Below are 57,671 nucleotides of genomic sequence, written 5' to 3' on the forward strand. Positions count from 1 at the left end.
CTATATGAAAGGCATCGTTGGTCGGCGCTTCGCTACCTGTTATTCCCTCGGCCTTCAGTTCAGTACAGACCACTTCGAACCCAGCAAGACCGCCACCGCCCGTGCCTACCAGGTGGCCTATGTCATAGTTGTCTGCACCAATTCGGGTATTAATTTGTTCACTGATCTTATCAATATCCTCATCCGTGTTAGCAAATGGATCTGTATCGGGGTCGAGAAAAAGCAACTTGTCATTGTCTGCAACCAGCTCAAACTTAATGGCCAGGTCGCGTTCATAAACATCATTGATACGGTTGAGCATAGTGACCACGGCAGCCAGCGTTTTTTCTTTGCTGCCGCCATGAAAGCGAGCGTATTCGCCAGTTGTAGCAACGGCTATGCGGTAAGTGATCTGTGTGTTTGGTATGGCTTGTGGTGTGTTGTTCAGGGCGGCTTGTTCGAGCAGATTGCGCTGATGCAAGTCACTCTTGTGTTTTCTGGGTGCGTGCTGTTTGAACGTTTTTTTGTTCAGAGCCTGACTGTTGTCATGATAGCTGCGGTAATGGTGTTCGCCCGATTGGGGTTGAGGGTCCAGATACACCTGCTGCCCCTTATGGTTAAAGACACCATAGAAGCCGTGTGGTCCGAAATCGAAACGACCAGAATGGGCCGGATTACCTTTCTCATGTCCACGGAAAGTTTTAATCCCCGGATACTTACCAGCCAGTTCCGGTGCCATAACCTGACTTGGTCTTATAATAAACTCAACCAGTTCACCGTTGGGTAAAGGGAGCATCAGCTCAATCGTCTGTGCTTGAGTGAGCTTTTCAAGCTGCGATGAAAGTGCATGATGATCCAACTGATAGTGACGCTGGGCGCTTTGTGTCTTTGTCCGCTGCTGATCCAGAGTGTGCCACATAGCGGGTGAGGCCAATACCGAAGTACACATAAATTGTGACAAGGCCAGTGCAATAAGGTGTTTTTTCATAATTGTATCCCATTGATATGCTTCAATAGAACTGTAACTTGTTGCATGGAGTTGCTGGGTATCAGATTGTCTGGCTTTTGTAACAGTGCCGATACATAGTGAACTGCGCTACCCGTTTTCTTGCTGGTTAATCTGAAAGGGTGCATCAGAGTAGAAACTGCTTGGCGCAGGTACTGGGGTTTTTTAACGTTTGGCGCGGCAGGGATATTAACTAAACGAATTTGATGGAAAAATACAGGACTGAGAGCGAAGGCTGCTTTTCGTGTTGAAAAGCAGCCCGTTAAGTCATTGGAGCGAATAGTGATACTGAGTTATCAGCTAAGTTAACTTACTCCAAATTAATATCGGTTGAGTTTAGTAAACAGTTACATAGTTCACGTTGACTGCGCCTTCGTGGAACAGCTGGTTGAACTGGTGGTAGTCTACGTCAATCTTGACCATGGCATAGTCTGTTTCCAGTGAGTAATCTCCGCCTACTGAACGAGAGTAAGTGCATTCAGTTTGTGCGTAGAAGTAAACGGGCGAAGCGGGTTGTACAAAGTAGTTGATCACATGCTGATTACACCCTTGCAGACGGTATCCTGATTCCAGTAGTTGAGCTTTAATCTCCTGATACTGACGGCCATATTCAATCACTTCGTCAACACTGGCATATCCCGCTCTGACAGGTGTGTGCTCCGCTGGTGCGACTGCGGCAATTGCTGTTGTGCTTGCAAGTGATAGTAATGTAACAAGTAACGCGTTTTTCATGGTTAAATTTCCTTTTTGATAGATATAAATCAACCCGTTTCCTGTGCGTCATTCGCTCATACGCACAATGAAACAGCCTGATACAAGTCACTATAGTCAGGCAGGCATCTGTTTTTATCTTGCCCTACCACAGCTGTAGAAAATCAATGGGGGGTGCCCCTGTGTCTTTCTTAGGACCAATGTTGGTACATTATCATGAAACTTATGTTTCGATAAATAGACGAATTAAAGAAAGTTTTATTTATATAATTTTATTTTAGTGCAAAAATCATTCAATTTAACCTTGATTATTGACTTTAATAGTTTGTATGTGTGTACTTACTTATGGTGTAGGTTCGCTTAATGAATATTTTCATATTTAAACTTGGTTTGCCTTATGCAAATAACTTCAATACCCAATGTTTGTATTACATTTTATTTATAAAATTTTGCCTAAGCGCGTTGCTTAACTAAGCTTAAGATCTGTATAACCGCAAAATTAAACGTCTACTTATATGCTTATTTCTAAACCTTTGGGTTTGCTCGTTTGAGCACGTTATAATGCGTGAAAAACCCCTAAAGCTTGTGCGCTGCGTGTTAGTGGTGCTGGTCTTATTGTCGGCAAGTGTCCAGGCTGAGCGTTTCTCCGTTCTGGTCTATCATGGTGCAAACCCACCTTATAATTATCTCGAAAAGGGAGAGCAGGCAGGGATCTTTAAAGATATTTTTGATCGAATCGGCGAATTAACCGGCCATGAGTTTGAGTTCGTTCTGCTATCCGTTGCCCGGGGACATAAATCATTTGAATCTGGTGAAATTGATATTGAACCAGGAGTGAACCCTAGCTGGCGGCAAAGCTCCAGAGTGCCTGGTATTTACAGTATTGATTATGCCTTCTCCCGCGAGGTTGTATTAGGCCGTAAAGAGGCGAGCCTTACACAACAACCCAAGTCATTTTATGGCAAGGTTATGGGGCGCGTGCGAGGCTATCGCTATGGATCATTTGAGCGGCATTTTGGCCCCGGAAAAATTGCGGTATATGACAATATCTCGGAAAGAGAATTGTTAGTTCAGTTGGCACATACCCGCCTTGATTATATCATGATCGGCGATGTTACTGCCGCTTACTACATCGCAAACTACCCTGCTTATGGTGGGTTTAAGGAAGTCTATGAAATAAGCAAACTACCTGTGTCTATGCGTATTCAACCAAAAAGGGCAGAACTAAAAAGAGAAATTGATCAGGCATTAAGGCACATGCTTGAACAAGGTGATATAACTCAGATTTACCACAAATACGGTATTACTATGCCTCCTCTTTGACTCACGTCTGCCCGCCAAAGATTGCAGCTCCTGGTTTGCTTAGCTATTTCTGAGAGGTTTTTCTTTCAGTTAAGGGCGGTTTAAGTGCTTGTAAATTAAAACGTTCCAAAACTTTTAACTGTCATTTCGAAGAAATTATTGTGCAATCTATTCTACGTAACACTGTAAAATTCTTGTTACATTTAAGTGTTTAAAATACAAACTAATGATCCTTCAGTAACTAAATTTTCCACTGGTCGTGCCAGTTGTTTTTTTCATCATGATTATTGATTTTTATGTGTATCTCAGATTATTTCTAGATTGCTTTTTGAGCAATAACCTTACAAGGATACAACATGAAAATTACAATTTTGGCCGCAGCAGTCATGTCACTGTCAGCGGGCTATGTCTCTGCAAATACGCAACAATCGGGCTTAACTGATATTACTCCATCTGTCGTTGGAGGAATTGAAACCCCAGCTTATTCAAGACCATACCAGGTTGCTTTGTTGATGAATGGGCGTCAGGGATGTGGTGGTACGTTGTTGAGCGAAAACTGGGTGCTTACTGCTGCACATTGTTTAGATAATGCTTCTACGGCTAGCCTGACGGTACGTGTTGGTGCCCATTCAATCAGTCGTGGAGATGGTGACACCCTGAGAGTATCTCAGATTATCATGCATGAGAATTGGCGCGGTGCGAACGGGATCCGCTCGGGCTATGATATTGCTGTATTACGCTTGGCTACTCCGGCGGCAAGCAAGTATACCCCAGCTAAACTCCCTACTCAGTCCATTGCCGATCAGTATGCCGGCATTGGTGATTATCCAACGGTTTCTGGTTGGGGGCTGACCTCAAACCGTGGCCGTCCGAGTGATGTGCTTCGCGAAGCGCAGCTGCCAGTGATTTCTAATGCCAGCTGCAGTAGCCAGCTGAACTTTAATATCCCGGGCTCAGTTATTTGTGGCGGAGGTGAAGGCGGTCGTTCAGCGTGTAACGGCGACAGCGGTGGTCCTTATGCTGTGCGTGTCGGGAATGATTTCTACAGTATCGGTACTGTCAGCTGGGGTATTGCTTGCTCAGGTGCGACTGCGTTCACCAGAACGACCAGTTATCTCAACTGGATCGAGCAAAAAACTGGCCTTACACCGGATAACCCGACAGATGCCAAACCGGTTGCTGATTTCAGCTCATCGGTATCAGGTATGACGGTGAGCTTTGCCAACCGCGCAACCGATGACAACGGGATCACAGCGTATGACTGGAACTTCGGTGATGGTAACCGTTCCAACGCTGCTAACCCAAGCCATACTTACGCGGCAGATGGCGATTACAATGTTACTTTAACTGTGACAGATACTGCACAGCAGACAGCCAGCGTATCGAAAGTCGTCTCTGTTGGTGAGCCACCGGTATGCGATGTTGAAGCATGGGACCGTTCAGTGTCATACGCGTTAGGCGATAAGGTATCTTATCAGGGCAGCATCTACGAGGCTATCTGGTGGTCTGCGGGTGCACAGCCCGATTTGTATCCTAATGTCTGGAAGAAGTTAGATAACTGCAACGGGACGGGCGATCCTGCTCCTGTGGCTGGCTTTACTGTAGCTCAGTCAGGCCTGACAGTCATCCTGACGAATACCAGTACTGACAACGGCCAGATAGTGTCTAGCCAGTGGCAATTTGGGGATGGTCAGAGTGCGACTCAACCTTCTGTGACTCATACTTATGGCGCAGCAGGACGCTACACCATTCGTCTGACTGTAACCGATGATCAGGGCCAAAGCAGTACTTTGGCTAAAGAAGTGGTTGTTGGTGGGGACGATAATTGTCAGGGCCTGCCTGCCTGGGATGCGAGCAAGGTATACAACACTGGCGACCGAGTCGCTAAAAACGGCGTAGTGTACGAGGCGCAATGGTGGGTGCAGGGTGAAGATCCGGCTCAGTCAGGTCCTTGGGGTCCATGGAAATCTGTAGGCAGCTGTAACTAGTCGCTTTTTTACTCAGTCCTAGGTAATCTATCAAAAATGAGACGTAAATTAGAAGACCATGGGACTGAGTAACCAGGCACACAGTGAACTACGCAGATTAGGTGAGCGCGTCAAAAAAGTGCTCACCGCTATCATGCGGGCATTACCCCCACAAGCACAGACCATTGGCGGTTTTGCTCGCCACATAGGGTGTCACCGTTCAACCAGTCAGCGTTTATTTAATGCCAACAAAGCCAAGTCTGGTGAGCAAGTACTTTACCATTTACCCGGGCTCCAGGCTTTGAATGCGCTGGGCAGTCAGCTACAAGGGCACATTCCTGATAATTTGGTAGTTCAGTGGTGTCAGGTCAGTCAGCGTTTTGCTGCTACCATGCCTCAGTACGCCAGAAGTCATGCCGAACTAAAACGCTTACTGGCAGGTGATCAAGAGAACAAAGCGAACACACCGGGTGGCAATGTGTCAGGTCAGGATAAGCGTGCCCAACTCTACTATGCAGCCAAATCGTTGCTGGGTATGAGCATGGATGAAATCTTTTGCGCTTATGTATTAACCCGTGGACGAGGTCGGGAAGGGTTTTTACAAGAAGTGGCTATGATCAGCAAATCGCAAGTGATGCGAGAAACCGGCGCAGCGCCTTTTGTGCAGTTTTACACCCATCCTCACAGCGATGATTTCATCGCGCCGCTGGACATTAATGTGCATAGCCGGGTCGACGCCAAGCGATTTAGTATTGGTATAGCGCAAGAGTTATCGACACCTGGTTTACTGAACGCTTTTGCCAGCTACTCTCCTGGAAACAGCGGGTTGGTGTTTGATCCTATCCCAGGCCATGAACACTTTGATGCAACATTCATTTTCAATAATCCGGATGAACTGGTTGACCCTTTGAGTCATGCCAGCAAATGCAGCTCCACCAGTATTTCAATTAAAAACCCGGCCAAAAAATTGCGGTTACTGGTATTGATCGAAAAACAGTTAGATCGCCACAGCTGTGTCAATGTCGGCTGTTATCACGGTAATCAGAAAGTAGAGGAAGGTAAGCTCAGTGTCGAAGATATGTGGACTGAGCGATTACCAGAATTTCCGGAGCTGCGTTTAATTGATTTAGCTGCGGGTGCTCAGGCCTTGCATGGCGATGCTACGCAACAGCAAAAGCTTGATTACTTGTTCCGTTACGCAGCGCTGGACCCCACTAACTATAGCTGTTATTTGATGGAAGTTGATTACCCTATTTGGTCGACCACGTATCGCATTTACTTCGAGCACCAGTGAGTGACTTTGAACAATGTTGCCGCGCAATCTATAGTTTCAGGAGGTAGGTAATCGCGGATCTGACGATGTTGAAAGCAATTATAGGGCTGTGGATGATGCTGGTACCGCTGACTATATGGGCTGCGACACCGTCACAGATCATAGACAAACTGCAAGAAGCAGAAGACTACCTGACTGTTGACCCAGCCACGACTCTTTCATTACTCGAGCAGATTGACCAGGCAGAAGACCTGCCCACTTCTTTGTTTTTACGCTGGCATCTGATCCGTTTACGAGCAGCCGTACCGACCCATCAAATGGAGTTGATGGAGTATTCGCTGGAGGCCATTTTTACGCATCATAGCCACCCCTACTTTATCGAAAAATTGCCCACGGCCATGAGTGCACTGGGGATCTGGTTACGCCGTCATGACTATCTGAATGATGCCAGGCTTAGTCTGGAGTGTGCCTACCAACATGCGCAGTCAGATCAGCAGAGGCTGATCCTGACAAACAGCCTGGCGCTGGTGTCGCGTCAATTGGGTGATTATGAACACGCCCGTCGTCTGTATGGAAGGGCAAACAGTATTGCCGATAAAGCGGGTATTACCTCTAAAAATGGCATCATCGCCAATAATTTGGGGATTATTGCGCTGGAACTCGGCAATGTGGCTGAGGCAGAGCGCCAGTTTCGCAAAGCACTGGCCAGTTATCAAGAGATAGATAAGCGCTCCGGGCAGATCTCAGCGGGGGTCAATTTACTGTTCGCCTTTATTATTCAGGAACAACTGTTGAACTATCAGCGCTTGTACGGACCTACATCCAGGCTAACCGAATCTTTCCCTAATGAGACCAAGCAAGCAATGCTACTGTGGGTCAATGCTCGCTTTATGCAGCTGGAAGGTTACCCCGTTAGTCAGCAGACTAAAGCCGGTCTCAAGCTGGCATATATGCAGCTTCAGGATGATAATGTTCGAAGGCTGGTCTTTCAGCATCTGGCAAAACCGCTGGGCGTTGATGTTCAGCTACCCAAACCTGTGATAGTCAGACAATTCGAACGCAGTTGGTACAAAGCAGTCAAAACCTGTGACTGGCCAAAAGCCAGTTAGTATTCTGTGGCGTATTTGTAGCCCACGCCATACACCGACTCAATGAGACTTTTATTAGGCGCGTATTTTGTCAAAATGTGCCGATAACAGGTCGATAAAATGTCGCACCTTGGGAGAGAGGTGGCGGCGACTTGGATAAACCACATAGACGTTGACGTCTGGCTGCGGGAAGTCAGGGAACAGGGGCACCAGTTGCTGTTGCGCCAGTAAGGTGTCGACATAAAAGGCGGGCAGGCGTGCAATACCGATCCCGTCGCGTGCCATCGCGGTTTGCATATGACCATTGTTACACAAGATCCGTTGTCGAACCTCAACATGAAAAATACCGCCCTGCTTATCTTTAAACTCCCAGCGGTCCGGCGTTTTGAGATTGCTATAGCAAATACTATGATGCTTTTGCAGCTCCTTTGGATGATGTGGTTGCCCGAAACGATCGAGGTATTGCGGGCTGGCAACAATGTATGTTTTGCAATGATAAACCCGTTTGCAGATCAGACTGGATTCTTCCAGTTGCGGGGTTGCCCGTACAGCCAAGTCGTAGCCGTCAGCAATGACGTCAACGGCTTTGTCTTCCAGATCCCACTCCAGTGAAACATTCGGGTAGCGGTTCAGATACTCAGCTAATACCGGTTGTAAATAATCGGCGCTAAAAGCCACCGGACAGGTGATCTTAAGGGTGCCCCTTGGAATATCGTCGGTCACATTCAGGCGTTGTTGTGCTGCCTGAGCATCCTGGATCAGTTGGGCACAGTTTTGGTAATACGATTCTCCTTCTGGCGTCAGTGCCAGAGTTCGTGTGGTTCTGTTCAACAATCTAACACCCAGACGTTCTTCCAGCTTGGCAATCACTTTGCTGACATGTGACGGAGAGTGCCCCAGCTTCTGGGCTGTAGCAATAAAGCTTTTGTTTTCGACGACCTCGGCAAAGATCTCAATGCCCTCAAAAAGATTGTTATTCATTTGGAAATAGTTACTTTACTTTTACCATATTAATTATTATTAAAACCTAATATACACTGGTTGTCATCAGCTTGAGGTGAATACAAATTAAGTCATCACCCTAAGTAAACACCATTTTTGATTTATTTTGAGAGGGTAATACCATGAAAGTTTTAGTATTTGCAGCCAGTAACAGCCGTCAGTCAATTAACCAGCAATTAGCCAGCTATGCGGCTTCATTGATCCCCAATGCTGAGGTAGAAGTACTTGACCTGAATGAGTATGAAATGCCGATTTACAGCATTGAGCGTGAAACTGAGGGCGGCATTCCAGACGAAGCGCAGCGTTTTTACGCAAAGATTGGAGCCGCGGATGCGATTATTGTGTCATTTGCTGAACACAATGGCAGCTATTCAGCCGCCTATAAGAACCTGTTTGACTGGACTTCTCGCATCGATATGAAGGTATATCAGAATACACCTATGCTCATGATGGCAACATCACCGGGCCCTGGTGGTGCTCAAAGTGTGCTGGGAGCCGCGGTGGCTTCTGCGCCTTATTTCGCTGCGGATGTTAAAGCGAGCCTGTCAGTGCCAAGTTTCTTCGATAACTTTGACCTCGAAGCGGGTGAGCTGACTAACCCTGATATCAAACAAGCGCTGGAAGCGGCACTTAAATTGCTCCACTAAACGGTGCAAAGTAACAAGGTAAATTTTCAGCAGGCACGTGTATCAACGTACATGTGCCTGTTCGATTTTTACCCTAACGGATTCATTACTATAAAAAAGTGACTTTTGGGGGTTTTCAAAGGTAGAAAAATCTTCTAGTATCTTTGTCGTCGATTTGGGGCTATAGCTCAGCTGGGAGAGCGCTTGCATGGCATGCAAGAGGTCGGCGGTTCGATCCCGCCTAGCTCCACCAAATCTCTTTTCTGCTATCCTTTTCTCATTCGTTCTTGTTTACTCCTGGACTCTCTGCTTTAGAATTTATCCTCAATACGTGAAACTTTCCGTGTGATATTCAATTGATGGGTGAATAATGAACAACTTACTCTCTAACCTTCCCGCTGATCTCAGCGAAGAAGTATTTCAGACGTTACTGTCCCATGACCAGCTCAGGATTGAGCGCATTGTCTCTCAAGGGCATACTTCGCCACCGCAAGGCTGGTACGATCAGGATGAACATGAATGGGTGTTGGTTTTACAAGGGACAGGTGAACTGACGTTTGAGGATGGTCGGGTGACACGTCTGTCAGCCGGAGACTATTTGAATATTCCCGCACATTGTAAGCATAAAGTCAGCTGGACCGATCCCCAGCAGGAAACGGTCTGGTTAGCCATTTTTTACCGCTAACCATTTGTCCAGCACAGATTTGAGTTGCTCCAGCGCAATGGGTTTACTGATGTAATCGTCCATCCCCGCAGCGAAACAAGCTTCGATGTCTTTGATAAGGACATTGGCAGTCAACGCGATAATCGTCAGCTGCATGTGCTGAGGCATACCACGAATGGCCTTGGTAGCTTCTATGCCATCCATATTGGGCATGTGCATGTCCATCAGAACCAAATCATAGTGTTCTTTCTCGAGCTGTTGTAAAGCCTGTTCTCCATCAGTGACTATGGTGACACTCAAACCCAGTTTCTCTAAAATGGCCTTAGTCACAACCTGGTTTACTGCATTGTCCTCCGCCAGCAGAATATGGCCATGTAGCTCTCCAAATGTAACCTGATCGCTGTCCTCAGAATAGATCAGGCAGCAGGGCGCCACAGGCCAGTTAAAGTCAAACTCGCTGCCTTCTCCTTGTACTGACTGGCAATTAAGATGACCCCCACATAATTCAATGATCTGCTGACAGATACACAGGCCCAGGCCGGAGCCGCCATAGCGCCGGGTGGTACTTTCATCTTCCTGATAGAAAGGATTAAAGATGTGGGGAAGTTTTTCCTCGGCAATCCCAATGCCACTGTCAGAGACGGCAAACCTGAGCATTACTTGCTCCATATCACCGATATTCTGAATTTCTAGCCGAATAAAGCCTTCATGGGTAAACTTAATGGCGTTGTTCAGCAGGTTAAGCAGTACTTGTTGTAGCCGATGTTTGTCACTGACGACCTCTTTTGGCACGGTGTCACCAATAACCAGTTGAAAACGCAGCCGCTTTTCTATGACTTTTTCGCTAAACAATTGTTCCAGGTGATGCAAAACAGCGTACAAATCAAAAGGCTCAAAATACAGTGATACTTCACCCTGATCGAGTTTAGAAATATCGAGAATATCATTGAGCAGGGTAAGCAGATTTTGTCCTGATTCGTTGGCAACCCGGATAAGGGTTTGTTGCTCTTCACTGAAGTTGTTCTGTTGATTGAGCAGCTGCAGGGTGCCCAGAATACCATTCATGGGTGTACGTATCTCGTGGCTCATATTGGCCAGGAAACGACTTTTTGCGCTGGCGGCTTCTTCTGCTGCAAGCTTGGCCAGCTCCAGTGCCTGGGTGCGCTCTTCGACTCTATGTTCCAGCTCTGACTCTCGCTGATACACTTTGTCGCGCATCTGTGCGAATGCACGGCTGAGTTTAGCCATTTCATCTTTGCCACGGGTCGACAGTGACACGCTAAAATTACCCTGTGTTAAAGCTTGTGCGGCCTTGGTCAGCTTAGCGATAGGCTGATAAATACCGTATGAAAAGCGCCACACGACCAGCAACGAAATGACCACTGCAAACCCAAGAATAATCAGCAATTGCTGACGCAATGCATATACAGGTGCAAAGACAACATGCTCGGGTAAGGTCAGCGCAATGCTGTAACCTGCGGATTTTACCGGTGCATAAAAAATATAAGACCTGGGTTCAGTGGCGGTTTTGTCCAACTGAGCATAGCCATTAAAACCCGCAATCATTTTCAGGCCAATTTCTTGTAGTTGTGGGTTGGCTTCTTCGGTGACCTTTAAACGAATAGCAATCTTTTCGCCAATGTCATTCACGACAAACTTGCCCTGCTCACGTTTTAGCTGAATTATTTTGTCTGGCAGCCAGTGATACATATAAATGCCTTCCTTAGACACCAGCATAAAACGTGCATTGTCATAAAACTGATGGACAACCTGCTGTGATACCTCCTGAACCAGGCGATCTATTTCTCGCCAGGGAATGCTGCCACCAAGCAGGCCCGCTACTTTGCCGTCGTTTGCGAGTATCGTTGCGGCGACCACTATCTGCTTGACTCCCGTGGTGTAAGAGATCATGGGTTCAGAAACATAGATTTCAGCGCTTTGATTAACGTTACGGCCAATGGTTTCCTGCCAGTAATCGCGGCGGGTAATGGTTCTCTTGCGGGCTTGCGGCGAAGTGTCATCAAATGTTCTGAGCATATTCTGAAAAGGGTTGCCGCCCTCGGTATTGTGAAAGCTCCCGTCGGGGCGCCCGAGAATGAACTTTTCATAGGTTTGCTGGTGGAATGTTTTTTCGCCTGCCAAAATGGGGGCTATCTGAGTGAAGTCCATGGTTTTAAAGGTGGGCTGGCGCGCCAGCGCAGCAACCTCGCTCTTGCGTTTAGCAAAGTAGCGGTCGAAAATCGCGGCTGCGTTGTAGACTTTTGCCTGGGCTGCGGAAATGCTCAGACGCTTTGCCTGCTCGGTACTGTGTAACATAGCCAACGAAAAAATCACCAGCATGGGAGCCAGTGCGGTTAAACCCAGTATGACTGTCAGGCGCGTTTTTAATTGCATAGGGTTGATTAAAAAGCTTCTTATCTCACAAGTTTAGACAAAATTTGGCATTGCACCTCCCGTTGTCAGAATTTTATTGTTGTGCCTGCTCGGTCCTGCTGGACTTTTTATAGGTGCATACAAGCCTGCGTTAGCTGCGACTGAGATCACGGTTTCTTTATTCCATATCAAGTCAGGTATCGTTAATAAGTGCTACCTTAGCAAGGTGTTTAGTTACTAAGAGTGGTACTAAAGCGTGATGTTGAGGTCTTTGATTTGGGTACTTGCTATTGGCTCGGCCTGTGTGGTCGCTGAGCCGATATTACCTTTGCAAAGTGTCGCCACCGATGCGCGCAAAGTTGCACTGGGCAGACAGTTGTTTTTTGATACTCGACTGTCACGCACCAACGATGTTAGCTGTGCTTCTTGTCATCAGCTATCGAGTCATGGGGCCGACAATGCAGCCCGTTCTAAGGGGGCATACGAGCGGCTTGGAGAGATTCGTGCGCCTACAGTATACAACTCGGTGTTCAATATTCGTCAGGCCTGGGACGGCAAAGCCATTGATTTAAAAGCGCAGGTCACGCTGCCAGTAGAAAATCCCAAAGAGTTTGCAACCACCTGGCCTGAGCTAATCGCGACACTCAATCAGGATCAAGCGTTCAAAACAGCGTTTACTCATGTATATCGAGCAGGGCTGTCGAGCGATTCAATCAGTGACGCCATCGCCCATTACGAGCGCAGCCTCATCACTCTAAATGCCCCGTTTGATTTATGGTTGCAAGGTAAAGCCACTTTGTCTGAACAAGCACAAGAGGGATATCGTTTGTTCAAATATTATGGCTGTATCAATTGTCATCAGGGGAAAAATGTCGGTGGCAACATGTTCGCGAAAATGGGCACTTTTGGTGATTACTTTGGCGATCGTGGGACGGCCATTGAGCCCGCTGATTATGGTCGATATAACGTCACGGGTCGCGAAGAGGACAAGTTTACCTTTAAAGTGCCGGGTCTAAGAATGGCCGCCAGACAAACGTATTTTTTCCATGATGGCAGTGAGCAAAGCCTGACCGGGGCGATTAACACTATGGCACGTTATCAGCTCGGGCGCTCGCTCAGCGAAGCCGAGTTGGCAGCAATTGCCGCTTTTCTGGAAAGTTTAGTCGGACATCACCAGGAAATGGATCAATGAAGCACAAAGTAAAAATCAACCTCCCCGTTATTGGTCAATGCTTGCTGATGTGCGTGCTTACGGCCTTGATGGTGTATTTTTTCCGCGCCCACATTACCACAGGTGAGCGACAACACGAGCAGGTAACACATTTGTTCGATGCCAAGTCTATTGATGCCAAACTGGACAAGTTTGCCCTGGCACTGAGTGTAGGCAGTTTGCGTCATTTTGATGAGTTGCAGCAACTGGACAAAGCTTTGCGTCATTTGACCGACAGACAGCAAAGCGGCCAGGTTGGCGCCGAGTATCAGGCGTATCTGAAGTTACTGAGCCATAAAATGGCGCTGATGGAGCAGTTAAAAACACAAGCGGTGGGTATGCGAAATGGTTTGACCTACCTGCCTCTGGTTTTGGATGAAATGATTGCGATACAGCATCCGCAGGCGCTACTTGCCAGTACCATATTGGCAAGCCTGGTAACGTCTGGTCAGCCGCTCGACGAGGTGCTGCTGGACACCCGGATCCGGATGCTGGCCGAGACATCTGGCAGTGATGAGCGTATTGCGTTACTGAGTCGCCGATTCGTCAATCATATTCAGGTTGCCGTGCATTATTACCGCCAGGTGCACAAAACTCGTCAGCAGTATCTGGCTATCGACAGTAAAGCCGCATTTGCCAGCTTGTATCGGGCGCAAATGGACTTACATGCTATGCAGTTGCAGCAAACAGGCACGCTGAGTGAGCAATTGTTTGGCCTGGCCGTGGTGCTTTTGCTGATGTTACTGTTTATTTTACAGCGGCTCAATAAAGCAAAAAATCACGCCCTGCAAGCAAGTCAGTTACTTCACGATGCCATTGAGCGGTTGCAAGAAGGGTTTGCGCTCTACGACAGCGAAGGCACACTGACACTGACCAATCAATGCTGGCTGCGGCATTACGGCGTGTTATCTAAAGCCCAGTTTCCGCAAACTCTGGATGACTGGCATTTACGTAAATCCGAATTTGTCCATGAGCAAAGCGAGACGCCGCAGCGGTTGCAAAAAACCACACAGGGGCGTTGGCTGCAAATCCGCCATGCCCGAACGGCAGAAGGCGGGTATGTGTACATAAGCGTTGATGTCACCGAGTTTAAAGAAGTAGAGGCAGAACTAAAAACCGCAGCGGCTGTGTATCAGGCAACGCAGGAAGGGATCATGACAACCAATGCTGATCTTGAAATCACCGCGGTAAACCCGGCTTTTACCCGCATCACGGGGTATCAGGAGCATGAAGTACTTGGGAAAAAGCCAAACTTGCTCAGTTCAGGTCGTCACGATACACGATTTTACGAGCATATGTGGCAGACGCTCGAAACCAAAGGTGAGTGGGCCGCCGAGATTTGGAACCGCCGAAAAGACGGCACCATTTACCCGGAGTGGCTTGCGATCAGTGCTGTTCAGGACGAACAGGGTCAGGTGCAGCAGTATATTGCTGTGCTGTCAGATATGACAGAGCGCAAAGAGCAGGAAGCTAAAATTGCCTATCAGGCCATGTATGATGCATTGACAGGGCTGCCAAATCGACGCTTATTGCTGGACAGGATCTCTCAGGATCTGAAACAAATTGAACGACAGCCGCATTTGAGTGCGTTGCTGTTTATCGACCTGGATCGCTTTAAGCGCATTAATGATGCAATGGGGCATGACGCAGGTGATAATTTGCTGCTCGAAGTTGCTAATCGGCTCAATCATCTGGTGCGTCGTACAGACACGCTGGCGCGCTTTGGGGGCGATGAGTTTGTGCTGTTGCTCAGTCAGATCAGCGATGTTGAGGACGCAGCAAAAGTGGCTGAGAAAATACTCACATCATTAGCACAACCGTTTACCATTAACGGATTTGAGGTGATCAGTGGCGCCAGTATCGGTATTGCCATTATGCCCGATGATGCCCGCGAGCAGCAGGAGATATTGCGCCGGGCAGATTTGGCGATGTACAAAGCCAAAGAAAGTGGCCGCAATCAGTATCACTATTTTGCGCCTTCCATGCAGCAACAGGTTAATCGTCGTGTAGAGCTGGAGCAACTGCTTCGCAAGGCCATTGCCAATAATGAGCTGGCGGTATTTTATCAACCGATCATCGAGCTTAAGTCGGGTCAGCTCTATGGATTTGAGGCACTGACGCGCTGGCCCCATGAGGGGCAATACATAACCCCTGATGAGTTTATTCCGGTTGCAGAAGAAAGCGGCTTGATCTCTGAGCTGGGTGAGTGGATGCTGACCCAGGCTACCTCAGACATTGAGAGGTTGAATCGCTCACTAAACCTCAACTGCAGTTTGTCGGCAAACATATCCAGTCAACAGTACCGACTGGGTTTTAATGCCACAACCTTACGCCATATTTTGCGCCAGACCGGATTTTCACCCGGCAATCTCGCACTTGAGATCACAGAAAGCATTTTACTGGATGATGATGAAGCTATTCTGGCCTGGCTTGAAGGACTCAGGGCCACTGGTGCACAGCTGTCTATCGATGATTTTGGTACGGGCTACTCTTCGCTGAGTTATTTACGCCGCTTTCCGATCAACACTATCAAGATCGATAAAAGCTTTATCCATGAGTTTGCACATGCTCCGGATTCGCAAAATCTGGTGCGCGCTATTTTGTCGATGGCCGCCAGCCTGGGGTTATCTGTAATTGCTGAAGGGGTGGAGCATGTTGCGCAACTGGAGGGCCTTAAAGAGATGGATTGTGATCTGGTACAGGGTTATGTGTATGCAAAACCAATGTCGCTGACGGAATTGCAGGTGTGGTGTGAGGAGTTTTGCCAGGAACAGGCTAAAAATCTCGCTTAGCATTTTAGGTGCTTGAGTTCAGAATGGCTTCGTTAAAAGCAGGAGGTTTTCTATAAGTGAGGCGCGCCTCGAAAGTGGCGGGTAGCTGCGAGTATTGCTGCGGGTTGTGCGTGTTGTATAGCCAGATCTGCCCCCTTTTACAAAGTAATAAGCTTTTTGGCGGCACACCCTGGCCAGTTGGGTTGCTTTGTTTTGTGAGCTGTTGAGCAGTACACTTAGCTCGCGATAACCGAGATCGGGGCTGCAGCCCCACATAAGGTGCATGTTGTAGCCTTTGCGCTTAAGTTCCTGATATATGAGTCGCTGGTATCGGCTGTTATCGGCATAACTCTTGTTCACACCATCTGGGTTCCATAAACTGATAATTGCCCCATTGGATGACAGAGGGAGTGTGCCGCATGGGCGGAACCAGACGCCCAAGTATAGTTGCCAAAGACTTTCGTCAATCTGGTTTTGCACACCTATATCCCGACTTTTTTCACAGTGGCTTCACAGTATCAGCGTTACGGTGAGTCTGTCCAAACAAAGGAGACTCAATGATGAAAAGAAAACTGATAGTTGCATCCATATGGTCACTGATGAGTACCACTTTGCTGAGCACAGCTTATGCTGCAGAGCAGCCACATGTGTTGATGGTATTAAGTAGTTACGGTAAGCAGGTTGATGGTAAAACCACTCAGCCCGGCTTTGAGTTTGATGAATTAAGCAAAGCATATCAGGTTTTTAACGACAACGGGATTAAGATCACACTGGCCTCACCTGCTGGAGGTCAGCCGCTTGCAGATAAATATAATAAAGAAAAGTCATATAACCAGGCATTCTTAAATGATTCTAAGGCAATGAATGCCCTGACCGATACGGTTAAACTGGAGAGTCTGCAAGGTCAGTCATTTGACGGGGTATTTATCGTTGGTGGTAAAGGCCCAATGTTTGATTTACATAAAGACGCTGAGTTGCAGCGCCTGATCCGGGAAATTTATGAGCAGCAAGGCGTGGTGGGGGCGGTCTGTCATGGTCCGGCTGCACTGGTGGATGTCACGTTAAGCAATGGCGAGTACCTGGTTGATGGTAAAAGAGTCAATGGTTTTACCAATCTGGAAGAAGACGCCTTTGGCAAAAAGTGGCGGCCCCAGTTTGAGTTTTTACTGGAAGACAAACTAAAAGAGCGTGGAGGTCAGTTTGAACAGGATGGCTTAATGCTTAATCAGGTAACCATAGATGGTCGCTTGATCACAGGTCAAAACCCGTTTTCAACAGCAGATACAGCCGCTGCTATGGCCAGAGCAATGGGAGTAGACGACGTCAATGAACCTGTCTATAAAGACGATCAGAGTGTTAAGCTGGCGGAGTTAATGTTCACGGATAAAGCCGCTGCAATCGCTAAATTTAAACAATCACCGCAGCGCTATGATGTGCAAATGCTCGCCATGATAGGTGTCTATCAGGCGAAATTTGCTAAAACGCAGTTGCAACTGCACAACGCCATTGAATTAATGACATTTGCCCAGTCTCAGTTTAATCATCCCATGATTGAACTTACTATTGCACAGTCCTATGTTCGGCAAAACGATTTTGCTCAGGCAAAGTCAAGCTTGTTAAAAGCACAGAAAGCCTATCCGGAGAATGACAAAATCAAAGCTATGCTCGCAACACTATAATCCAGTAAAACGACCACAAAAACAGGGTGAACGCGGCAGCGTTTGCCCTCACGTCTACAATTATGAAATTTACTAATAGCTGAATGACCGGTTACTTTATGCGCATTGTCACTAATAACGGTATAAAGGCTGGGAAATAAAATGCCCAGCGCAGGCATATACCCTAAATTGTATCTTTTTTGTTTTATATTTGTGTTTTAGTTGATCTATGTGAACAAATCCTTGCAGTGTGCTTACTATAACCTATCATTTTTTCTATTAACAAAAGTCATGTACTTTCATCGCAAATTGGATTTTAAAAAGCCCCTTCAGACGCTACACTAACCTTGCTTGATAACTCAAAACGTCAAAGGAAGTGTGTCTATCATCATGAAGTTAAATGATAATTATGATGCTGACTTTAGCCGTGCAGTATTTGGGCCCTATGAGCTTCACAAAAGGAAAAGGTTGTTAACATATTGTGGTGAAAGCGTGCGGCTGGAACCTCTTATCTATGACTTATTAGAATATTTTATCTGTCATAGAGATCGAGTGATTGGCCGGGATGAATTGTGCCGGGAGATCTGGCAACAAGAGTATGTCGACAACAATGCCATTAACCGGGCTGTTTCCGAGTTACGGCGATGTGTTTCCAAGCACAAGCTTGGAGTGGACGTGATCAGAACGCATTATCGCAAGGGCTATAGCTTCAACCTGATGGTTGAACTGGATCCCAGACCAAACCCGTTCCGTTGGATAGCTAAGTGGTTTCATCAGGCTGTGCCATGCAAAGAACAGTGATCAGTCAAAATCTGGCTTTTGTTGTAAAAAGCCTTGTGAGCCTGCGTCGCTCACGCTGGTCGTGCTTAATACCTAAATGCTTTGCATTGGGTTGGTGGATTTATAACTAAACCAATGTTAAATCAACAATGCGTGCTGGTGGCGGGTTAATTTTATCGATTTGCCTGCCCACATTAAGCCGCTTAGTATGTTATTACTTTTCCTCTCTTTCTGTCTGATTCATCTGGGTACGCAACAGGTATTCCTCTTCTGGCGTTTACTATTTATCTGATTAGATTCTTCGGTGACAAGCTTGTCATTAGCTGTTTGATGGTTTAAAACTGGGCGGTTAATTCGATAGGAACCAATCCAATGTTTAAGATATCAGGTACATCATATACCTGCCGCGAAGCCAGGCAACAAGATATTGCCAGAATGAGTGAGATCCGTTTACTGGTTACTGAGAATAAGCTGACCGACCCCGGTAAGATCACACCGCAAATGTACCTGGAACACATAACGGGACAAGGTAAGAGCTGGGTGTGTGAACTGAATGGCCAGATAGTTGGGTTCTCATCAGCGGCCAGTGAGGACGGGTCTATCTGGGCGTTGTTTATTTTGCCTCAGTTTGAAGGGCTGGGTATTGGTAAAGCATTGTTATCATTTGCTTGTGACTGGTTGTTTAGTCGCACACATGAGGAGATCCGTTTGTATACGGAGATCAATACGCGTGCAGATGGCTTTTATCAGGCACTGGGTTGGTCACGGGGCGCTGAAGATGACCTGGGCGATGTGTCTTTTACACTGCACAGCCACACTTTTTACGATAAATCCAGGGTGTGGTAAACTGGGCAAAACCAAAGGACTACTCAGGTAACGCTATGGCACCGCCACTTCAACAACTTACTCACTGGTTTTGTGCTTTGCCGCAGGGCCACAGACAAGTGCTGACTGACACATTAAGCGGGGTCTTTACGGAATTAAATGACTGCCCGATACCTGTGAAAGAACAGCGCCTGATTGAGTTGTTGACCCAGCAGACAAACAATGTAAATTTGTTTGCCCTGATCCTTAATCTGCGTACACACATCGAGCATGTGTTTACATCGCAAACCGACCCACTCCCCAGGCTGATGACAGCGCAGGATCTGCTCTTTTATAGTCGGGCACAGGATGCGGACATGCTGCGAAAAATTGCCGATGAACAATGGCATTGGCAGCAATCACGCGATTCCTGGTTGAAACTGAAACAAGAGTATTTGTCTTTGCAGTATGTGCGTCGCTGGTTGCACACAAACTGATCTGATTTTCACATCGCTTTCACGAATTTCGCGTTAGCCTTTAGTTATATTCCGACGAACTTGGTGGCCTGCATGGCGCAAATAAAAGTACTGCTGATTGAAGACAATCAGGATCTGAGCCTGAATATAGGTGAATATTTTGAGTCGCAGGGCGCGGTCATCGACTTTGCCTGCACCGGTGAGCTAGGTGTGCAACTTGCTTTGGAACAATTTTACGATTGTGTGGTCCTAGATGTGATGCTACCCAAAATGGATGGATTGGCTGTCTGCCAGCAACTCAGAGCAGAAGCCAATCGCCATATTCCTATCATTATGCTCACTGCCCGCGATACGCTTGATGACAAACTCAACGGTTTTTCTTTGGGGGTAGACGACTATCTGACCAAGCCATTTGCCCTTGAAGAGTTATGGGTGCGTTGCAATGCCCTGGCAAAAAGACACTTGCTAAATAGTGAGCACACACTATCTTTGGGGCGTGATGAAAAAGCGGTATCACTTAATAGTCAGACTCAGCACATTGAACGCGCCGGGTGTGAGATAACGCTTCAGCCTATTCCATTCAAAATTTTGCGTTTACTGATGGAGCATCATCCTCGCGCGCTGAGCCGCAGCGAGTTATGTGACAGGATCTGGGGAGATGAGCCGACAGATTCTGATGCATTACGCTCGCATATTTATCAGCTTCGCAAAGCGATAGACAAGCCATTTAGCAGTCCGATCATCAAAACAATACATGGCATAGGGTTCGCTCTGGATATAGAAGGGTAATGCTGCATGAAAGCTACTCAGTTACGTAACCGGATTGTCGCTTTTTTTGTCGGTATTGCGTTATTTATAAGTGCTCTGTTTGGGGCGGCAAGCTTTTTGTTTGCGTACAGCATAGAAGACAGGTTTTTTATTTATTTGCTGGATGATGAGGCGCAGACCGTTGCTGCGCAACTTGAATCAGGCCTTGAAGCCAGGCCCAGACTCGACTTTATTCGCTACTATCCAGAAAAACATGAATTACCGGCAATTATCCGGGAAGTGCTTGATGAAGAGCCTAATCGGATCGAGTTTAGTGGCGAAAACGACAGCCATTACCATCTTAAGCAAATTCCCACTGGCTATTTACTGGCCGAAGTCAGTGAGCAGCTGGTGGTGCGTAAGATCAAAGGTGGCATGCTGAAGTTTATTTTGGTTTTGTTTGGCGGCGTTCTTGTGCTGGCGTTGATATTGGCGTTTACTTCCCTGATGATGGCAAAGCGCTTGATCAAACCGCTGGATACTTTGGTTAAAATTGTAGAAGACGCGCCGGTGGAGCGCCTGCCGCAGAATTTCTCAGGGCAGTTTGTCAATGATGAAATTGGTGCATTCGCCAGAACTTTGGAGCAGGCGCTGTCTCGTATTCGGCATTTTATCAGCCGTGAGCAGGCATTCACCCGAGATGTTTCCCATGAATTAAGAACGCCAGTGGCAATTACCCAAAGCTCGTTGACGTTACTCAGACAAACACAACTAACCGACAAGCAAGCAGAGCTGGTGGGTCGGATTGCCGATGCTCAGCATCAAATCACACAAAGCCTGGAAGTCTTACTGGCATTGGCCCGGGAAGAAACTTTAGCTGATGCAAATACCCGCGTATTACCTGTGGTTGAGCAGGTTATCTTAAGCCAGGCAGAAAAAATTGCTGGTAAAGACATAGAGGTAGAAGTCGACATCGCAGCAAAGCTGGAGTTGCCCATTGCCCCCAGTGCATTACGGCTGTTGCTGAATAATCTGATCGGCAATGCATTTACCCATATTCGTAGCGGCGTAGTCACTATAGAAGGACGCACACAGTCAATTATGGTATCGGATACAGGGGAGGGGATTACCCCTGAACTGTTGAAAACGCTGTTTGAACCCGGCGCAAAAGGCCCCGAAAGTGAGGGAATGGGCATGGGGCTTTCCATGGTTAAGCGTCTGTGTGAAAAACTAGACATTGAGCTGAGTGTTTCCAGCTCAGATTCGGGCAGTACGTTTTGTCTGAAGTTTCCTGATGGTGTCTGAAGTTTCCTGATGGAGATAACCAGATCAACCAATAGCTGAGTCTTTATTCACTCACAAGGTTACACAGGGGGTCTAGCAAACCACTCAGTCACTTCCAAACAACTCCGTGGCCTTCAGAAAACTCAGTGACTTCCAAACAACCCCGTCATCCCGGACGCTTGCGAGCCGGGATCTGCTTAAACACCACACAGCACCGTCCTATTTCAGACGGACCTCACAAACAACCCCGTTACTTCCAAGCAGCCCCGTCACCCCAAACGCTTGCGAGCCGGGAACTGCTTAAACACCACACAGCACCGTCCTATTTCAGACGGACCTCACAAACAACTCCGTCATCCCGGACGCTTGCGAGCCGGGAACTACCTAAACACTATGCTGCAGTGCCTAATTGCAGACGCGCCTGATAAACCGCTCCGTTACCACCAAACAACCTCATCACTTCCAAACAACCCCGTCATCCCGGACGCTTGCGAGCCGGGATCTGCTTAAACACCACGCAACAGTGCCGTATTGCAGACGCGCCTGATAAACCACTCCGTGACCACCAAACAACCTCATCACTTCCAAACAACCCCGTCATCCCGGACGCTTGCGAGCCGGGATCTGCTTAAACACCACGCAACAGTGCCGTATTGCAGACGCGCCTGATAAACCACTCCGTCATCCGGCAAGCAGAGTCATAAGGTGTTTTACCCAGCGTTATCTGTCGCCAAACCATTCAGAAGAAAGATACCGGCCACTATAGATTTATGATTGAGTGACTATAAAAACTCCGAGACTAGATTAGTTCAATGATTTAGGAAACAACGCCCAGCATGAATAGAAAAGGTAATTTCATGAGCATTCCAACTAGCAAAAGTAATGCTGTGTGTAAAGACAGTGTTTGGACTGTTGTCCTATAACATTATTGCGTTCTAATTTGTCCAAATTTCACATAGCTGTGACTTTGGCTGTTGCAACAGGTTGTTTACTTTGAGTTTATTCCGTGGGACCATGAGGTAATGTAATACGATCCGTTTTGTCGGTTTATGTTCCGACATGTTGGGATAGAATAAATTGTTAAGTTTCCAAGGAAGTCATGAGCCAGAATATTGAAACCATAGATCTAGGTTTTTCGGTTGCTGATGCCGAAGATATTGCTTTCAAATTTGACGGTTCTGATCTCGTATTAGAATTCAATGATTGGCAAGAAAACCATATCACTATCAAGTGCGAGAATACGTTAGGTTTTAAATTTCAAACTGCGGAATACGAGATGTCAGAGTCTGAGCGCTTTGATTCTTGTCACATTGTAAATGACTCTGAGTGGGTAAAAGAGCATCTCAAGCAAGGTGAGGCTTGGGAGAGTGAAAGTTGGTTTCACTATAAATTAAACTTTAATGCGGCTGGTGTGGTTGAGGTTCTATGTTCCAAACTAGCCAAAACTTAACAAGACCAAGCACAATCGCCCCTTTGGGGCTGGACCTCCGCACTGCGTGCTCCGGCCTGTGTTGGCGGCGTTATATTACTAATTAAAAATGGAATCACTTTGAAGTATTGTTTGGTTATTGGTCTGCTATTGTTACCGTTTAGTACAACGGCCTGCTTTGTTCCACCGGAAGGTTTGATCGAATCACACAATCGACAATTCGACTTGCTAATTCTTTTTTCCATAGCGATAGCTGTCCTTACCTTGGTAATAAGGTTTTTCCATCAAAAATCGAGGTTGTGGGTACCTACAATTGCAATTTTAGGGTTTGGCTATATACCGTTTATTCTGTTTAACCTTGAAAGCTATGGTTTCATCGGCCCAGGTGGTGTATGCGGCAGGCCTGGTATGGTGCTAGTTGGTAAAATTTGTTTAGGTGGTTACCTAATTATCTTAACTTACGAGTTATTTAAGTTTTTAAAAAACAGGCGTAAGTCGTAATATAACAAGACAATCATGTGTGGGACGTCTAGAGCTTGGCTTGCGCTCATTCGCCGCTAATCTTGGCTCGGTGTACTACGCCAGTGAAACGCTGTAAGGGTAAATAGGTTGGGATGATTCGAAATACATTTTACATTTTTATCATTTTTTGCAGCGGGCTTGTGGCAGCGGAAACTTTAGTGTCAGCAGAGCCAGACGCTAATAAGTTTTATCAAGGTTTTCGGCAACTGGTTCTTGCCGGTGATCGAGAAAAGGTGTCTGAACTAATCCACTACCCACTTTCCGGTGCTATCCAAACCAAAGCGGATCTCCTTGCCTCATATGAAGCTGTTTTTACAGAACATCTTGTATCGTTAATCGCCTGCACTGAAACTGTTGAAGAAGTTGGTTGGAGAGGTCATATGCTCCCAGAAGGGGCGCTTTGGATCAGCAGTTTTTATTATGGGCATATTAAACCAGACAAAAGCTCGCCAACATACGTTGATGACTTTAAGGCCCGAATCGCTGATACTGAGAACTGGTATATGCGGGTTATAGGAATTAATAAAGGCGTTGGTAAATGTATAAAAGCCAATGGTTAATCCGTTAAGAGATTTCCACTTAATTTGGTTAGCTACATTGCTAATACCAGATGTCGTGATATTAGTGCGCGCTTCATGTACATAGAGTCAATCTTAATAAAGGTATTTCGTGAGAAAATTTCTGCCAATACTCTTATTCGTAATCACTATATCTGTTCATGCTGAATCGGAGACTACAGTTTCATATGAACAGCTAGTTGTACTAATAAAAAAGTGGAATGATGAAAAAGAAGCTATGTGGTATTACAAAGGTTCAGGTATCGCGTTCCACTATTTTCACTACAGCGGTCTCGGTGTTGAAACGACATATAAAGTCGCTCGTAATGGCATAGCCGTTGAAGATGAATTCCTATTAACATCGGATAAGAGCATGTGGCATAAGCTACCTTTGGAGACTGGGGCTGATTCTTTTGTTAAGTGGAGCACTGTTATTCAGATTCTTAACTCAGGCCATGTTGTCAAAATTTTTCAGAGTCATAGTAATACAGTAACGCTCTACCTCAATGATGGAACATCAGTAAAAGCTCAACCCCCTCAGCTAGATGATATTCTTAAAGAAATTAGCAAGTGTGGTGTTCGGTGTGAAAATATCGAGCGTATGCTTGAGTAGGAGGTTACAGAACAACCTTCTAAAACTGTCAAAATAAGATGTTCAGTAGGGCACATGATTCGCAAGCGGGGCCTGGCCGAACCGTTCTGATAGGTACAACAACGGCAAATAGTAAGCTGACCTTTATGCATGGCGGTATAGCCAAGCAGCCGGTCCAAACGTTTGATATTGCGCTTAGCAGCGACTAGGCCCTTCATATTACGATCCGGCTTAGTAAGAGAAAGTTGATTGCTATCAAGTAAAGCTTCAGCTGCCAGAACTAATGAACCAAGACGCCTGGCATGAATTTGGGGGCAGTTTTTTCTGAGCATATCGTGTAGGATGAAGGAATCACCTATAGTGTTGTTATCTATTTGTTTTTTGAGAAACAAATTAGGTCAAACAATGCTGTGCGTGTCCATCAAATTGATTTTAATTATGATTATCTGGGGATTCTTCAGAGCTTAGCGTTAGGTGTAATTTGAATTATGCGAAATCATTTAGTTATTTTATCTATATTTATTTTCTCTCTATACGCACCTTTATCAAAATGTGCTCCCAATGACCTTATAGGAATATGGATAATTAACCATAACAGTGAGCATGTGGACTATAGTTTCATTGAGTATCAGGCCAATGGCGACAAGTGTGAAATTGAATTTTCATTAGTTAATTCTCTAGATGTAACTCTTTATTGGAACAAATGGCGATTGGAAAACGGTGTCATACATTCTTCCATATACAATACCACCTCATTTATTGAATATGGTTTTGAGATTGGAGACAAAATAAATACTTTAAACGAAAATGAGCTTTTTGTGGATATGGTTATCCCTGAGGGTGATTATGAAACGGAATATCATTACAAAAAACATGGTGCTAAGTCAGGTCAAATCTGCGATACAGTGAGAAAGTTTTTTAAAAATAAAAGTAATGAACCTACTAAATAGCTTACACCTAAAAATTGCCTAAATATTGTGCGAAAAAAAGCAGGCTTGCGCTCCGCCGTCGCTAATTTTAGCCTGCTATTTCGCGTCGGTTAGGCAAGCATTGGGTACAATGGAGGCGTTTGTGATTTTGAACTCTGGAGGATCCCCTCATAATTGAGGCCTCCCGAGCAGATGTATCAAGCGCACCTATTCGCGTATAGCCCAGCGCAGTTGTTTTACTGTCATAACATAATCGCTTCGTCGCTTAACCTCTTTGCCAAGCCTAATTGTCGACAGCACAGCACGGTCTTTTATTGTATTTGCCTGGAACTTTCGTTGCCAGTTTGAGTGTTGGGCATACAGGCTGATCCACCAGAGAATAATGGTCGCCAGCAAAGCGAGTAATAACAGAATATCGAGCTTTACTATGCCGCAGACCCATCCCGTATTGGAGGCTTTTCAGGTCTCGAAAGCTTTCTTCGATTTGCATTGCGGTGTTGCCAAGCAGTCGGTCCATACGTTTAATGTTGTGCTTGGCAGCGACAGGGCCCTTCATATTTCGACCCTGTTTGCCAATGGAAAGTCAGAAAGAGAAAGTAGGTTGCTATCGAGCAAAGTCTCAGTTGCCAGCATTAATGAGTCAAGGCGCCGGGCATGAATTTGGGGCAGTTTTTTCTGAGCATATCGTGTAGGATAGTGGTATCACGCATGGTGTTGTTATCTATTTGGTTTTTGGCGAAATAAATTAGTTCAAACAATGCCGTGCGTGTCCATCACATTGATTTTAAATATGATTATCTGGGGATTCCTCAGTTTTGAACTTAATCTATTTTGTTTTGTCGCTATTTTTTACCTTTCTTGTATATGAAAGCTTACCGCGAAATGGATGCCATTCTAATGGTGTTTGCATAGATTTTGATTCTTTTGAGTTAGCGGGTATCTTGTACTTCTTTTTGGCTTTGTTCTTTGCAGTTTTGTGCTTAAAAAGGCTTTTTAATAAGGCAACGTATAAAGAGCTAAATGATTACAGCGCAAAAGATGTAAGTGATATTGATGGTTAATTGCATATAACAAACGCTTTAACCAAAAGGACGCAAAAAAGCAGGCTTATGCTCATTTTCCGCAGATCTTGGCTCGGTGTACCATGCCAGTGAAGCGCAGGAAAGCTAGCGTATCTTGGAAGTATAGTTGTTATGGAAGCACTTACTATTTTTGAAGCTCCTGTTTCTGGAGCTTTAGGTGTATATAGATATTTTCTATTGACCGGGGTTGTTACTTCGGGTTATGTACTGATTCAGCACTTTTTATATAAAGAAAGAGCGCTGAAGTTAACCATTTTTTATTCATTCTGCCTTTTTACTTTTTTCTATCTTGTTGCGAATTCACAACAAAAATTTTATAAGGCTGTGGTGAGAAACAACATCGTTATTCTATTTTACCCTTCGAATGAGGTGTATTTGGACATAAATGATGTAGAGAAAAGTCAGTTTAGATATAAAAACTATAGAAATTCCAGAGAGGTAACATGTCGGATTTCGCTTATTACGAACGACAAGCGATACAGTAGTGGAGAAAAAGACAGTGGCTGTAAGCAGACGTCGAAGCGTATTAATAAACTTCTTGAAAAGAGAGCTGCGCAAAGGAATTAGCCTTAGGGAATGGTTTTAATGTTATTCAGGATGGGAAGAACCAGATTATAGCTTGGCACCCCTGGTATGGAAAAAGTGCCTGGAAAGAGAAGTTTATCTCATTTTTTATGTAATCAGAGAGCAGGATATGGATTTATTGAATTACTTTGGTTTTGAAGGTTTTATAGGCGCAATACTCGATGTGGGGTTATTTTTCTTATTGGTTCTAGTATATAGAAAAGTACGAGCTATAATACAAGAGAATTCAGAAGTTTGGGTGCAGGAATTTAAGCGCTTTCTTGAAATGCTCATTGCAACTATTGTGATACCTGTGTTTACAGGTTGGGCATCTTTGTTTGTTTTGGAGGATTTAGTTGAGAAATATGCAGGTATTATTTTTATTCTTTCTTTTTATCCTCCATTGATAGCTGCTTTGTATTACCTTTATAAGCTCACTTGTAGCGCTCAGAAAAATGCATAGCGTGGGTTAAATTTTCTTCAGCTGAAAAAACACCGCTGAAGCTGAGACTGGTTAGATATAGCTACCTCAGCGCATTTACCACGCAAAATACATCTTTGGAGTTAACTTGCTTAAGGTATTAATACTCGTTTTATCTATTGGAATAATAGGTTGTAGTACCTACCAACCCATCTCAGGATATCCCGAGAATGGTGCCAATGGGTATTCTGAAAAAGTGCTCAGTGAAAACAGTTTTCTTGTTCGTGTGGACGGCAGAGATACCGAATCATATGGCAGTTTAAGGATGAAGCTGGTGCGCAGAGCCGCCGAGCTATGCCCGGGTTCATTTGAACTGACAGACTACACAATGAAACAGGGCTTTGTGATTCACGCAAAAAGAGTTCACTGGCCATACGTAACAGCACATTTGATTTGTACAGAACTGCCAATAGATAAGTCCGTATTGTTTTCAGGCGGCATATAATAAACGCCTCATAATCGGCGCTTTGGAGAGCTTTGCTGTATAAAAACGCAGTGGTGCGGTGCACATAGCGAACGATATGCCCAGCCTGACTATTAAAGTTCGTGACAGTAGCTGAACTATCATAAGCCCGAAGCAACCAGGCTTCGGGCTTTTACTATCTGCTAGTACTGCAGCTGTCCACCATTTTGAATAAATTGTACGTAGTCCTGCCAGGCTTGCTCTACGCCAATGCCCAGTATATCGTTGAAGACACGGTCGAATGACCAGGTGTAGTTGGTGTAATCCACTGCTGACTGGTTAAACTTGCGGATAAACAGCGGGTCTTTTTCCTGTTTGATGTAATGCAGGAAGAAGCCGGTGGTGGTGTATCCGCCCAGCCACTTTTTAGGGTTGTTGATATCCGGTTGTCTGGTTTTATGAAAACCCGCGCCAATTCGCACGGCATCTGCCAGACCTTCGGTATAGGCCCAGTAAGGACCGCCGTCACCATAGCCATCGTGCGTTATCGGAGAGTTGTTATAGCCATGAGTAACCTCATGGAATAAGATGCCGTCAATTTCGTCGCGGATCGCGTTGTCGTCATTGTTTCCTTCCCGGTAGACTTTTTCCAGATGTTTTGTGCTGACGGCAATGGTCATTTCGCCGGATCCATCCTGGCCGAGTTTATAGGCCACAAAGTCGTTGCCCCAGGCATCTTTTTCTCTGAGTTCAAAGCGCAGGTGTCTGAAGCGTTGCGATTCCTTTGGATCGGTATAGAGCACCTGAGCTACGTCCACGCAGCGGTTTGCCATATGACCAGCAGGGTCGTTGATGATGCGCTTCACCAGTTGCGAACCCGCCGTTTCTGGGTTCATATCAACAAAATCGACCACCGGCTTATCCCAGTTACCGCCGCCATTGTCGCTTTCTTCTTTTATATTGATGGTGTAACTGGTGGCTGACCAGCCATAGACAGAGACATACAGGTTGCTGCCCTGAGCCTGACAGGATTCCGCAGCTGTGGGCGAGGTGCTGGCACACCGGTAATTGTTGGTGGTTGGCTGGCTACCCAGGCCGATATACAGATCAGCATCACCGCTACCTGAGGTGGTTGCCAAGACCTTTCCCGCTACATTGAATGGTCCATAATGCTGCCAATTCCCCTTACTGAGCGATTTTCTGTGTGTGAGTGGCAGAGAATTTCCCGGTGGTGGTGTCACGCCACCCAGCAGTTCAATTTCTGCCAGCTGCAAAATTCCGGCACCCTGGTTGGCTGTGACATTCAGCTTGTAGTGGCGATAGGCCTGACTGTTAGTGACACTATACTGGCGAGTCTGATAGCGTGCAGAGAAGACCTGATTGGTTTGTGTATCAAGTTCGTACCAGGTATTGCCATCATTTGAGCCCAGTAATTGCCAGTCTTGTGGGTCACGGCTTGCCGCATCGTTGGCCGAAGTCAATGTGTAACCCGACACAACCTGAGGGGTATTTAATTGGTAAGCTATCCAGCCTGTGGGCGAGAAGGTCAGCCATTTGCTGTAATGAGAATCATCAAATGCCTTCGTTCGTCCTTCGGCTGTGCCGTTTTCCCCACTTGCGGTAATGACACCTCTGTCAGGCTGAGTCAGATCCGAGCTGGCAAAGCTAGCAGGTGCCATCAGGGCACTGCTCAGGCACAATGCAAGTGTACTTTTTCTGTAGTTGTGGTGTTTTTTCATCCTGTTGCTCTCTTTTACATGTTGTATCTTTATCGTATTTTATTTTTGTATCGTTCCAGTTTTTGATATTTAAATAACCTAAAGCCATCAAGTTTGAGTCATAAATACTAAGGTTGAATAGATTTGGAACGGTCTAAATATTAATCTTGTGAGATGGATTGTCAAATTTATGTAAATATTAAATTGTTTTAAACTTGTACAATTTGGTTATAAGACAGGCAAGCATTGGCGTGCAGCAGTTGCCGCGAAACATTCTGGACATTCCTGCCAGGTGAAGCCTATTGCTATGGATATGCCATGTGCCCAAATTGATTCCATATGGCTTGCTTATGATATTATCCGCCTTTAAAGGGAGCACTACGAAGTCTATCGTTGTAGAAAGTTCTTTTTCGTAGTCAATCACAATAAAAGCGAATTATTGATATGAAATATTTATTCGGTGCGGCGTTGATTCTGACATCCACATTGGCAAATGCAGATGTTAAATCGATATATTCTTCTTTATTGGCCGCTAAAATGTCTAATCAAGATGTTAAGATTGCCATTGCAGGTGATCGTTGTGGCACGTCCCCACTAGACTATGTGAGAAATAAGCCGCCTGTTTCTGGTATTGGCCTTTTCTAAAGATGAAATAGAGCCGAACTGAGGTGCACATTGCCTGAGCAAGTAGTTCTTACTGGGCAGGTTGTTTTCCTTGTGCCTCAATCGAGCAGAAGCGTTGAAGTGACTATAGCCCAAATGCGAGTATCAGCGGCAGAGTAATTTGTTTGACGGTATTGCGTACTTTTTTAAATCAAAGGCCTACAAAGTGTGTAGGCCTTTTTGTTTGCCTGCCTTTTTTAAGCAATGCTAATGGGTGTTTGCCAGTGCTTTGCTGTAAATGTAGTTTACATAGTTATGGCCATTGCTGCGGAGCCCTTCAGAAAGGTAGATAGCCCAGGATTGGTTAAATAAGCTAATGACACGCTCCACTTTATCAGCACTGTGATATGGTGTAATGAGTTTAGGAGAGGTGAAGCCCTCATAGATGGTTCCTTGTGTGCTGTTTAGTACACCATTTAGCTCTTGACCATAATAGATCTTGTTTGGGACTTGACTAAAGTGACTGAGCATTTCTTGTTTGCCGTCATTGTTTAAATCAGCTGCAATTAACATGTCACTTGTTGCGGAACCATTATAAAAATAACTACCAGCTCCAAATGCCGGGAGTGATCCTGAACTGGCTGGTCTGCTTTCATAAATGGTATTACTGGAAAAACGCTGATACATGCGCTGCTTAGGATCTGTGCTTCTGAGACGTCCCGGCTCCATGAGTGACAGCGTTTGCGTACCAGAATAGACCGTTTGATTTTTCCAGCTGGACGTTTGTGCATCCCAGTAAATACCAATAACCTTCTTATCATCAAGCGCCACATACAATTCTTGGTTGGCACTATATATTTCTCCAACACCAGACAAGTCAGCTGCCTGTAGCTTATTTACGGAGATATTGTTTGCGCCATGATATATTGCGTTACCGGAAACTGGGTTGCCGAGGGCATCAAAAGCGGAGCCAAGTAGTTCGCTACTTCCCGCCCAGTTTGTAATGAGTTGATCTGGCTCTGCACCTTTTAGTGACGCGATTTGACTCGCAACTAAGTTGTCCTGATTTGCATTATGAAAGGTCCAGCGTGTGCTTGCTATGTCGTTCAGTTGCCTGTGTTCTACTTCAGATCCAGTGAGAAACAGTCTTGCACCTGATAAATCAGTGCTGTTTTCCTGAAAGTAAATTTCATCTATGCCGTCACCATCCAAATCAGCGACTGCTTTGATATCCAACGCTTGATTTTCTGCGTTGATCCTTTCGTGGATCCCTGACTCGCCAATCAGAAATACATCCCCCTCTGTGTTATCTAGCTTAACCAGCAGGTGCGGGACATCATTACCATTTGAATCTTCCATGGTGATTGCTTTGGCCCATAATGGCTCCAAGTTGCTACGATATCCGTCAGCAACGGGATTGCCAATGCAGTCAATACAATCAGGTTTTCCACCCGTATACAGGGTTGTGCCCGCAGAGACTGAAATCAAAGGTGCATAACGTGAATCCTTGCGAGTGTGAAAATACACTTTCTGGCCAGGACCTTTGATGACATTCATACCTATACTGCGATCTCGGTGTCCCATACGTTGGCTTATAAAGACAGAGAGCTCTTCGCTGCCTTTGGTATTGTAAGCAACAGTGTTGTACGCAAAGTGATTAGTCCAGTAGTTATGCCCCTGACTGTCTTTCTGGGTTTGGCCTCCAGAGGTAGAAAAGAAAAAGTCTGGATAGACATTCGTGGGGTGTTTAAGCGGGTTGTAGAAGTTACCGATACTAGTGTCATCAGCTGGGTTGTATGGAACAATCGTGTTGTTCGCTATCGTATTAAAAGTACCTGATAACAATACTGATGTTCTGGGTATTAACTTAAAGGTATTAAACTGGATCCGTGTTTTGTATGCACCGGCCCGGGTCTGTTCAGCGAGTGGATCGGTCGGAAGCATACACTGAGTAGCGAAATCGAGACACGTTCTTCCACCAAGTTTAATGGCTGCACTTAAAATCATTTCAATTTTATTGTGCTCAATGATCGAAGGCTTCATGTTGCTTAGAATATAGATTGCATGATCTGCAATTTCTTTTATGGTGTTACCGGTAATCACCCATTCTTGCCCATTGCCGTTAACCCCTCTACAAAGTTTTGTATGGTGTTATTTTTGACATGTATTGGCCCGTAACTAAACTGCTGGGCAATGCCTGAATGAAAACCCATACCCGCAGAGTTGATATTGAGATGTGCGGACAGCGCGCCAGAAGCACTGAGTAGCTCAGATAGCATATTCTCGGTTTGGGCTATTGGAATACTGCCTTTGATTACTGAGTTTTGGATTGTGGCATTACCCACAATTGCAATACCAGCCCTTGCGGGATCCAAAATGGTCACATTATCGACTGTGACATCATTACTTCCGCCTGCCAGACCAATCATGATCATGCCTGACCACAGGCGGCGATCTCTGCCATTAAAATAAAGATTGTCATTATTTTCATGCAATGTATAAGCTGGGTTTTGGATATGGTTCCAGTGGTGATCTCCTTCAAATGACAAGTTTTTGATAATAATACCCTGCGCCTTACTTGGCACCATCAATACCACTCTTCCGTGATGTAGGCCATCAAAGCCTTTTCCTGAATAGTACAGCCTCGGAGTCGGCTGATTTGACATCCCTTCAATGGTGATATTGTCCGCTTTAATAAACAGCTTAGGTAAAAATGCGTTGTGGATACCATCAACAGGTGCATCTGGGTGGGCTTCGTATAATTCACTGAAGTTGTAATCGCAGGAGGCAACCATAATCTTAGTGCGTGCAGGTCTTGGCGTTATGTTATTGGCGACTCGCACGGCCCAGCGCAGCTGCTCGGCTCGATTTTTGTCGCTCATATCAACATTGTTTTTTAGTTTTGCTGGCATACCGGCAACAATGGTACTAACACTATCGCTATAAGCACCCAGGTTTTGCGTTTCCCAAAAAGAATTGCTTTGCAATATCAGTGTATTATTGCTGTCGACGCTGCTTGGCAGTGGTGACTCGCAATGATTACTCGCTTGAGCCTGATTAATACTTGATAAAAACACTAAGCAGGAAGCGAAAAACAGGAGCTTCGCTATTTTTTGTATCATGGTTTTAAGGTCCTTCCATTCAAGTTTGATGTGTTCAAAAGAACTGACAAAGCCGCAATATTCAACCGTTTTGATTGTCGCAGCTTTTCATCAGTCCCTGAAAAACTAGCCCATAGCTGGCTGTTGGGCTGTGTATTTTATACCTGAGTAACAGAAGTGGGTAAATATTCTATATTGTTTACTGGGATAATTAACGAGCAATACCAGGCGAGTCTATTTTTAATGTCATGCTGATAGACCCCATCATGTACAGATAGGAGTTCTGTTGATCACTGATTTTAATTTGCTAGCTTTGCCTGACTTTTTAATTAGTGGAACAAAAAGAGCGCTCGTCGAGCGCTCTCATTTCATTTGTCTGATAATAACGCAGGCTATTTGCTATTTCATGTTAGCAATGTCGTCTTTGGTTGCATTCACAGTTTTCCAGGCGTATGACTCGCCTTCAACACCAAAAGGATAGCCGTTTGCTGTCCAGTTAGGGTTTGAGAAGTAGTCATACTGTGTCGCACTACCAAAGACATGTGGGTATGCCATGATGCTGGTGAAGACATTATATACACCATGTCCCATACCATCTTTATATACACCACCTGATGTGTCACCCTGTCTGCGAGCGTGTGTTAAACCCTGGTTGTGGCCTAACTCATGCACAAAGGTGGTTGCACCACAGTCTACAGCAGTAATGGAGTACATCTTATTGACCTGAGATGAGTACAAGTTACCATTGCTACCCTGGCCAACCCAGGCAATACCACAGCTAATGAGATTGCTGCCTGCAGATGAACCAACACCCAATAATGCAACCATGTCAGCATTATTGGCATCACGATATTGTGCGATGGATGCGCTGTCCGTCAGTGCGTTTAACCAGTTTTCGTCAGCTGTTACCTGCGCACTACCGATAGAAGCTGAAGCAACCAGGTTAAGTCTTAAGTTAATTTCATTTTGGCTATAAACCTGATTAGAAAATGAGATCAGCTGGTTAATTTTCGTTTGGATATTCGACGTATTGGCTGCTGCTTCATCACTATACAGGATAGCAATGTCGATTGTATTCGCCTGAGTTAAACCTGAGGCTAAGGTGAGTGCCGTCGCTAAGATTGCTTTTTTCATATTGATTTTCCTTACTTCTTACTTGTTGTTTGAGTGTTGATAGGCGGGGAAAAGAGATCTTTAGCCCCTTCAGCAGGCGCACGCTCTTGAGGCGTGTGCTCCACATGATTCTTATATAGGTCGCGTTTTGCGGCTATCCAGCCATGTTTGCCATGGGATTCAAAAACATAATTGCCAGAAGGGACTGTGAATTGTCCGTAAATGGCATCATTTCCTACGGTCATCACTGAATTATGAAAGCGGTTATCCGAGCCGGTTACCTTTGCAAAAACACTTTTGTCACCATTTGGAAATACATCTACCTGAGTGACTTCCGCACGATGCATTTCGGTGGTCTGTGGAATGGTTAAATCAAAGGTATCCCCAACATCCAGTTGCTGCATGGCTGCCAGGTTGAATTCGACATAGGCTTCTTCACTTATATCTTTTACCAGCACGCCCGCTTCTATTAATACTGCTTGGGCGTCATCAGAGATTGATGCTATTTCTCCAATATCTTGCGGTAATCGTTCCACGTCCTGTGTTATTTCTTTTGTTGTATTTGGAGCAATTTCTATTTGTTGCTTGGGTGAACTTGAAACAACAAGGGGTTCAGCCTTAACTACGTTTTTATTCACTATTAACGCATCTTTTTGCACGCTTGGGGTTTGTGCAATTTCCGGGTTAGATCCGGAAAAAAACCAATATGATATAAATATACCTATTAAAATAAGTGAAAATGTTAGCTTATTCATTTTTTTATTCTTCGGTTGGCTGGGAGGAAAGTGAATATAATTAAAGTTAACAAATGTGTCAATTAGGTTGCAAAACTCTTTTTTTGTAATGTTTTTGTTATGATATAACGAATTATAATTGCTGATAATGAATAAGTATTAGTCAAAAAGTCTGTGTGAAAAGTGAGTTTCAGCGCTATTGAGTAAGCAATAAAAGTGCTTTGTTGCGTCAGGTGAAAATGGCTATGATTATGTATTTATTGCTTTTTTATTTATTTCAGGTAATGCCTGATGACACTGTTTATTTGTCTGCAACGATTTTGATGTCTGTTTTCAACGATCAGCAACTAAGCATTCTCTTACTGAGTGAAAAAATTTACTCTCATGTGAGATATTAATGTGACTTACAGGTAAGCTTTGAGGAATATATTATTCATTTTTATTATATCTATGATTAATGTAATTTGCCTCAACCACCGGCTGGCTGCCACTGATCATAACCCCATGACATAGTATTGATTCGAGATACTTTATTCTCAGACTGATCTCTTATCTTGATATAAGTATTAATTTTGGGAACTGCTTCTTACTCTTGATTGAAATCAAGGTTTTAAACGTCACAGCTTGTTAGAAATGTTGTGAAAATAATACTGGCTAGATTGTGGGTGCAAACATATTGCTACCTTTTGGTTTCATTTGTACCTGTGTCAGCTTGAATCTATAGGAGTAAGGAAATGAAAATAAAACACATAGCACAAGCTTTAATCATCGCTTCCACTGTTTTGTCGTCGGCAGGTGTGTTGGCAGAAGGACATACCAATTCACCTGTGCGGGTTGCCATTGACCATCAAGGTATACCTTATGTGCAAAAAGACGATTCATTTGGTGCCTGGCAGCAAATCGCCCTCCCATATGGGCAAAAAGCGGTTGCGGCTTCCGGTGGGTACTTTCATTACCACTTTGGTACTTCACCCAATGATCCTGGCTATGCATACTATGAAGGCGCGACATTCAGTGTGTCAGAAAGCGGTAATGCATTCAGGTATAAAGATAATAACTGGCAGCCTGTGACCGGCTGCTGGGGAGCAACGGATGTCAGTTCATTCACGGTAGATCATGTTTACTGTGTCAACGGGGATGGCACTTTAAAGAAATTTAATGACGCAACGGAAAATTTCGAGGGTAACTACCGAATCAATAACGAAGTCATTACTAAAATTGATGTTGCACTGGGTGGGGCAATTTGGGCGATCACCGAAAGTGACAAGTTATATAAGTTTAATGGGGTAAGCTGGGAGCAGCAATCAGTTGCCTGCCAAAAGTTATGCACACTTAAAGACATTGCGGTGGGTAGTGGTCAGGTTTATCTGGTTGCCAGCGTGTATGGCAGCAATGATGGCCCGCAGAGTGTATATACACTGAACGATGGCGAGCTGGTTAAGTTTGGCGCTTTTTACAATATTGATGTTGACAGAGAAGGGGTGATCTGGGCTATTTCAAACTACACCCGAACAGTGTTTTACAAGCGCCCGGGTATGAGCGAGTTTGCAGAAGATACACAAATGAGCCAGAGGGTCTCATCTAATATTGGTGGATGATAAGTCCGTCTCAGTGAAGATAAGTAAGGGTAAATGCAGAATTATTCAGCCTGTTTGAACTATTTTTGCAAATAACGCCTTTGCATACCTGTTCTGAAGAGGAAGGGGTGGTAATTACCACCCCTTTTCATGTTTAAAAGCTAAAGCTCACTTTGGCATAGTAAGTCATACCGTCAAAGCCATAGGGCAACGCACGCAATGGATAGCGCATCGCGCCATTGGTAATGAAGTTAAGTACTTCATCCTCGCCTAGCTCATCTGGCGTTTCATCGAACAGGTTATCAATGCCGGCAGACAGTGCAATGCTGTCGGTCAGCTGATAACCCGCGTTGATGTCAACCAGAACGGCTGACTCAACGACACTGGTTTGTTGCCAGCTGTTGGTTGGCGACAAGAAATCTGGCAGCACAATGTGCCCACCAGCAAAGTAGCTGACTTCAGTTTTACCAAAGTAATTAAAGCGCAGTAGCGCATTCCAGTCGTCCTGCTGGTAGTCAAAGGTTAGCGTGGCGCGTTCTCTTGGCTGACCATGAGTAAGGAATGAGCGTCTTTGTGCATCAAGCACAATGTTGTCAGGAATGCCCTGAGGCGCATTTACTTTGTCAATCTCGGTCTTATTTTTATTTGCTGCAAAGGTGATGTCCAACTCACCAGCTGCCAGAGCCAGTGAATAGGAAGCGATTAAATCAAACCCTTGGGTTGTCGAATCAAGCGAGTTTGAGAAAAAGTTACCCTGTACAGCCCCGGTGGCCGTTAATGCGGCGTTAGCTGCCGGGAAAGCGTCCAGCTCATCACTGTTGACGCCAATGAAGCTGCCAAGATTAATGCGGTCGTAAATCTTGATCTGATAGAAATCCAAAGTGACAGACAAATCGTTGCTAACATCCCAGGCCAGACCTAAGTTGTAGTTGTCAGAGGATTCCAGTTTCAGACCATCTACGCCAAGCGCAGCTGGGAAGGGAGAACCCGCAGTTGCGGTATAAGAGGTAGCCAGTGCGCCATCTCCACCCAGTGTTGTGGTAAAGGCGGTATAGCCCGATTGTTGCAATGACGGAGCTCTGAAGCCCGTTGAAGCTGCGGCACGCAGCGCGAGATCTTCCGTCAGTTCATAGCGGGTAGCCAGTTTCCAGATGGTGTCATCGTTTGAGTCAGACACATCTTCATAGCGCAGTGCTGCGCTAACCAGCCAGTCTTCATTGAGCAGGGTTTCTGCTTCAATGTATATGGCATGGCTGGAGCGATCGGCTTTATTGGCTGCATCCGGTCTGAGCCCCTGATAAGCCTGAAAGCCGCAATCGGCAAAAATTTCAGCATCAATCACAGATGGGAAAGAACGGTCAGAATTCGATACGCCACATGCATAAGACGCTACCTCACCCGGAACAATCTCATAATTTTCCTTACGGTATTCGGCACCTACAGACAGGTAAACCGGTTCGCCACCATCAATGTCAATAATGCCGCTGATATCCAGGTTGGTGGTCCACTGGTCGAATCTGAAGCCACCTGAATAACCGCCTCTGGGACCAGCATTGTTGGCAATGTCTTGGGCCGATGCGTTGGGGTTACTTGCCAGGTATTCAGCAGCATAAGACGAGTTGATTGTGTTGGATGACGAATAATCGTACTGGTTTTCTCCGTACACACTGGATACATCGAATGCCCAGTCTGGGTTGATATCGCCTTTCAGGCCAATTGCGAAGGACAGATCTTCAGCTTCGTTATCGATCCTCGGTAGAAAACCATCCGGATACACCTGGGGTACGTTGCGCTCTGCACGATTAAAGTCGCGGTAAAAGCCATTGCCTAAGGCTGTGCGGTTTGAAAAGCCGGCAAATGAATATAATTCTTTATCACCCACAGGCAGCGCTGCGTTGTAGAACACTGAGATAAACTCACTGTCAGAATTGCCCTGCTTCCAGCGTACATCATCGGATAAAGTGCCGGGGGCGGTGGTTGAGGAGCCACCTGTATCACGCTCGGCCCGGTTGGTACCATCGGCATCGCGATATTCTAAGGAGACATTGATAAAGCCGCCCTGGCTGCCCAAATCAAACCCTCGGTTCAGGCCCAGAGAATAGGTATCCCCATCGCCTTCGCCAGTCGAGCCAGCCTGTACAAAACCTGTCGTGACACCGGTGCTGTCGTTCAAAGAAAGGTTGATAACACCCGCTATGGCATCAGAGCCATAACGCGCTGCGGCGCCGTCTCTGAGTATCTCGACATTTTTCAGTGCCATCATAGGGATGGAGTTCATATCTGTGCCCGCGGCACCAGCTCCAACCGTTCCAGATAATCCAAAGATGGCCTGAGTATGGCGGCGTTTACCATTGACCAGAACCAGAGTTTGATCCGGCTGAAGGCCACGTAATGTTGCCGGTCGGAACAAGTCAGAGCCATCCGAAACCTGAGTCCGGCTAAAGTTAAATGATGGTGCTATGGATTGCAGGCTCTGACCTAATTCAGTAAAGCCGCCTTTGTTTAGTTGATCCGTGTCCAGTATGTCTATGGGAGAGGTTGACTCCGTGGCCGTCCGGTTGGATACCTTAGAACCCAGTACCGAGATGGTCTCTATGTTTTGTTTGTCGGCTTGTTCAGCCATCGCAGCGGAGCACGCAAAGAGTGCCAGTGCAACTGGCGAAAGTTTAATAGTCGTTGTCATCACTTCTACTACTCTGTTGATGTTATGTAATTATTCTGTGTTTGTTGAGCAGACGTTGACATAAATCAAATTTGAGTGCAATCGGATTGGACTAAAGTAGAAGATGAATTTTATTCATTTCGATGTGAGTAGCTCTCTTAAGTGGCTAAAAAGACTAGCCACTTGAGTGAGAAAATTACATGCTTATCTATGGCCCACACTGACTTAACCAGGGAGATGCCAGGCAAGTTTGGCGTAGCGTTTGAGCATCGCTGAGCGCTATCTGGGCGGCCTCAAACTGGGCTTCCAGTGCCGGTTTTTCGGCCTCACTGGCCACCGCTAAGAAGGCTTTGGTGCGCTCCAAGTGTCTGACAGCCTCACCATACTGATGTTCTGCCCAACGCCAGGTTGCTTCATACAGGGTATTACTCATCACAGACGCCCAGTCGGCGGCACCATAGTGGCCTGAATCCTGAAAACTTTTTACAACAAAGCTACGAGGCACTTTGTCTAAGTCGGCCAAATCCAACATGAGTCCATTGGGGTCGAAACTATATGCCACGAGTTTTTCCAAAGTTTGCAGGCAGGGTGTAATGTTACCCCCACGGCAATAGGTCGGTTGCTCGCTGAGTTGCTGCTGCAGTTTAGCTGGTAATGGTCCATTTGAGTTCACATCGACGCTGAACACGGCATTTTCTGCATACTTTTCGATTTCTTTGACCTTAGTGATGGTCTTTTTGAAAAACAGCAAACGTATCTTAATTTTAATTACGAAACGTTTATAATCTTCTTCGGTCCTAAAGTGTAGCCGCGTGTTGACGAACAGATCGCGGCCATAGTTGACCTGATAGACAAAGTGGCTACCGCAGTTTTTGAGATCCACACCGGCTTTTACCTGACGATCTTCTAAGGTGCTGTAGCCTTCATCAAACTTGAGATGAAGTTGCGATGTAAGTGTGCGTTGATCGGTGGCATTGCGATGTGTCATTGAGGTTGACACACTACCGGCAATAATGAACAGATTAACACCACCATGTACCTCGCCGAACGTACGACGTTTTATCAAGGTCTCGTCAACGCGTTGGAAATAATCCAGACTGCCGCTGAGTTCATTATGCAGCACTGATGTGCCTTGTAAGCAAGTATCACTCAGCTGATGCATGTTTGGGTCAAAAGCCCGGCCAAGGTCATTAGCACCGACTTTTTCACTGTAATAGACCTGGCTATGTGCGGCAAAAGAGCACGCCAGAGTCAGTAAAGGTAAAAACTTTTTCATATCCGCTCCCTGAAAAGAAATCGCAATGTGCTCCGGCACATTGCGATTAATTATGGCAGGTTATTGCGCAAACGCCGTACCGTATGTGGTCAGAGCGCCTTCACATAAACGCCAGTTCAGGATCCCACGGGCCGGAGCTGTGACGTCGATGAAAGTCGGAGCCCAGCGCATATTTCTGAAACGGGCGCTTTGCTCTTCAGTGACGATACCGGCACGCACGGCCTCTTGTCTTGCCAACTCACATTGCTTCCAATCTTGCTGATCGTTGCTTGGCAGTTGCAAGTCAGTCACATTGTAGGTGGCTGGGCAGTTTTTACCGCGTTGTACACAGGCGCTCTTCATTTCCTGCACCTTGTTTTCACACGCGTAACCAAACGGGTTGTCGCGGCAAAACTGTGCGGCATTGAAGAAGAACCAGGCATTGTCATAAGCCAGATCTTTGATCTGCTCCACGGCAAGACGCTGAGATGCTGGTAAATAGGCATAGTAGCTATTGAGCAGCTTATCGGCACGTTGTTCGTCCAAAATTGCCTGCTTGAAATCATCTTCAAGTTCACTGATCAGCCATTTTGTCGCATTTCTGACTACCTGATACTCTGGCACTAACGCACGCAACGCCAGTGAAGAGTTCTCATAACGCGTGGTGTAATAACGCACCACGTTATAGTCACTCAATGAGTTGAGCTGCGAGTTGAAACCAGACTTAGCATACTTGACGGCTTCATAGAACATATCAAAGCATGGCTCTGGGTTGTCCAGTGAACACGTGATGATGTTGTTGGGTATGATGGTTAACAGCTGCTTTGGATCGCCCCCTTGCTGAATCGCACGTACCGTGATCTTCACTGAAGATTTGGTTTCATCCTTCAGATACCTAAGTTGGCCGCCTACGTTGAATACACCCCCATATAAATCCACATCCAGATAACCACCAATATCTGATTTGTCCTTGTTACTACCGTAATCGATCTTAAGGTTTACCAGAACATTTGCGCCGTATTCAATACCCGTTACAAACTCATCACCAACCAGAGTTTGCAGTTTGGTCTGATGGTTGTTGGCCACATCACTACCTACTTGAGACAGGGTATAGCCCTGATTTTGATCTTTAGGTAAGAACAGGCGCTTTTTAGGTGTGCTTGAGGCACTAAATGTGTATGAACTAGAGTAAGTGCTGGAAGCCATTTCTTTAGCCAATGAAGCACCGGCCGATACTCGTACTACCGGGAAATTGACGTCGACATCTACACTACCGTTCAGGGTATTGAGCATATCATCGTAGCTCATATCAATGCCGGTTTTGAACTTGAGCTCGGTATTACCGAAGGTCTCATCAATCACACCCGCAACAGGCTGTACATTGAGAAAGCGTTTCTTTTGGCTGTCATACGCTGTACCCATGGCAACATGATCGTTGATCAGGCCTGAGATCACAGAGCCAGACAAGTTGGCGCTCGAAATGTTCGCCTCTTTTTCTTGTGCAGCAAGGCTTTGTCCTGTCATTGCCAATGCAAAAACAGATAAATAAATAGGTTTCATATCATCTTTCCTTAACGAACCGTTACAAGGTAGTCTTCGACTTCACCATATTGAACACGGGAGCAAGCGTTGTCAGAGCCACCACCCGCATCGGTTGCAATGCGCATCAATGTCGTGCCTTCGGGTACATCCGCCGGAATGTCCATGGTAAACTTGAACACCCCATCTGATGCAGATTTGTAGACCATTTCACTGTTGTCTAGCTGGCCATTGTGATCCCAGTCAACCCATACTCGAGCAACGACATACGAAGGAAAATCAGGCTCCAGATTACCCGGTGTGATAGACACCTTGACGCTTCGGTTTGCGGGCAAGGTAACCACTTTACCCGATACCATAGTGTGTGCTTTGGTACCCGATTGATGTTCGAAGTCTTCAATGGTGACTTTGGAGATCCATTCCCACTCGTTGTCAAAGCTGGCATTGTCGCAGTAATTATGTGACAGCACCGTGGTTTTCAATGCCACAGGCTGATACTCTGGCGGCATAAGTGTACATGCCTGATTGTCACTGGTGCCTGCAACCCAATCATAAGGGTTGCTGAAATCTTCATTAGCAAAGGTCACATATTGTGCTTTGCCCGCAGCAATTTTATCTGCCGACAGCCATAGCTCTTTGAGCTGGCGTAGCTTTTCTTCTTTGCTGACAATGTCACGGGTATCGAACATCTGCTCCCATAGTTCTACGAGTAAACCGTCGTAGCATTTTTGCATCCAGGCGAATCTGCCCTGAGCTTCTGTCACTGTTAGCATGTCACCCAGCTCGCTATAACGGGCGGCTTGTAGTTGGGCATCGCTGAGATCTTGTGCCTGTGCTGTAGCACCCAACAGGGGTAAAGCCAGGGCGGCAGACACAATCGATGTGCTTATAGAAAACTTTTTCATAATGGTATCCTTACTTTAATACGTCGCTGATAGCGCTGTAGTCGCGATAGTAAGCTAAGTTACCTGACTCATAGTCGAGGCAGTAATTTCCTTCAGGATTGCGTTCACAGTAGTCGACCATATCTGCAAACAAGTTGGCATTGGCGCGACTGGATGTTTCGATCTCCTGTAGTTGGTTCAGCTGCTCTGCGCTAAATTGTGCGGCATAGTAGCGCTGTAGGTTTTTCGCTCTGCGGTAAGTGAGTCGCTCTTCAATCCAGCGTGAAGTCAGCTCTTTAATAACGAGCTTGGTCAGGTAGTTGACTGGGGTGTAGCCCGCGTCAGGGATTAACAGTTGCAAGCCTGCGCCCGAATCCAGGTATTTTGCGACATAGCTATCAGTGATGTTGTAATCATCCAGTGAATTAAACTGGTTGATGTAATCCGATTTCAAATAGTTTACAGCAGCTTCGAACAGGTTGAAGCAAGGCTCCGGGTTTAGCAGCGTACAACGCATAATGCCATTGGGGATGATGTTCAGCAGTCGGTTTGGATCGCCGCCACTTTGATAGCCGCTGATGGAAATTTTAACTGACTGTCTTTTCTCTTCGTCAATTTTTTGTAGCTGGCCATCAACTTTGACCTTACCTATCCAGTCGACACTGAGGTAGCCACCAATCTGGCGTTTGTCTTCCTCATTGCGATAATCAATTTTCATGTTAATCACAACGTTGGAGCCATAGGCAAAACCCTGTACAAAGCCATCACCAAGGTTTGCTGCTTTGTTACCAGGATAAGCTTGCGCCAGCTCTGTGGCTGCCTGAGTTGGTTGATACCCTTGGTCTGAACTTGGCATTAAGATACGAGACTTAGGTTTGACCGACGAATACACGGTATAGGTACCTGTGTAACGGTCGGCACTGATATCTTTTGCATAGTTTGCGCCCGCATCAACGCGCACAGCCGGGAACTTGAAGCCGGCATCGACTTTACCGTCGATGAGTTTCAGCGCCTGTTCATATCTCAGATCAACGCCAACACGAAAGTCGATGCTGGTATTGCCCAGATGCTCAACGGCCATGCCTTGCACAGACTGAATGCCCAGTAAGACATCGCCTTTGCTTTGATGTGCTGTACCAAGCGGCACTAAATCTATGCTTTTTGCCTCTGCGGAAAGCGGGGCTAATTCGCTGAGTTTCTCTGGCGTTTTGGTTGCCTGCGCGAGGGCCTGGGATGTCGTTAGTGCCAGCGCAAGGCAAATGAATTGATTTTTATTCATTGTGTTCACTCCGTGAAGAGGCCCCCTTTAGAGGCCTCACTGGTTTGTTTCCTGCTTATTGAATGCTGTTTAGGTAATCTTTATGCCAAGCTTCAGGAATTCGATTCAGGACGTCTTGTGTTGTTTCCACTTCATCCTCAAATTCATTGTCACTTTGCATTGCCAGATCGCCCACCTGCAGGCCATTTGCAAACATTGAGAAAGTTTCACCGGTAATGTGCTTTGGATCCTCAGAGGTACGAGCTAGTTTGAGGTTGTAAACATTGTCCTCATATTTCACTTGCTCAATCTTTGTGACCAGCTCCAGGCCATTGGTGGTGTGAATACGGTCACCTTGCTGAACTTTATTGGCCCAAGCCGAGACACCCGATTGAGTGACAACCGGGTGCGACTCAGTAAGTAGCAGCTCTTTACCTGAATCTGTGGTGATCTTGATCATAGGCAAGGCTTCAACACCGATTGATACGTCTTTGATTTCAAGTGGCATGTGTGAGTTTGGAGCAAACTGACTTGCGCCAAGTACTAAGTCGCCAACCTGTAACTGCTCGATAGGTAGTTGCTTACCATTGGCCAGCATGATCATCGAGCCTTTTGCGAGACAGCTATACACCATCTGCATAGGTGGATGCTCAATGTCTGTCCAGGTTTGCTCTTCAGGCATGTCTGTGCTGCCCACAACGTAGGTGAAATTACGCAGACGTTTTCTGCCACGCATTTCTGCTCAACTTCAATCGATAAGTTCATGATCCAGTGCGCATCTGCGTAGCGGCCATAAAGGGTTGCGTCACCAAATACCCCTTTTGAGCGTGGGATATTCCATGAGATGCGAGTGTAGTCGTAGATGTTGTCACCGACTTGCTTTTTCAAATATTTCAGTGAAATGTGATCAGAGAAAAGGTGCTCTGAGCCCTGATAACCCCCTAACTTGGATGCACCACCGCCTTCTTTAGTCTGAATGAAAATTTCGGTGCCATGGTATAGACCCATAGGTTGGGTGCCCGCAGGTTTGATCGCATAGCTTGGGTTACCATTGGCGTCATAAGTGACATCTTTGGTGCTCCAGTCCGGGCGATAGATTTTGGTTACTTTACCCATGACATCACGATAGCCGGAAAACGGTACAAGCACTTTTAATTGGTCATTTGGTGTACCACTAGGGTAGACCGCGTCGTAATCACAGTCATTGTACATACGGTTCAGACAGATTTTGATACGGTCCAGTGTCGGATCAGCATTGATCTCTTTTTTATCAACCGGGTTAGTGACAGCGCTTTCCAGAATCGCACCTTGCTGGATGGTCGGCATAGATGACGAGGGCAGTGCTTCAGTCCACGCCTGAGTTGACGCAGTGGCCTGCTTTAGGTCTTGGCTGGCTGAAAGCGCGTTCTGATAGCCCAATTCTGCCAGCAGAGTTTCTTTAGAATATTCAACGATGGTGTTTTTGTCTTCAGCAACTTCGTTGCCATTTTCATCGATATACACCACGGTCACCCAGGCGTCAGCGAAAATTTGCTCTGCAGCAAGCAGTCTTGGCATGATATCGCTGAGTTTGCCAAGCGAAGCTATGTCCATACGCTTTTTAGAAATCCCTTCTCCATAGTACTCAGCAAAACGAGGTATGGTGATGTCCTGGCCATTTTCGTCTATCAGTGCAATGTCGATAAAAGTGTAGGTCGTTGATGCAACTTCACTATTGATAGCAGAGATCATCACATATTCAGTGCCTGACGCGTCTTTAACAGCTCTCAAACCCATGTGTTTGAAAAAAGAACATACTTTATCAGCGTTACAATTTGAGCTAATGCTATTGTTCAGACTGCTAAGTTGCTCTGTCTGAGCAGTTTTGAGCCCAAATTTTTTGGCCTGTTCGCGTTTGTCCAATAAATTGAACAGATGTGGACGGTTACTCTTATTAAGGCCATGCTTACTCAGTCGTTGTTGTACTTTTTCTGCACTGCTCAATGCCTGAAATTTTAAAGTAGACTTAGGTAAAGCGGTGCTATTTTCGGACAAAGGACTCGCGACAGTAGCAAGAGAAGCCCCTCCCAAAGCAGCGATGACTGCTAGGCTAACAAGTTTCATAAAGTTTCCTTTTTGAGTGGTTTTATGAGGTAGCTCGTAGGCAAAGTTGCCTTTGCCTACATTACTGCGAGCGGTTTTAGTTAATATCGGGTGACTCTGATTTTGAGATCTTCAATTTCACCGTAATTAAATCTGTTACAAGCATCTGACTTATAGTCATTGGCCGGACGCTCTTCTAATTTAGAGCGCAATACAAACCATTTCGACCAATCCCAGCTGCTGACATTGGGCAGTGTCAATGATTTTGTGGCGCTGATCCGGCAATATTCTGAACCGGAAACTGTGGTGCACTGGCTATTGTCTATCCAGTAGTTGTAGTTTGGATCGTTGTCTAACCCGGATTCAGAAGACTCGAAACCATCTTTACCATTTGCATCCAGCCAAATGGTGAAGCGCACATCACGATTACCATTTTGTAGCAAGTTTTCGGCAGTAGAGCGAGGCATCAGATTGGTCATGATTTCAACACTGATATAGGTTCTTCTCTTAATATCGGTGCCGCTTAGAGTGTTCAGGCTGTACCCTTCACGATTGAACCCTGCTGCGGATGGGACATTGGCAAGTAATGTTGAATAATTGAATAGCTTCATGTCGTCGATATAGATGACATCGGCATTGGCGCCATTACTGATCTTGGCTGGACATGCGTTTACAGGATCCAGTGAGATGCGGGTTTGTTTGGTATCTGTCTCACTTTGGTCGGCGTACTGTATTTGTAATGATACATCAAACTGACCACCGTCGGTTGGATAATCAATTATGCCGGGATCTCGTGCAGTGCTGGTACGATTATCAAAACCGAATTGCCAATAGAATTGTGGGTTTTTAGCATCATTGACCTGAGAAGTGTTAGTGAATTTAACCCGGTTGCCATCCAGGTACTGCACCTCAAAATCAGAGATCAGCGGTAGGTTGTCTGAGTCCACATCCATCATTACATCCACAACCTGAGCGTTGTCTGCAACACCACATGCATCTAGCAGAGAATAGTCAAACTCATTGTTAGTAATGGCGACGCGCAGCAGCCCAAGACCACGATTAGTCTGTTGATCAAGCGTGAACTTCACGCTACTCCCGGAGATGGTTTGACTTGACAACACAGCTTCATTCGATTCCATCAGTCCATTTCTGTTGCTATCAAAGTACACGGAAACACGTTTTCCACTGAGGTCCTGAGCAAAGCTCAGAGTGTGCTCTCTCGGTTTTGCGACAGGCCAGGGCGTATCTAGTTTTGCTCTGTATCCGGCGTTGAGTCCCGACAAAGTAAAGTTATTAATAGACAGAGTACTGGTGTGTAACACAGCATTGTTCATAAACGGCTCACAGCGCAATGCTGCAGGGCGGCTATAAAAATGGTTGTAAGCCGACTGAGTTGCCTGGTTCCCATTTTGATCCTCGGTGGTTACGTTGACAGAGAATCGGATCAGGGTGTCTTCAACAACCTGTTTAGTGCGTTGCAAGTAGGGGTAGATGGGTGTGCCACTGTCACGTTGCCAGCTTTCACTTTGGCCGTCACCCCAGTTCACGTCGATGCTGCGAATGGTATCTGGAGTGATACGACTCAAATCATAGCTGGCCTGATTGTAGTTAAGCCATGCATCGGCGTCCAAAGTAGACAGTCCAATACCAGTAGAAATACCGACACCAGCCAGGCTGTGTGATACATCTGCCTTGATTTGGTTCAGAGATTTGTTGCCGACTTGAATATGGGCGGTTTGATCAACCAGACAGAAGCCAAATTCATTTAAAGACATGCCAGAGAATACGCAGCCAGACGTGTTGGCGCGCAAAAATAAGCGATAGGCTTGTTGGATGGTCCAGCCCTGTGTTTTGACAAGCTCGTAAAACGCTTTTCTTAAAACACCACCATTATCATGGCCTGTTTTAGCAGTGGTAAAATCTTTAACGTGATCTATGCTTCGACCATCCCAGGAAGGTAATTCAAAGAAACGTGCTGCTTTATCCTGTGGGAACACATCCCAGCCATACCACCACTTACGATTCTTAGTGTACAACCCTGCTTGGTCAGTAAATTGGTCGGCAAATGCCTGAGACTGTGTGTAAGCGCCCGATGCGGTATGTTGATAATAGTCGAGTATTGCAATCGCAGAGATATCGGATAGCCCTTCGTTTATTGCACTGTCGACGCCTTCTCTGCTCAGCCCAGAATTCCACTCGGTAATGGCATGGGTAATTTCATGTGCAGCAATGCTCATCCCAGTCAGAGCAAAATACTCATATCCGCCGTTGCCCGAGCCATAGTTAACAAACTCACCATCCCACGAAGCGGAGTTAGTGCCAAAAATAGTGTTTCTGTTTACTTTCTGGGACAGTGGTTTAATACAATAGCCGTTGCTGTCGCAGTCAATACTTTGTTGCGGGTACAACGCCTTTAATTGTGTATGGAAGTATTGCATAACCAGGCCGGCGTTAAAGTGTGCTTCGTTTGCCGGGCTGTAGCTATAGTAGGCGTCAAATGTCTGGTCAATCTCGCGTTTGACAAAGTTTTCGTTATTCGTCTGACAGACATAAGATACCGGTGTCGTTTCGGAGACTGCTGCATCGTAAGTCACCACATATGGGTTATCTAAAATACAGTTGTTGTTTTCTTTTTTGACGATGAATGGGTAGCCATTAAATTCAGAAAAAATAGCGTTCTGGCTCAGGTCTTCAAATCTGAGCTCTGCACCTTTGGGGCTATTTCATCAAACTGGTAGCTGGTACAGTTTTGCATACTGTCGGGGCTGGGGAGTAACATATTGCGCCTAGCTTGTCGTTGCCACCTATACCTCCACCGGCAACATACCCCGCGTCTTTCAGTGATTCCTGAGAAAAAGCAAATGACATATTATAGGACTTAGAAACGACCGTGAGATCGTCACCATTGAGCAATATTCTTTCTTTTCTATCCTTAAATGTCGCCAATACCTCGATGACTGGGAGCAGGGTATCGCCCTTGATAAAAAAAGCTTTTTCGTAACTATATTTGGCAACATCAGTTAACTCGGGCAGTGCTTCAAGGTGCTGGCTGAGTTGAGTCTGTGCTATACCATGAAACTGAGCCTGCCCCTGAGGTGCAATTCCAGAGATTAAATTGCCCATCGCCTGGCGGATCTCACCATTGTTGTTGCGAACAATCACCAGGTTACTTGATAACACCGGATAGTTTCCGACATAAGCACGATAGTGTTCGTAGACTGTAGGAGTCCCAACTTTTTTTGTTAACTTATAGTGAATACTTTGCGCTTTTTTTTCTGTGGTTAGCTTGCCTGTCTCGAGTGTCGACGCTGTAAATGGCTGAGAATGACTTTCTGAAACAACCTGTTTCAGGTCATCCCACATAAATTGTTTGTTGTGCAGTGATTGAGACTTGACGTCAGCGAGTGCACTGGAAATGGGCAGCGCAGCAACACCTAAACCAAATAAGTACCCCAAATGTTTCATGCAGTTTGTCCTTAATGAGTGTCAATATATGGCCTTATATGACCTTGATTAGTTGGAAAACTCTAATGTCAATGTTGGATAGTATATAAATTAAATAAATTGTTGCAAATGTTTATTTTATGTTCAGTTTGTGTTTCTTTTGGGTTTATTTTCAAGTCTGCAATAATTTGATGGAAAGTGTCTTCCCATGTCATTGTTTTTGTTTCTACAGCGCAAGAAGTCGCTATTTGTGGGTTGCGAACAGTCGAATAAAAAATTTCTTATTTTTGTAATCTTATTGATTTGATAATTCTGTTAAGGGCAGTGGCGAAGGGGAGAGCTTGATCTACTTTCGTGGCAATGCGTAGATCAAGTTAATTTCTTTTGAAGGTGGGTAAGATGCTTAGGGTGCAGTGATTGCAAGCCATTGCGTGATACGCTCATACATGAAATCCCGAATGAGAGGTTGAGCTTTTTCGTTGGGGTGCAGGTTATCGTTTTGCATCAAACTGCGATCTGCAGCAATGGGCAGCATAAAGTAGTCCATTAAATAGGCGCCAGTTTGTTCTGCTACCTGAGGGTAGCTGTCTGCAAACAGTGTGCTGTAGCGCTTACCATAGTTGGGTGGGATATGGATTTGCATTAAAGCGACTTTAGCACCACTTGCCTGACTTTTATCGACCAGCTCGCGTAAATGTTTGCGGATCAGTTTAGGTGGAAACCCGCGCAGACCATCGTTTGCACCCAGCTCGATGAGTACGTGGCTGGGCTGATGGCTTTCAAGTTGTTTATCGATTGTCAGTAGCGCATTATCTGTGGTTTGTCCTGAGACACTGGTATTGACCAGAGTGATCGCTTTTTGCTCCGTCTCGTATTTATTTTGTAACAAATTAACCCAGGACGGTGCTTGTTTGAGACCATAACCGGCGCTTAAGCTATCACCAATGATCATAATTTTGGTATCGTTGGCGTTCGCTTTTGATATGAAAAGTGTGCCGAAGATCAATACCACCAGTTGTAGGAAAAATCGCATCATGTCAGTGCTTTCTCAGTTAAATATTATTCAGGTTAAGGAGTTGGGTAAAACCGTCAGTACCTTTGAAGGTGACCTCACTATCCTTAGCGATATCAATTTTTCTGTCAAGTCAGGGGAGTCAGTGGCAGTGGTTGGCACATCAGGCTCGGGGAAATCAACGTTACTCAGTTTGCTGGCTGGTTTGGATATTGCCAGTAAGGGAGAAGTCTACCTCGATGGTGAAGCGCTTCACCAACTTAATGAAGAGCAACGCGCACGTCTGAGGGCTGAAAAGGTTGGCTTTGTATTTCAGTCATTTATGCTAGTGCAAAGCCTGACTGCACTGGAAAACGTGATGCTACCTGCTGAACTGGCAGGCGAAAAAAATGCCAAAGAGCAGGCTCAGGCGTTGTTGGAAAAAGTCGGACTGGCACATCGGGTTGGTCACTACCCTTCGCAATTGTCGGGGGGAGAGCAACAACGAGTCGCCATTGCGCGCGCCTTTATCGGAACACCAAAAATTCTTTTTGCCGATGAGCCATCTGCAAATTTGGACTCAAAAAATGGCCAGCTAATCGAAAGCCTGTTGTTTGATTTAAACAAGCAGCACGGCACAACCTTAATTCTGGTAACACACGATGAAGATCTGGCAAAACAGTGTGACCGCATTATTCATATTGAGGGCGGTCAGCTGGCAAAGATCCGTGATGGCGAGGGAGTAGCAGCACATGTGGGCTAAACTGGCGCTAAGATTATTTTTTCGCGAGTTGCGCCGTGGTGAACTGACCATCATTTTCGCCGCTATTGCTTTGGCGGTGCTGACCGTCTTCAGCTTAAGCTCAGTCACAGAGCGGATCCGGCTCAATATTGAACAGAAATCTGCCGACTTCATTGCAGCAGACCGTCGCTTGGCCAGTAACCATGAGTTAGACGAGCGCTACCTCAAAGTCGCGCAAGACTTTGGGCTTGAAACAGCACAAAATATATTTTTGACTCCATGCTATTTGTGGATGATGAGTTAGTGCTTGGGTCGATTAAAGCTGTGAGCAATAGCCACCCGCTGCGCGGTAAGATCACACTTAAAGATACGTTGGAAGGGGAGCAATACGATATTGCTGCGGCGCCCGCTAAAGGAGAAGCCTGGCTCAGTGAAGGTTTGTTTTACACGCTTGGCCTGGAGGTAGGTGATCAGGTAGAAATTGGTGCGGGCATGTTTACTGTCTCGAAAGTGTTGGTACAGGAGCCTGATTCTGCCTTTTTCTCGTTAGCTGGTAATAAACGTGTGTTGCTAAATATTGCTGATATACCAACCACGCAAGCCGTGCAGCCCGGCAGTGATGTTTTTTATCGTTTATTGTTCGCAGGCGATGAGCAGATCCTGAAAGATTATTATGCCTGGCTTAAACCCCAATTAAGAGAAAATCAGAACTGGCAGGGCATCAAAGACCGGCAATCACCTTTGGGTGAAAATCTGGAACGCTCGGAGCGTTTTTTACTGCTGGCGGGTTTATTTGGCATTATGCTGGCTGCGGTGGCAATGGCTGTATCTGCCAAACGCTACTGTGAACGCCAGTATGATCCGGTTGCTATGATGAAAACCTTAGGAGGCAGCCGTGACACGATAAAACGGATATTTTTGATGCACTTGTCGCTGGTAACGTTAAGCTCTCTGTTCATTGGATTGGCAATTGGCTATGGTTTACAGGAGGTTGCCGTTGACTATCTGACACGCTTTGTTGCTAACGAGTTACCGCCTGCCGGACCTCGTCCGTGGCTTTTGTCGATTGCCATCGGGGTGGTGTGCGCGCTGATGTTTTCTCTCAAACCGCTGTTGGACCTGTTCGACATTCCTCCTTTGCGAGTACTCAGAAGAAGTCTGGGTGACAAACTGGCCGTAAGCCGTATACATATGGCTGTGTCGGTCGGCACCATATTTATGCTGATGTGGCTATTCAGTGGTGATATAAAAACCACTCTGTTGTTGTTTGCTGGCACTGCAACCTTAATGGCCGTGTTATTTGGTCTGTCTCGATTGTTTTTCAGCGCGGGCCGCAAACTTGGTCTGAGCCCCGGTAACAGCTGGTCTCTGGCCATTGCGACCTTGCAAAAGCGTGCTAATGCAAATGCGGTGCAATTGATCAGCTTTGCTTTGGCTATCAAACTGATGCTGTTCCTGTTCGTGCTGAAAAACGACATGATCTCGGATTGGCAGATGCAGGTACCTGAGGATGCGCCCAATGCCTTTATGATCAATATTGGTGAGCGCGATGTTGAGCAGTTTAAGCAGTTCTTTACTGAGCAGAATATCCACCATGAAGCGTTTTATCCGGTCTTTCGGGGCCGAGTCAATGCTTTAAATGGAGAGGCGTTTGCACGTCGGGTATCCAAGCAAGAAGGCGAGCAGGAGCAAGACGATGCACGCAGTGGCGTTGGTCGTGAGCTCAACCTGACCTGGACGGATACGCTGCCAGATGGTAACGAAATACTGGAAGGTCAGTGGTTTGAGCAAACCGATGAATTGCAGGTGTCTGTATTTGAAGGGACAGCAGAGCGGGTCGGCATTGAGTTAGGAGACACGCTAACTTTCCTGGTGAACACCCAGACATTCGAAGCGAAGGTAACCAGTATTCGAAGCGTTGATTGGGGAACACTTAAGCCAAACTTCGTGATGATATTTAACTCAGCAATGGCTGAACGACTACCGGTGACCTATTTCACCGCGGCCAAGTTAGAAGAAAACCATGTGCGTCCGATCAGCCGGATGTTATTGCAGTACCCCACCGTGAGCATGATTGACATCAAAAATAACATAGCTCAGGTGCAGTCCATGATAGCTCAGGTATCGCTGGCAATTGGGTTTGTGTTATCTATTGTATTGATCAGCGGTGCGCTGGTCCTTATCTCTCAGGTACAAGCCAGTCTTGCGGAGCGTATGCAGGAGGTGGTGATTCTTCGTACCCTGGGGGCCCGAGGAAGACTGATTAAACTTGCAACGCTTTATGAGTTCTTACTATTGGGAGCACTAGCAGGTTTTGTGGCAGCGCTGGTGAGCGACATCACTTTATTGATCATTCAGCAGCAACTGTTTGATGTTGAGGGTCGCCTGCATCCTTACGTGTGGCTTTTGGGGCCGCTGTCCGGCGCATCTTTTGTGGCACTGATAGGGTATTTTATGGTGGCACATACGATGCGACAAAATACCCAGGGATTACTACGTAAAGTGGCCTAGCTGTTCCGATGACGAAGTGCCGTGGTGTGTGTTCTTAACATACGCCACGGCGAGCTCATAATATGTTCATCTCATGTAGCGTTGCTTTAGCGATTTCGACTCGCGTTGCGACCATTTCCTTAAAAGTCTTGGCGTCTATATTGAAAGCAAAGTAATGACGCCCCTGAGCGTTTTCAACCATGCCAACATACCAACCCAGATATTTGCCCTTTGCGACGGGGCCGGTCCCAGTTTTGGCAAAAAGTTTTGTGTCTGTGGTTTGTTCCTGCAAGAAAATCTTATTAAGTGCTTCATAGGTAGTGGGTTTTAGTTTGAAAGCTCGCGATTGCAATCGACGTAAAAATTCTACCTGCTCGACTGCGCTGAGCTTTATACTGCTGTTCAGCCAGAACTTATCGTGTGGGCCACTGATATCACGGTTACCATAATTGAAGTCATTCAAATACCGTTGCATCAGAGGTTTGCTAAGCAGGTTTGTCCAGGTTTGATATAAGGGTAAAGCAGAGTATTTAAATGCGTCTTCCGGCGTGATCGATTCTTTGCGCCAGGCATCAAACCACCATGACTTAGCTGGATATTTGGTATGATCTATCTGGTAGCCTTGGCCGGGCTTGATGGTATCCGTGTCCAATAAGATCAGGGTGTTGGGGATCTTATAGGTTGAAAATGGCGTGTAGGCCTCAGTTGCACGTGTTTTGTTTACAAACTGCCATTGCTGGGTGCGCTCGCTATAAAACTGCCATTGTACAGGGCTGTCCGTCCTGACAAGCTGGCAATGTTGCCTCGGCAGTAATGACACTCGCTACTACCAGAGGGGCAAGTGAAAGAGACGAGAGAAGTGGCATAGGTATATCCTTCGTTATTTTTATTTGCTCGCGCCCATCATAGAAACACAAACTTACCTTAGCCTGAACCGTTTTTATATCAGTGCTTTTTGCTGCACTCTGGCGCGAAACTGGCTGGGTGTGCACTGCTTGATTGCCAAAAAGCGACGGTTAAAATTGGACAAGTTATTAAACCCACACTGATCACTGATAACCGTGATAGGGGCTTTGGTTTTGAGTAGCAGTTTACAGGCCTTGGCAATTCTTAGCTGGTTAATAAACTCAGTAACCGTACATTCCGTACGCTTTTTAAAGAAGCGATGAAAGTGGTTAGTGCTCATATGAGCTTGCCTGGCCAGCAGCTCGGCACTTAGAGGTTCTGTGTAATTGTCGTAGATATAATTGATCACATGGTCAAACTTATCTTTAGCTGGATCAAGCTGTTTGGCGAAGCTGAATTCCATGGTTGAAAGGGTGTGATATTCACTGCCCGCCATCAAATCCAGAAGCTGAAAGAGTAAGATATAGCGCTCCAGTGGAGTGGCATTTGCATTTTCCGAAACAGCTTTTCACTTTTTTTGGCTGTGTCAATGTTAAAACTTAAACCACATTTGGCATGGTCTAACAAGGTATGTAAACCCTGAAGCTCTGGGTTTTGTTGCAATTGTTGTTGTAACCAGGGGGCTGGAATTTGTGCGACATGCACAATGTGTTTACTGCCATCTGTATTTTCACGGGACTGCCAGGTATGCGGCAGTTCCGGGCCCATTAACACCAGGTCATAATCGCCATATGAAGCAATGTGATCGCCAATGTGACACATCCCCTGACTATTTATCGTCAGGCAGATTTCATATTCAGGATGATAGTGCCAGTTAAAAGGGATTTCTTCTAGTTGATACAGGCAGTATCGCCATGAACAATTATGAGATGGAATGACTTTTTCACACATTGCTTTCATGGCCTTGCTCCTTTACATAAATCGGCTGGTGGCTGTACAGACGCATTTTTACGTCATTGTTTGCTTTATCCAGTTATATTCAAGCCTTGGTTTCTAAATGGTGATGTATTTCACTTATCTTGTAATATTATTCTATGCATTACACTTAAAAAGGTACAATTTTTTAACAATGGTTAAGAAAAGAATGCATAATGCATGTACCTAGTTCGTCACTTAGTACTAAAGAGTAAAATGACAGCGCTGTTATCTGATAGATTTGTACCGATATGAGTTTGAAAATGCAAACTTATAAGTTGCAAGCCTGTTCAAATAGGGAAAGTGCCTGGTGATTATTTCGTCAGACGTACATCTTAAGAATATAGAATAAGAGGAAAGAGATGAAACATTGTAATGCAGCATTCAGATTGTCTCGCATTTCATTTGCGGTCACCGCCGCAGTGATTTCGAGCACTGCTTTTGTCACGCCAGCTCAGGCTGAGCAAGAGGAATCTGTTGAAGTCATTGAAGTTCGAGGGATCCGCGCTTCGACAGAAAAAAGCCTGAACACAAAGCGTTTTGCCGATGGAGTAGTCGACTCTATCACAGCAGAAGATATTGGTAAGCTTCCCGATGTTACCATTGCTGATTCACTACAACGGGTTCCGGGTATTCAGATCCGCCGTAGTGCAGGTGAAGGCTCGACAATTAATGTTCGGGGCATGCCACAGGTTACGACGCTACTTAATGGTGAGCAGTTTCTAAGTGCAGGCTCGCTGACCACTGTGCAGCCTGACTTTACGGATATTCCATCCAGCCTTGTCGGTGCAATGGATGTCATGAAATCGCCGACAGCAGATACGCTCGCTGGAGGGATATCAGGTACGGTTGATCTCAAAACTCGTAAGCCGTTTGATTTGGAGCAAGGCTTTAGTGGTGCGGCATTAATTGAAGCATCACGCGGCTCTTATTCAAAAGAAACGGACCCTAAGGCGATGATTGCTGCGGGTTACAATGCAGATAGTTTTGCTGTACTGGCAACTTTGACCAGAGATGAAGTGAACCTGGCTAACTACCGCTTTGGCTCAACTAACCACGGTTGGGGCTATGCACCTCAAGAGGCTGGCGGTTGCTGGTATTGCCCGGAAGGCGACATTAATGGTGACGGGGATACCGATGATGCCGAATTCACTTATGTGAGTTACGGCATGGTTAACAGATTTACTGAGCGTGAGCGCACCGGTGGTAGTTTGAGTTTCCAGGCACAGCTCAGTAACAACTTTGAACTGAGCGCAGACGTTTTTTATACCAAAATGGATGATGCTGACCGTCAGCGTGGTTTGATGGCAGATAATGCCTGGGGTGGTCACTGGGATTGGCAAGAGCAGCATGATGCCATCGACAGGGGTAAAACAG

Annotated in this window: 46 protein-coding genes, 1 tRNA gene and 4 pseudogenes (2 of these 51 cut by a window edge); 28 read left to right on the plus strand and 23 right to left on the minus strand. The window is 45.8% G+C overall.

The features are described 5' to 3' along the window. Both ELR70_RS03480 and ELR70_RS03485 read right to left on the minus strand, forming a co-directional pair. Positions 1 to 967: the 5' end (the start) of a reprolysin-like metallopeptidase gene (locus tag ELR70_RS03480; protein WP_054013649.1), read on the minus strand. 1,607 nt of this gene lie to the left of the window's left edge; only the first 967 of its 2,574 coding nucleotides appear in the window; it begins with the start codon at positions 965 to 967; the stop codon falls past the left edge of the window. Positions 968 to 1,321: 354 nt separating this feature from the next. Next, positions 1,322 to 1,717, minus strand: coding sequence for a hypothetical protein (locus tag ELR70_RS03485; protein ID WP_054013648.1), 396 nt, complete (start codon positions 1,715 to 1,717; stop codon positions 1,322 to 1,324). A gap of 540 nt (positions 1,718 to 2,257) precedes the next feature. On the opposite strand from ELR70_RS03485, the gene ELR70_RS03490 reads away from it, so the two are divergent. From ELR70_RS03490 to ELR70_RS03505, 4 genes are all read left to right on the plus strand, one after another. Beyond that, positions 2,258 to 3,019, plus strand: a complete 762-nt coding sequence (locus tag ELR70_RS03490; RefSeq protein ID WP_054013647.1) for a transporter substrate-binding domain-containing protein — start codon at positions 2,258 to 2,260, stop codon at positions 3,017 to 3,019. A gap of 335 nt (positions 3,020 to 3,354) precedes the next feature. Then, positions 3,355 to 4,986 (plus strand): trypsin-like serine protease, encoded by a 1,632-nt coding sequence (locus ELR70_RS03495; protein WP_054013646.1) that lies wholly within the window; start codon positions 3,355 to 3,357, stop codon positions 4,984 to 4,986. Between the two features lie 58 nt (positions 4,987 to 5,044). Further along, positions 5,045 to 6,259 carry a hypothetical protein gene (locus tag ELR70_RS03500; RefSeq protein WP_054013645.1) on the plus strand — a complete coding sequence of 405 codons (1,215 nt, stop codon included), beginning with the start codon at positions 5,045 to 5,047 and terminating at the stop codon, positions 6,257 to 6,259. A 65-nt stretch (positions 6,260 to 6,324) separates the two neighbouring features. After that, the gene (locus ELR70_RS03505) at positions 6,325 to 7,347 is read left to right on the plus strand and encodes a tetratricopeptide repeat protein (RefSeq protein WP_054013644.1); all 1,023 of its coding nucleotides are present in this window, start codon (positions 6,325 to 6,327) and stop codon (positions 7,345 to 7,347) included. A 54-nt stretch (positions 7,348 to 7,401) separates the two neighbouring features. On the opposite strand, the gene ELR70_RS03510 is transcribed toward ELR70_RS03505, so the two are convergent. Continuing rightward, positions 7,402 to 8,307: a LysR family transcriptional regulator gene (locus ELR70_RS03510; protein WP_054013643.1), complete on the minus strand. Its 906-nt coding sequence runs from the start codon at positions 8,305 to 8,307 to the stop codon at positions 7,402 to 7,404. A gap of 143 nt (positions 8,308 to 8,450) precedes the next feature. On the opposite strand from ELR70_RS03510, the gene ELR70_RS03515 reads away from it, so the two are divergent. The 3 genes from ELR70_RS03515 (at position 8,451) to ELR70_RS03525 (ending at position 9,639) form a co-directional block, all read left to right on the plus strand. Beyond that, positions 8,451 to 8,975 carry an NAD(P)H-dependent oxidoreductase gene (locus ELR70_RS03515; RefSeq protein ID WP_054013642.1) on the plus strand — a complete coding sequence of 175 codons (525 nt, stop codon included), beginning with the start codon at positions 8,451 to 8,453 and terminating at the stop codon, positions 8,973 to 8,975. 156 nt (positions 8,976 to 9,131) lie between these two features. Next, a tRNA-Ala gene (locus ELR70_RS03520) sits at positions 9,132 to 9,207 on the plus strand. Between the two features lie 117 nt (positions 9,208 to 9,324). Beyond that, a complete protein-coding gene (locus ELR70_RS03525) occupies positions 9,325 to 9,639 on the plus strand; it encodes a cupin domain-containing protein (protein ID WP_054013641.1) in 315 nt (104 codons plus the stop codon). Here ELR70_RS03525 and ELR70_RS03530 read toward each other — a convergent pair. Further along, positions 9,619 to 12,012: an ATP-binding protein gene (locus tag ELR70_RS03530; protein ID WP_054013640.1), complete on the minus strand. Its 2,394-nt coding sequence runs from the start codon at positions 12,010 to 12,012 to the stop codon at positions 9,619 to 9,621. The genes ELR70_RS03525 and ELR70_RS03530 overlap by 21 nt on opposite strands. Before the next feature lie 238 nt (positions 12,013 to 12,250). Between ELR70_RS03530 and ELR70_RS03535 the strand changes: the two genes are divergently transcribed. From ELR70_RS03535 to ELR70_RS03590, 11 genes are all read left to right on the plus strand, one after another. Continuing rightward, the gene (locus ELR70_RS03535) at positions 12,251 to 13,183 is read left to right on the plus strand and encodes a cytochrome c peroxidase (RefSeq protein ID WP_054013639.1); all 933 of its coding nucleotides are present in this window, start codon (positions 12,251 to 12,253) and stop codon (positions 13,181 to 13,183) included. Beyond that, the gene (locus ELR70_RS03540) at positions 13,180 to 15,993 is read left to right on the plus strand and encodes an EAL domain-containing protein (protein ID WP_054013638.1); all 2,814 of its coding nucleotides are present in this window, start codon (positions 13,180 to 13,182) and stop codon (positions 15,991 to 15,993) included. The genes ELR70_RS03535 and ELR70_RS03540 overlap by 4 nt, the downstream gene beginning before the upstream one ends. A gap of 536 nt (positions 15,994 to 16,529) precedes the next feature. Further along, positions 16,530 to 17,651, plus strand: a complete 1,122-nt coding sequence (locus tag ELR70_RS03550) for a type 1 glutamine amidotransferase domain-containing protein (RefSeq protein WP_054013636.1) — start codon at positions 16,530 to 16,532, stop codon at positions 17,649 to 17,651. A gap of 369 nt (positions 17,652 to 18,020) precedes the next feature. Beyond that, positions 18,021 to 18,431, plus strand: a complete 411-nt coding sequence (locus tag ELR70_RS03555; protein WP_054013635.1) for a winged helix-turn-helix domain-containing protein — start codon at positions 18,021 to 18,023, stop codon at positions 18,429 to 18,431. 351 nt (positions 18,432 to 18,782) lie between these two features. After that, complete coding sequence (locus ELR70_RS03560; protein ID WP_200908178.1) at positions 18,783 to 19,256, plus strand: GNAT family N-acetyltransferase; 474 nt, start codon at positions 18,783 to 18,785, stop codon at positions 19,254 to 19,256. A gap of 35 nt (positions 19,257 to 19,291) precedes the next feature. Beyond that, positions 19,292 to 19,711, plus strand: a complete 420-nt coding sequence (locus tag ELR70_RS03565; RefSeq protein WP_054013634.1) for a hypothetical protein — start codon at positions 19,292 to 19,294, stop codon at positions 19,709 to 19,711. A gap of 72 nt (positions 19,712 to 19,783) precedes the next feature. Continuing rightward, the gene (locus ELR70_RS03570; protein ID WP_054013633.1) at positions 19,784 to 20,479 is read left to right on the plus strand and encodes a response regulator transcription factor; all 696 of its coding nucleotides are present in this window, start codon (positions 19,784 to 19,786) and stop codon (positions 20,477 to 20,479) included. Between the two features lie 6 nt (positions 20,480 to 20,485). After that, a complete protein-coding gene (locus tag ELR70_RS03575; RefSeq protein WP_054013632.1) occupies positions 20,486 to 21,742 on the plus strand; it encodes a HAMP domain-containing sensor histidine kinase in 1,257 nt (418 codons plus the stop codon). A gap of 1,078 nt (positions 21,743 to 22,820) precedes the next feature. Next, complete coding sequence (locus ELR70_RS03580; protein WP_054013631.1) at positions 22,821 to 23,171, plus strand: hypothetical protein; 351 nt, start codon at positions 22,821 to 22,823, stop codon at positions 23,169 to 23,171. Positions 23,172 to 23,764: 593 nt separating this feature from the next. Next, positions 23,765 to 24,232: a hypothetical protein gene (locus tag ELR70_RS03585; RefSeq protein WP_054013629.1), complete on the plus strand. Its 468-nt coding sequence runs from the start codon at positions 23,765 to 23,767 to the stop codon at positions 24,230 to 24,232. 109 nt (positions 24,233 to 24,341) lie between these two features. Further along, a complete protein-coding gene (locus ELR70_RS03590; protein ID WP_054013628.1) occupies positions 24,342 to 24,842 on the plus strand; it encodes a hypothetical protein in 501 nt (166 codons plus the stop codon). 140 nt (positions 24,843 to 24,982) lie between these two features. Here ELR70_RS03590 and ELR70_RS25260 read toward each other — a convergent pair. Further along, a pseudogene (locus ELR70_RS25260) lies at positions 24,983 to 25,180 on the minus strand (IS4 family transposase); the annotation flags it as partial. 129 nt (positions 25,181 to 25,309) lie between these two features. On the opposite strand from ELR70_RS25260, the gene ELR70_RS03595 reads away from it, so the two are divergent. Next, on the plus strand, positions 25,310 to 25,771 hold the full coding sequence (locus tag ELR70_RS03595) for a hypothetical protein (protein WP_128064466.1): 462 nt from the start codon (positions 25,310 to 25,312) through the stop codon (positions 25,769 to 25,771). Positions 25,772 to 25,957: 186 nt separating this feature from the next. On the opposite strand, the pseudogene ELR70_RS25265 reads toward ELR70_RS03595, so the two are convergent. Next, a pseudogene (locus ELR70_RS25265) lies at positions 25,958 to 26,240 on the minus strand (IS4 family transposase); the annotation flags it as partial. Between the two features lie 325 nt (positions 26,241 to 26,565). Between ELR70_RS25265 and ELR70_RS24750 the strand changes: the two are divergent. From ELR70_RS24750 to ELR70_RS03615, 4 genes are all read left to right on the plus strand, one after another. Then, the gene (locus ELR70_RS24750) at positions 26,566 to 26,811 is read left to right on the plus strand and encodes a hypothetical protein (protein ID WP_164881425.1); all 246 of its coding nucleotides are present in this window, start codon (positions 26,566 to 26,568) and stop codon (positions 26,809 to 26,811) included. A 132-nt stretch (positions 26,812 to 26,943) separates the two neighbouring features. After that, positions 26,944 to 27,399, plus strand: coding sequence for a hypothetical protein (locus tag ELR70_RS03605; RefSeq protein ID WP_054013625.1), 456 nt, complete (start codon positions 26,944 to 26,946; stop codon positions 27,397 to 27,399). Positions 27,400 to 27,526: 127 nt separating this feature from the next. Continuing rightward, a complete protein-coding gene (locus ELR70_RS03610; RefSeq protein ID WP_128064467.1) occupies positions 27,527 to 27,859 on the plus strand; it encodes a hypothetical protein in 333 nt (110 codons plus the stop codon). A 106-nt stretch (positions 27,860 to 27,965) separates the two neighbouring features. Further along, entirely contained in the window at positions 27,966 to 28,322 is a 357-nt protein-coding gene (locus tag ELR70_RS03615) for a hypothetical protein (protein ID WP_128064468.1), read from the plus strand. 161 nt (positions 28,323 to 28,483) lie between these two features. Here the strand turns inward: ELR70_RS03615 and ELR70_RS03620 are convergent, their stop codons facing one another. Further along, positions 28,484 to 30,019 (minus strand): basic secretory protein-like protein, encoded by a 1,536-nt coding sequence (locus tag ELR70_RS03620; RefSeq protein WP_054013622.1) that lies wholly within the window; start codon positions 30,017 to 30,019, stop codon positions 28,484 to 28,486. A 423-nt stretch (positions 30,020 to 30,442) separates the two neighbouring features. Here ELR70_RS03620 and ELR70_RS03625 point away from each other — a divergent pair, with 423 nt between their 5' ends. Continuing rightward, positions 30,443 to 30,643, plus strand: coding sequence for a hypothetical protein (locus ELR70_RS03625; RefSeq protein ID WP_054013621.1), 201 nt, complete (start codon positions 30,443 to 30,445; stop codon positions 30,641 to 30,643). Positions 30,644 to 30,868: 225 nt separating this feature from the next. Here ELR70_RS03625 and ELR70_RS03630 read toward each other — a convergent pair whose 3' ends face one another. The 4 genes from ELR70_RS03630 to ELR70_RS03645 all read right to left on the minus strand — a co-directional run bounded on the left by ELR70_RS03630 (position 30,869) and on the right by ELR70_RS03645 (position 35,570). Then, positions 30,869 to 32,704 carry a hypothetical protein gene (locus ELR70_RS03630; RefSeq protein WP_128064469.1) on the minus strand — a complete coding sequence of 612 codons (1,836 nt, stop codon included), beginning with the start codon at positions 32,702 to 32,704 and terminating at the stop codon, positions 30,869 to 30,871. Beyond that, the gene (locus ELR70_RS03635) at positions 32,701 to 33,723 is read right to left on the minus strand and encodes a hypothetical protein (protein WP_128064470.1); all 1,023 of its coding nucleotides are present in this window, start codon (positions 33,721 to 33,723) and stop codon (positions 32,701 to 32,703) included. Before ELR70_RS03635 ends, ELR70_RS03630 begins: the two co-directional genes overlap by 4 nt. Positions 33,724 to 34,101: 378 nt before the next feature. Next, positions 34,102 to 34,836 carry a zinc-dependent metalloprotease family protein gene (locus tag ELR70_RS03640; RefSeq protein WP_054013619.1) on the minus strand — a complete coding sequence of 245 codons (735 nt, stop codon included), beginning with the start codon at positions 34,834 to 34,836 and terminating at the stop codon, positions 34,102 to 34,104. Between the two features lie 11 nt (positions 34,837 to 34,847). Beyond that, on the minus strand, positions 34,848 to 35,570 hold the full coding sequence (locus ELR70_RS03645; protein WP_054013618.1) for a hypothetical protein: 723 nt from the start codon (positions 35,568 to 35,570) through the stop codon (positions 34,848 to 34,850). 713 nt (positions 35,571 to 36,283) lie between these two features. On the opposite strand from ELR70_RS03645, the gene ELR70_RS03650 reads away from it, so the two are divergent. Continuing rightward, on the plus strand, positions 36,284 to 37,147 hold the full coding sequence (locus ELR70_RS03650; RefSeq protein ID WP_054013617.1) for a hypothetical protein: 864 nt from the start codon (positions 36,284 to 36,286) through the stop codon (positions 37,145 to 37,147). A 133-nt stretch (positions 37,148 to 37,280) separates the two neighbouring features. Here the strand turns inward: ELR70_RS03650 and ELR70_RS03655 are convergent, their stop codons facing one another. The 10 genes from ELR70_RS03655 to ELR70_RS03695 all read right to left on the minus strand — a co-directional run bounded on the left by ELR70_RS03655 (position 37,281) and on the right by ELR70_RS03695 (position 51,286). Continuing rightward, complete coding sequence (locus ELR70_RS03655) at positions 37,281 to 39,809, minus strand: TonB-dependent receptor (protein ID WP_054013616.1); 2,529 nt, start codon at positions 39,807 to 39,809, stop codon at positions 37,281 to 37,283. Between the two features lie 187 nt (positions 39,810 to 39,996). Continuing rightward, a complete protein-coding gene (locus tag ELR70_RS03660; protein WP_054013615.1) occupies positions 39,997 to 41,064 on the minus strand; it encodes a hypothetical protein in 1,068 nt (355 codons plus the stop codon). 60 nt (positions 41,065 to 41,124) lie between these two features. Continuing rightward, entirely contained in the window at positions 41,125 to 42,603 is a 1,479-nt protein-coding gene (locus ELR70_RS03665; RefSeq protein ID WP_054013614.1) for a hypothetical protein, read from the minus strand. Between the two features lie 11 nt (positions 42,604 to 42,614). Then, positions 42,615 to 43,487, minus strand: a complete 873-nt coding sequence (locus tag ELR70_RS03670; RefSeq protein ID WP_054013613.1) for a GEVED domain-containing protein — start codon at positions 43,485 to 43,487, stop codon at positions 42,615 to 42,617. Positions 43,488 to 43,497: 10 nt separating this feature from the next. Then, positions 43,498 to 44,745 carry a hypothetical protein gene (locus ELR70_RS03675; RefSeq protein ID WP_054013612.1) on the minus strand — a complete coding sequence of 416 codons (1,248 nt, stop codon included), beginning with the start codon at positions 44,743 to 44,745 and terminating at the stop codon, positions 43,498 to 43,500. Positions 44,746 to 44,800: 55 nt separating this feature from the next. Next, the gene (locus ELR70_RS25270; RefSeq protein WP_241566271.1) at positions 44,801 to 45,406 is read right to left on the minus strand and encodes a Hint domain-containing protein; all 606 of its coding nucleotides are present in this window, start codon (positions 45,404 to 45,406) and stop codon (positions 44,801 to 44,803) included. Further along, entirely contained in the window at positions 45,325 to 46,827 is a 1,503-nt protein-coding gene (locus ELR70_RS03680; RefSeq protein WP_241566272.1) for a hypothetical protein, read from the minus strand. Before ELR70_RS03680 ends, ELR70_RS25270 begins: the two co-directional genes overlap by 82 nt. Positions 46,828 to 46,907: 80 nt before the next feature. After that, positions 46,908 to 49,493, minus strand: coding sequence for a M4 family metallopeptidase (locus ELR70_RS03685; RefSeq protein WP_347232123.1), 2,586 nt, complete (start codon positions 49,491 to 49,493; stop codon positions 46,908 to 46,910). A gap of 31 nt (positions 49,494 to 49,524) precedes the next feature. Then, a complete protein-coding gene (locus tag ELR70_RS03690) occupies positions 49,525 to 50,271 on the minus strand; it encodes a hypothetical protein (protein WP_128064472.1) in 747 nt (248 codons plus the stop codon). A gap of 382 nt (positions 50,272 to 50,653) precedes the next feature. After that, a complete protein-coding gene (locus tag ELR70_RS03695) occupies positions 50,654 to 51,286 on the minus strand; it encodes an arylesterase (RefSeq protein WP_054013609.1) in 633 nt (210 codons plus the stop codon). Between ELR70_RS03695 and ELR70_RS03700 the strand changes: the two genes are divergently transcribed. Next, positions 51,285 to 52,004: an ABC transporter ATP-binding protein gene (locus ELR70_RS03700; protein WP_054013608.1), complete on the plus strand. Its 720-nt coding sequence runs from the start codon at positions 51,285 to 51,287 to the stop codon at positions 52,002 to 52,004. The genes ELR70_RS03695 and ELR70_RS03700 overlap by 2 nt on opposite strands. After that, positions 51,994 to 54,494: pseudogene (locus ELR70_RS03705) on the plus strand (FtsX-like permease family protein). Before ELR70_RS03700 ends, ELR70_RS03705 begins: the two are co-directional and overlap by 11 nt. A gap of 55 nt (positions 54,495 to 54,549) precedes the next feature. Here the strand turns inward: ELR70_RS03705 and ELR70_RS03710 are convergent. After that, positions 54,550 to 55,293, minus strand: a complete 744-nt coding sequence (locus tag ELR70_RS03710) for a class D beta-lactamase (protein WP_128064473.1) — start codon at positions 55,291 to 55,293, stop codon at positions 54,550 to 54,552. A gap of 120 nt (positions 55,294 to 55,413) precedes the next feature. Beyond that, positions 55,414 to 56,279 (minus strand): annotated as a pseudogene (locus ELR70_RS03715) (AraC family transcriptional regulator). Positions 56,280 to 56,656: 377 nt separating this feature from the next. On the opposite strand from ELR70_RS03715, the gene ELR70_RS03720 reads away from it, so the two are divergent. Next, on the plus strand, positions 56,657 to 57,671 hold the beginning of the coding sequence (locus tag ELR70_RS03720; RefSeq protein WP_054013604.1) for a TonB-dependent receptor. It continues 1,958 nt past the right edge of the window; only the first 1,015 of its 2,973 coding nucleotides appear in the window; the start codon lies at positions 56,657 to 56,659; its stop codon lies beyond the right edge, outside the window.

The sequence above is a fragment of the Pseudoalteromonas sp. R3 genome (assembly GCF_004014715.1).
Lineage (GTDB): Bacteria > Pseudomonadota > Gammaproteobacteria > Enterobacterales > Alteromonadaceae > Pseudoalteromonas.

Bases quoted from the DNA above. Each gene is read 5' to 3' on its own strand.
- ELR70_RS03610 (WP_128064467.1), top strand. From the start codon at position 27,527: ATGGATTTATTGAATTACTTTGGTTTTGAAGGTTTTATAGGCGCAATA.
- ELR70_RS03675 (WP_054013612.1), bottom strand. From the start codon at position 44,745: ATGAATAAAAATCAATTCATTTGCCTTGCGCTGGCACTAACGACATCC.
- ELR70_RS03605 (WP_054013625.1), top strand. From the start codon at position 26,944: ATGGAAGCACTTACTATTTTTGAAGCTCCTGTTTCTGGAGCTTTAGGT.
- ELR70_RS03640 (WP_054013619.1), bottom strand. From the start codon at position 34,836: ATGAAAAAAGCAATCTTAGCGACGGCACTCACCTTAGCCTCAGGTTTA.
- ELR70_RS03575 (WP_054013632.1), top strand. From the start codon at position 20,486: ATGAAAGCTACTCAGTTACGTAACCGGATTGTCGCTTTTTTTGTCGGT.
- ELR70_RS03650 (WP_054013617.1), top strand. From the start codon at position 36,284: ATGAAAATAAAACACATAGCACAAGCTTTAATCATCGCTTCCACTGTT.
- ELR70_RS03655 (WP_054013616.1), bottom strand. From the start codon at position 39,809: ATGACAACGACTATTAAACTTTCGCCAGTTGCACTGGCACTCTTTGCG.
- ELR70_RS03525 (WP_054013641.1), top strand. From the start codon at position 9,325: ATGAACAACTTACTCTCTAACCTTCCCGCTGATCTCAGCGAAGAAGTA.
- ELR70_RS03535 (WP_054013639.1), top strand. From the start codon at position 12,251: ATGTTGAGGTCTTTGATTTGGGTACTTGCTATTGGCTCGGCCTGTGTG.
- ELR70_RS03495 (WP_054013646.1), top strand. From the start codon at position 3,355: ATGAAAATTACAATTTTGGCCGCAGCAGTCATGTCACTGTCAGCGGGC.
- ELR70_RS03645 (WP_054013618.1), bottom strand. From the start codon at position 35,570: ATGAATAAGCTAACATTTTCACTTATTTTAATAGGTATATTTATATCA.
- ELR70_RS03490 (WP_054013647.1), top strand. From the start codon at position 2,258: ATGCGTGAAAAACCCCTAAAGCTTGTGCGCTGCGTGTTAGTGGTGCTG.
- ELR70_RS03505 (WP_054013644.1), top strand. From the start codon at position 6,325: ATGTTGAAAGCAATTATAGGGCTGTGGATGATGCTGGTACCGCTGACT.
- ELR70_RS03620 (WP_054013622.1), bottom strand. From the start codon at position 30,019: ATGAAAAAACACCACAACTACAGAAAAAGTACACTTGCATTGTGCCTG.
- ELR70_RS03670 (WP_054013613.1), bottom strand. From the start codon at position 43,487: ATGAAAAAGTTTTCTATAAGCACATCGATTGTGTCTGCCGCCCTGGCT.
- ELR70_RS03635 (WP_128064470.1), bottom strand. From the start codon at position 33,723: ATGATACAAAAAATAGCGAAGCTCCTGTTTTTCGCTTCCTGCTTAGTG.
- ELR70_RS03695 (WP_054013609.1), bottom strand. From the start codon at position 51,286: ATGATGCGATTTTTCCTACAACTGGTGGTATTGATCTTCGGCACACTT.
- ELR70_RS03540 (WP_054013638.1), top strand. From the start codon at position 13,180: ATGAAGCACAAAGTAAAAATCAACCTCCCCGTTATTGGTCAATGCTTG.
- ELR70_RS03565 (WP_054013634.1), top strand. From the start codon at position 19,292: ATGGCACCGCCACTTCAACAACTTACTCACTGGTTTTGTGCTTTGCCG.
- ELR70_RS03560 (WP_200908178.1), top strand. From the start codon at position 18,783: ATGTTTAAGATATCAGGTACATCATATACCTGCCGCGAAGCCAGGCAA.
- ELR70_RS03660 (WP_054013615.1), bottom strand. From the start codon at position 41,064: ATGAAAAAGTTTTTACCTTTACTGACTCTGGCGTGCTCTTTTGCCGCA.
- ELR70_RS03585 (WP_054013629.1), top strand. From the start codon at position 23,765: ATGATTCGAAATACATTTTACATTTTTATCATTTTTTGCAGCGGGCTT.
- ELR70_RS03665 (WP_054013614.1), bottom strand. From the start codon at position 42,603: ATGAAACCTATTTATTTATCTGTTTTTGCATTGGCAATGACAGGACAA.
- ELR70_RS03500 (WP_054013645.1), top strand. From the start codon at position 5,045: ATGGGACTGAGTAACCAGGCACACAGTGAACTACGCAGATTAGGTGAG.
- ELR70_RS03550 (WP_054013636.1), top strand. From the start codon at position 16,530: ATGATGAAAAGAAAACTGATAGTTGCATCCATATGGTCACTGATGAGT.
- ELR70_RS03555 (WP_054013635.1), top strand. From the start codon at position 18,021: ATGAAGTTAAATGATAATTATGATGCTGACTTTAGCCGTGCAGTATTT.
- ELR70_RS03530 (WP_054013640.1), bottom strand. From the start codon at position 12,012: ATGCAATTAAAAACGCGCCTGACAGTCATACTGGGTTTAACCGCACTG.
- ELR70_RS03580 (WP_054013631.1), top strand. From the start codon at position 22,821: ATGAGCCAGAATATTGAAACCATAGATCTAGGTTTTTCGGTTGCTGAT.
- ELR70_RS03510 (WP_054013643.1), bottom strand. From the start codon at position 8,307: ATGAATAACAATCTTTTTGAGGGCATTGAGATCTTTGCCGAGGTCGTC.
- ELR70_RS03680 (WP_241566272.1), bottom strand. From the start codon at position 46,827: ATGAAACTTGTTAGCCTAGCAGTCATCGCTGCTTTGGGAGGGGCTTCT.
- ELR70_RS03485 (WP_054013648.1), bottom strand. From the start codon at position 1,717: ATGAAAAACGCGTTACTTGTTACATTACTATCACTTGCAAGCACAACA.
- ELR70_RS03570 (WP_054013633.1), top strand. From the start codon at position 19,784: ATGGCGCAAATAAAAGTACTGCTGATTGAAGACAATCAGGATCTGAGC.
- ELR70_RS03700 (WP_054013608.1), top strand. From the start codon at position 51,285: ATGTCAGTGCTTTCTCAGTTAAATATTATTCAGGTTAAGGAGTTGGGT.
- ELR70_RS03595 (WP_128064466.1), top strand. From the start codon at position 25,310: ATGCGAAATCATTTAGTTATTTTATCTATATTTATTTTCTCTCTATAC.
- ELR70_RS03515 (WP_054013642.1), top strand. From the start codon at position 8,451: ATGAAAGTTTTAGTATTTGCAGCCAGTAACAGCCGTCAGTCAATTAAC.
- ELR70_RS03625 (WP_054013621.1), top strand. From the start codon at position 30,443: ATGAAATATTTATTCGGTGCGGCGTTGATTCTGACATCCACATTGGCA.
- ELR70_RS25270 (WP_241566271.1), bottom strand. From the start codon at position 45,406: ATGCCTGAAGAGCAAACCTGGACAGACATTGAGCATCCACCTATGCAG.
- ELR70_RS03690 (WP_128064472.1), bottom strand. From the start codon at position 50,271: ATGAAACATTTGGGGTACTTATTTGGTTTAGGTGTTGCTGCGCTGCCC.